Genomic DNA, 56,383 nt, shown 5'->3' with positions numbered 1-56,383 from the left:
TTCGTGGTACTGGCTGATGGCTGTGTTGGCGCGGTCGACCGATCCGCCGAACAACCCAGCCCCGAGCGGAGGCCAGCCAGAACCGTCGGCAGCTAATTCGTCGGCTAGCGCCCGGACCGGATCATCTCGGTCGTGCTTGGAACGCCATCCAGCTCGTCCGAACCACATGGTTGACGAATGAAACGGCCGCGTCGGCTGATCCTTAAATCGCTCATTGGCCAGGTCCTCGTCCACAACGCCGAGGATGACCTCAGTCCTGTCGAAGGCGTCGTCATATTCCTCGTCGTCCGGGAACTGCTCGTCGAAAAGCCGCCTGAGTATTCGGTGGAGCCAGTCTGGGACAGGCGTGTGGTAGTTCATGCCCTCACGCCGATCGATGGCCTCCTGTGCATCGGCTAAGTCCTTGCCCATCACCCACGCGTTAACGAGAAGCTGGCTGATGAGCTCGGAATCGAAAGGCTTGTACGGGTTGACCGCCTCAACCAGCGACAGCTTTGGCGAACTGCCGAAACTACGGCTACGGTCCGTCACTTTTGGATCGACGACCAACGCTTTGAAGTTCGACCACTTGCCTTGACCGGCGGCCGACATCGCAGCCACGAAGACGGTGATGAGCGCCGGGACGTGCCGCAGGTTAAGCAGGTAGGTGTGACCGCCCGCGATCTTGTGAGCTTCGGCGCTCAACGCTCTCATTCCGTTGGACCACGGGCTTAATGCGCTTGGCTCGCCATACCGAGCTGCGACCTGCAGCGACCAGCAAAACGGTTGGACGAGTTCCCAATAATCGTTGGCTCTAACGGCGCCGTGAACTGCTAACTCGCTGTTCGACCCACCAGGTGACGAGGTCGGGAATCGGTCGCTGTCTCGCATGCCGGCAAGAGCTCGGGCGATCTCGGCGCTGACCAGGTCGTCAAGCTCGATATCTCGCGATGGATCCCGCACCATCTCCTTGGTCAGGCGACGAAGAATCGCCGGCCGATGTGAGGCAGTGGACTCTTCCACTGAGGTTTGGACCACCCGCGGATCGAGCGCGGACGTCAGGCCCATCACTTCTTTGATCTTGTCTACCAGTTGCGCGGTGTTGGGGATAAGTGCACTTCCGAACAGGTCGGAGTAGTTGAGGTCGGAAAGCGTCTTGCCCGCGCCGAGATCCCATTCCGGTACCGGGCCTTCGTCGAATCTGACCGGGATTAGCCAGGTGCGCCCGGGAGGGCGCAGGCGCCATTCTTCGGTGGCGATAGTCAGTTCCTCGTTCATATAGGACTTATCTTTGGCTCGCGACTGATCCGAGAAGCATGCGAGGAACGCCATCGATCCCGACCGTATAGCCTCGCGGATCTTCACCTTCCATTCATCGCCCGGCCCGAGCTTTGAGCGGTCCCGCCAGTACGGGATGTTGACTGCTTCCAGCACTGCACATAGCTGATCGACCTGCTCAGCGTCTTCGTGAACGTATGAAATGAACACGTGCTTGCTTGGCTCTTTGGTAGCCACCGTGCTTGCCCCCTGTTACTGGTGTGACGCACGACAAGACCCTATGCGACCCACCACTAATTGACTGTTAATGAACGAGACGCAATTGACATCAACGAGAACCGGCGAACCACGGTGGAGCCGGAGTCAGCAGTTGAGCTGCATGGATAGGAAATAGTTAGCAACCAACCAACGGGACGGGCTAACCATGAATCCGCAGGTCCTAGGTTCTAGTCCTAGTGGGGGCACCGAAAACGGGCCGTTAGCTCGGGTATTGCCCGGCTCCCGTCGTCCGCCACCGGCGGAACACGCTTGCGCCGATTCCGACGCTCACCGTCCTGGCCGACACGCGGGATGGCCCCGGTTTGGCCACCGGAAGGCATGACTATGCTCGGCGATATGAGTGTCGATGCGGCCTACCCAAACGCGCCAGTAGCGCTGGTAACCATGGAAATCCGTCACCCGGCAACGGATTCCCTCACGGAATCGTCGAGCGGGGAACTCAGGCGTCTGCTGGCGGACCTGCTCCCCATCGAACGCCAGGCGCAGGACGTGGCCTGGGCGATGGGCGCCGGGGGACAACCGCAACCGGCCGCCGAGCGCTTCGTCCGTTACGTCAACCGGGACAACACCCTCGCCGCGTCGATGAAGGCGCAGGCGGTGGTGATCGAGACCACCGCCTACAGCAACTTCGAGGCGCTGCTCGAGCTGGTGATGCGCGTCGTTGACGCCCGCGCGCAGTTCTCGCCGATCGTCGGGGTGGAACGTCTCGGCCTGCGCTATGTGCTCGAGATCCGGGTCCCGCAGGGTGTGGATGGCCGCATCGAATGGAGCAACTGGATCGCCGAGCCGCTGCTCGGGCCGCAGCGCATCGCGCCCGCCGGCCTGACCCTGACCGAATGGCAGGGCGCGGCGGTCTACCGGGAAGCGCAGCCGGGCAAGTCGATGATCGTGCGCTACGGCCCGGGCGTGGGTCAGGCGCTGGACGCGAGCTATCACCTGCGCCGGACCATGCCGGCCCAGCAGGGACCGTTCTTCCTGATGGACATCGACAGCTTCTGGACTCCGCTGGGGTCCATCCCCGAATACGACCGGAACACGGTGCTGGTGACCTTCCAGGACCTGTACGACCCGGCCCGCACCGTGTTCCAGGAGATGCTCACCAACCGCCTGAAGGACGACCTGCTCAGCCGGTAAGCGTCGCGCTGCTGTAAGTCACGTCGCCGAAGGCTTCGGCGAGTTCGTCGTCGGGATAGACGAAGCCGTTGGCCGCATGCAACTCCTTCGTGGTTTGCGATGACGTCCGCCAGCCGCGCTGGTTCAGATGGTCCAGGATGTGGCTGCGGTGACCGTGGTAGACGAGTTCGTTGAAGTCGATCTCGAACCCGAGTTCGCTCATCCGGTCGTGGTGTGCGCGCCACCGCTCGTCGGCGAAAATGGTTGTGTCGGGCACGAATTCGAAAGCCAGGCGGCTGTCCGGGGCGCTCAACGCGGTGATGTTGTCGAACAGCGCGTCCTGCGCATCGTCGGGCAGATATACCAATAGGCCTTCGGCGCTCCAGGCCGCGGGAACCTTCGGATCGAAGCCGGCGGCCTGCAGCGCCGCGGCCCAGTCGTCGCGCAGGTCGATGGCGACGGTGCGCCGCTCGGCGGCCGGCTCGGCGCCGAGGTCGCGCAGTGTCGACGTCTTGAACTCGATCACCTCCGGCATGTCGACCTCGTAGACGACGGTGCCCGCCGGCCACGGCAGGCGATACGCGCGCGAGTCGAGTCCCGACGCGAGGATGACGACCTGGTTGACGCAGCTTTGCGCGGCGTCGAGGAAGAACCGGTCGTAGAACCTGGTGCGGCACGCCATCGCCCTGGCCATGCGCTGCGGGTCGAACTCGGATTCCGTGCCGACCGGGATCTCGCCGTTCACCAACCGCACGTAGACGTCGATGCCGACGGCGCGCACCAGCGGCGCCGCGTAGGGGTCGTCGATCAACTTCTCATCGGTCGACAGCGCCCGCTGGGCGGCGACCATGGTTGCCGTCGCCCCGACGCTCGTCGCCAGGTCCCAACGATCGCGATCAGTGCGCGCCATGGTGTTCCTCGTCCCCAGCCGAAAAATATAGACAATCTAGTTACTATCACAGCGCTGATCGCCGGTCCGCCCGGGACTACTCTGCGACCTGTGACGGACTTCGCCCAGCGAACGATCGACCTGGCCCGCCAGAACGTCGCCGAAGGCGGTCGCCCATTCGCGACGGTGATCGTCAACGACGGCCAGATCCTCGCCGAAAGCGCCAACAAGGTGGCCCAGACGAACGATCCGACCGCGCACGCGGAGATACTGGCGATCCGCGAGGCGTGCATGCGGCTCGGCACCGAGCACCTGGTCGACAGCACCATCTATGTGCTGGCCCACCCGTGCCCGATGTGCCTGGGCTCGCTGTACTACTGCTCTCCGCGCGAAGTCGTCTTCCTCACCACGCGCGAGGCTTACGCGCAGTACTACGCCGATGACCGCAAGTACTTCGAGGTCGCCACGTTCTACGACGAATTCGCCAAAACCTGGGACCACCGTCGGCTGCCGATGCGCTACCAACCCGAAGATGCCGCGGTAGACGTCTACCGGTTCTGGAACGAACGCAACGGCGGCCGCCGCCAATCGACGGTCGTCCCGCACGAGTGACCCGGCTATTGTCTGCGTATGCATGCAGGTAATAGCGAAGGCCGCTTGCCCGACGACCAGGCCGGCCTCGTCGTCGAGGTCTTCCGGATGCTCGCCGACGCGACTCGCGTGCAAGTGCTCTGGTCGCTGACCAACCGTGAGATGTCGGTCAACGAGCTCGCCGAACACGTGGGAAAACCCGCGCCATCGGTGTCCCAGCACCTGGCCAAGCTGCGCATGGCGCGGCTGGTCCAGACGCGTCGCGAGGGAACCACGATCTTCTACAGCCTGGAGAACGACCACGTCCGGCAACTCGTCATCGATGCGGTCCGCAATGCGGAGCACGCCGGCCCGGGCGTGCCGCCTCATCATCGGGGCGAGGGCGGACTGAAGGCGATCAACGCGTCATCGTCGAGGCGCGGCGCTCGCACCGGTCGGGGTTCCGCCTGAAAGGCGTTGGGCTAGGAGACCTTCGGGCAGTAATGCTTTGGGTTGTCGCGCTCGTCCAGCGGCGGCAGGTTGCGCGCCGGCGTCTGAACCAGCGGTGTGTCGCCGGGGATTCGGCCCGTCACGCGATCCCAGCCGGCGCGCGCCCGCGGGTGCTTGCGGTATCGCCTTGGCACGCAGGCAAAGACGAGGCGGACGAGATCGCCGAACCGGCGGTGCAGCCACTCGTCGCGCCGCGACCACCGGTAGCCCATCAGCTCGCGCACGGGCGGATCGTAGAGGCCGACGGTGAGCCACACGAAGAACGGTGCCATCAGCTTGCGTTGTGCCGCCCATAGCGGGTCCGGAAGCCATTGGGCGAACGGCGGTTTGGGCAGCTCGATCAGGTCGAGGACCGCACGGGCTGCGTAATTATCCTCTAACACGTTGCGGCACATGTGGTCCCAGTAAGCCTGGAACTCTTCCCACGACGCCGGCACCGGCCGCATGCTCATGCCGTACAGGCGATACCACTCGACATGCTCGTCGAAGAGCTGCCGCCGTTGCGCGTCGGTCAGCCCCCCGCAAAAGCGCTCTGCCACATGGATAGTGCCGACGAAGAAGGTGGCGTGCGCCCAGTAGAAGACGTCCGGGTTCAGCGCGTGGTAGCGGCGGCCCTGCTCGTCGACCCCTTTGATGTCGATGTGGTAGTCGCGGACCTCGGCGCCGGTGTCCGGGGCGCGGTCGCCGTCGAAGACGACGCCGCCGATCGGATACAGCGAGCGCAGCAGGCGTGGCCAGCGCTCCCGGAAGAACGTCGAGTGGTCGATGACCGCCGCCCCGAGCTGCGGGTGCATGTTCTGCATGGAACCCGCCCACGGACCCTGCAACATGCCGCGCCAGTCCCCGAAGTACCGCCACGTCAACGAATCGGGGCCGAGCGGAGTGGGCGGCGACGCGTAGCCGAGCGGCGAGACCGGGCAGCCGCCGGCCACGCCGTCGGGGGCGCCGCTGTTCAGCGGGCGGGCAGCGGACGTATGTTGGGTCACTATTAGATCCCTGTAAGTATCGGCAATTCTGACTACGTGCGTTGTCACTTTAGAGCTTAGGAGCGATGTGCAGACGGGTCAACGACGGGGTCGTTGGACCGGCGTCCCCTTAGAGAGCCGCCTCGCCCTGCGCCGCGACAATCTCATCACCGCGGGCGTGCAGCTGCTCGGCAGCGATAGCGGCCCCGCGCTGACGGTCCGCGCGGTGTGCAAGAAGGCCGCACTCACCGAACGCTACTTCTACGAAAGCTTCTCCGACCGCGACGAATTCGTGCGCGCCGTCTATGACGACGTCTGCACGCGCGCGATGGAGACGCTCGTCTCGGCGAAGACGCCCCGCGAGGCCGTCGAACAATTCGTCGAGCTCATGGTCGACGATCCGGTCCGCGGACGGGTGCTGCTGCTGGCGCCCACGGTCGAGCCGGTATTGACCCAGTCGGGCGCGGAGTGGATGCCCAACTTCATCGATCTGCTGCAGCGCAAGCTGTCGCGCATCGGCGATTCGGTGCTGCAGAAGATGATCGCCACCAGCCTGGTCGGCGGGCTGACGAGCCTGTTCACCGCCTATATCAACGGACAGCTCGGGGCCACCCGCAAGCAGTTCATCGACTATTGCGTCAACATGCTCTTCAACGCGGCGGCGCCCTACGTATCCGCCGCCGAGCAGGGCAAATCCGAGTAGCGGTTTCGCGCACACCCCGCACTGGTTAGCCCTAGGAAGCCGGGTTGCCCACAACGTTCGTCGGCGTCGAAAACTGTGGCGTGCCGCGCGGGCGAGGAACTTGATGCTACCGGGGGACACAGATATATTGACTGCTACCCGCAGACACAGATAACTGGAGGGGCCATGTCAGCGGAGCTGACTGACTTACAGCTTTTGCATGAACTCGAACCGGTCGTGGAGAAATACCTGAACCGGCATCTGAGCGTGCACAAGCCCTGGAACCCACACGACTACATTCCGTGGTCGGACGGCAAGAACTACTACGCGCTCGGCGGACAGGACTGGCACCCCGAGCAGAGCAAGCTATCCGATGTCGCGCAGGTGGCGATGGTTCAGAACCTGGTCACCGAGGACAACCTGCCGTCCTACCACCGCGAGATCGCGATGAACATGGGCATGGACGGCGCCTGGGGGCAGTGGGTCAACCGGTGGACCGCCGAGGAGAACCGGCACGGCATCGCGCTGCGCGACTACCTCGTGGTGACCCGCGCAGTCGACCCCGTCGAGCTGGAGCTGCTGCGCCTCGAGGTGGTCAACCGGGGCTTCAGCCCGGGCCAGAACCACCAGGGCGAGTACTTCGCCGAAACCCTCACCCACTCCGTCTTGTACGTCAGTTTCCAGGAACTGGCCACCAGGATTTCGCACCGCAACACCGGCAAGGCCTGCAACGACCCCGTCGCCGAGCAGCTGATGGCCAAGATCTCGGCCGACGAGAACTTGCACATGATCTTCTATCGCGACGTCAGCGAGGCCGCGTTCGAGCTGGCCCCCAACACGGCGATGAAGGCGCTGCACCTGATCCTGCGGCACTTCCAGATGCCCGGCTTCCAGGTGCCCGAGTTCCGGCGCAAGGCCGTGATCATCGCCATGGGCGGCGTCTACGACCCGCGGATCCACCTCGACGAGGTCGTCATGCCGATTTTGAAGAAGTGGCGCATCTTCGAGCGCGAGGACTTCACCGGCGAGGCGGCCGAATTGCGCGACGACCTCGGCGTGCTGATCAAGGAACTCGAGGCGTCCTGCGACAGGTTCGAGGTGTCCAAGCAGCGCCAGCTCGACCGCGAAGCCCGTACCGGCAAGAAGACCACCGCCTACGAGCTGCACAAGACCGCCGGCAAACTCGCCATGAGTCGCCGGTGAGCCTTCGGTAGCTGCCGTGCGTATCGGTCCGATCACGCTCGCCAGCCCGGTGGTGCTGGCCCCGATGGCGGGCGTGACCAACGTCGCGTTCCGGACGCTGTGCCGGGAGCTGGAGCTAGCCAAGGTCGGCACGGTCAGCGGGCTCTACGTCTGCGAGATGGTGACCGCTCGCGCGCTGGTCGAGCGGCATCCCGTCACGATGCACATGACGACGTTCGCGCCCGACGAGTCGCCACGCTCGCTGCAGCTCTACACCGTCGACCCGGCGACCACCTACGCGGCCGCCAGGATGATCGCGGACGAAGGCCTGGCCGACCACATCGACATGAATTTCGGCTGCCCGGTGCCCAAGGTCACCAAGCGCGGCGGGGGGGCGGCGCTGCCGTTCAAGCGGCGGCTGTTCGGTCAGATCGTCGCCGCGGCCGTGCGGGCCACCGAGGGCACCCGCATACCGGTGACCGTGAAGTTCCGCATCGGTATTGACGACGAGCACCACACCCACCTGGATGCCGGGCGCATCGCCGAGGCCGAGGGCGCGGCGGCGGTCGCGCTGCGCGCCCGCACGGCGGCGCAGCGCTACTCGGGAACCGCCGACTGGGAGCAGATCGCCCAGCTCAAGCAGCAGGTGCGGACCATCCCGGTGCTCGGCAACGGCGACATCTACGACGCCAGCGACGCGCTGGCGATGATGGCCAGCACGGGATGCGACGGCGTCGTCATCGGCCGCGGCTGCCTGGGCCGGCCCTGGCTGTTCGCCGAGTTGTCGGCCGCGTTCACCGGCAGCCCGGCCCCGACGCCGCCCACGCTGGGCGAGGTCGCCGACATCGTGCGCCGGCACGGCCGGCTGCTGGCCGCGCATTTCGGCGAGGACAAGGGCATGCGCGACATCCGCAAGCACATCGCCTGGTACCTGCATGGTTTTCCCGCCGGATCGGAGTTGCGCCGGGCGCTGGCGATGGTGACGACGCTGGATGAGCTCGACACTCTGCTCGACCGGCTGGACCGTTCCGTCCCGTTTCCGGACGCCGCGAGCGGCCCCCGTGGCCGGCAAGGTTCACCCGCCCGGGTGGCCCTTCCCGAGGGCTGGTTGGCCGACCCGGACGACTGCACGGTGCCCGCGGGGGCGGACGTGATGCACTCGGGTGGCTAAGCGTTAACAAGCTCGAAATCGCGTCCGCGCCGATAACTCAGTACGATGTGGACCTTGCTGCATTGCGCTTCGGTGGGGGTCGGTTGCGTGCCGCCGCGGGAGCGCGAGAACACTGCGCGACCAAAGGGTGGCGCGGCCGCGGCGCTGATGGCTAGCCCCGGCGTCGCATGGGAGTTGCACCAGAGTTTTGGAGGCCGGTAGGACATGGGTGATGGCGGCACTGACGCCACTCGTGGCCATCGGCGCGTCCCAGGGCCGACGCTGGGAGCCGCCCCATGGGAGCGATTCGCGCAACCGCCGGCCGATCACAGCGTCCACCGCTGGCTGGCCGAGCCGGCACCGGACGAGCCCGCCGAGCCCGTTGAGGCCGCCGAGCCTGTCGAGCCGCCGGCCGACGAGACCGACCAGGGCGGGTGTCACACCGACGGCGGGCTCACCGTCGCCGACCTGATCGCCAAAGTCGGGGCCCCGAGCACCGCCCGGCCCAGTCGCCACCGCGTCGCGTCCGACGACGAAATTCCCGAGGCCGACTCCGACCTGCCGGTCGACCTGCAGGAAACGCAGGTGATCGACACCCCGGCCTATCTGGTCGACCCCCCTTCGGAGCTGCCCGACCTCGAGGCCGCCGACTACGCCGACTACGACGAGTTCGAACCCGACGAGCCCGAGGGCGGCCCGGCCCCCGAGCCGCGGACCGGGAAGCGCGAGCCGAAGACCAAGCGACGGCGGCGCCCGATCATGGTCGCGGCGCGCTCGATGGCGGCATTTTCGGCCGTGCTGGCTCTGGTCCTGACCGGTGGGGCGTGGCAGTGGAGCGCGTCGAAGAACAACCGCCTCAACATCGTCAACGCACTCGACCAGAACTCGAGCGACATCCGCGATCCCAGTGGCCAGTACGGCGACGAAGACTTCTTGATCGTCGGGATGGACTCCCGCTCCGGGGAGAACGCCAACATGGGCGCCGGGGACACCGACGAGGCCGGCGGGGCGCGGTCGGACACCGTGATGCTGGTCAACATCCCCGCCAACCGCAAACGCGTTGTGGCGGTGTCGTTCCCCCGCGACCTCGCGATCACCCCGATCCAATGCGAGGCGTGGAACCCCGAAACCGGCAAGTACGGACCCATCTACGACCCCAAGACCAAGACCACGGGTCCCAAGATGGTCTACACCGAGACCAAGCTGAACTCGACCTTCTCGTTCGGCGGCCCTAAATGTCTGGTCAAGGAAATCCAGAAGCTGTCCGGGTTGAACATCAACCGATTCATTGCCGTCGACTTCGCCGGCTTCGCGAAGATGGTCGATGCTCTCGGCGGAATCGAAGTGTGCAGCAGCACACCGATACACGACTACGAACTGGGCACCGTCCTCGAACACGCGGGACGCCAGGTGCTCGACGGGCCGACCGCGCTCAACTACGTGCGAGCCCGCCAGGTCACCACCGAAACCAACGGTGACTACGGCCGCATCAAGCGCCAACAGCTGTTCCTGTCATCGCTGTTGCGGTCGCTGATCTCCGAGGACACCTTGCTCGACCTCAACAAGCTCAACAACGTCGTCAACATGGTCATCAACGACACCTACGTCGACAACGTCCAGACCAAGGACCTGGTCCAGCTCGGTCAGTCACTGCAGGGGATGGCGGCCGGGCACATGACGTTTGTCACCGTGCCCACCGGCGTGACGGACCAGAACGGCGACGAGCCCCCGCGGATGGCCGACATGCGTGCGCTGTTCGACGCGATCATCAACGACGATCCCCTGCCCGAGGAAAACGACCAGAACGCACTGAATTTGGGGAAGAGTTCGGCCACCCCGGGGTCGCCGACCAAGGCGCCCACCACCAAGAAGGCGCCCAGCCCCACCGCGGCCCCGGAGGCCCAACACCAGCAGGTGACGACGGCCGCGCCGCAAGACGTCACCGTCCGGGTGTCCAACGCGACCACGCAGAGCGGGTTGGCCGCCACCGCGACCAGCCAGCTGAAGCGGAACGGCTTCAACGTCATGACACCGGATGACTATCCCAGTTCGGTGAACACGACGACCGTGTTGTTCTCGCCCGGCAACGAGCAGGCCGCCGCGACGGTTGCCTCGTCGTTCGCCAACGCGAAGGTCCAGCGGGTTTCGGGCTACGGGCAGGTCATCCAGGTGGTGCTGGGGCCGGACTTCAACTCGGTCGCCACGCCCGCGCCCAGCGGCTCGTCGATCAGCATGCAGATCGAACGCGGGTCCGGCAACACCCCGACCAAGCTGCCCGACGACCTGACGGTCACCAACGCGGCCGACACCACCTGCGAGTAAAGAATTTTGGCGCCAGCGCGTCACCCGTTTGCGGCATCGAGAACGTAGGCTTGGCAGCATGCGGACGGCCTACCACGAGCAGCTCACCGAGTTATCCGAGCGGCTGGGCGAGATGTGCGGGCTGGCGGGGATCGCGATGGAGCAGGCCACCCAGGCCCTGCTACAGGCGGATCTGGTGCTGGCCGAACAGGTGATTTCCGACCACGAGAAGATCGCGACGCTCAGTGCCCAGGCTGAGGAAAGCGCGTTTGTGCTGCTGGCGCTGCAGGCACCGGTCGCCGGCGATCTGCGGTCCATCGTCAGCGCCATCCAGATGGTGGCGGATATCGACCGGATGGGCGCCCTGGCCCTGCACGTGGCCAAGATCGCGCGTCGGCGCCATCCCCAGCACGCGCTGCCCGAAGAGGTCAACGGATACTTCGCCGAAATGGGCAGGGTCGCAGTCGAATTGGGCAGCAACGCGCAAGAGGTGGTGTTGTCACGCGACCCGGAAAAGGCCGCCCGGATCCGCGAGGAAGACGACGCCATGGACGATCTGCACCGGCATTTGTTTTCGGTGCTGATGGACCGGGAGTGGAAGCACGGCGTCGCCGCCGCCGTGGACGTGACGTTGCTCGGCCGCTTCTACGAGCGCTTCGCCGACCACGCCGTGGAAGTGGCCAGGCGCGTCATCTTCCAAGCGACCGGGCATCTTCCCGAGGACGAGACCAAACCGGCTTCGCACTAGCCGAAGCGGCCGGAGATGTAGTCCTCGGTCGCCTTCTGCGTCGGGTTGGAGAAGATCTTCTCGGTGTCGTCGACTTCGATCAGCCGGCCGGGCTTTCCGGTGGCTTCCAGGTTGAAGAACGCCGTCTGGTCGCTTACCCGGGCGGCCTGCTGCATGTTGTGCGTCACGATCACGATGGTGTAGTCCTGCTTCAACTCGCTGATCAGTTCTTCGATGGCCAGCGTCGAGATCGGGTCCAGCGCCGAGCACGGCTCGTCCATGAGCAACACATCGGGCTGCACGGCGATGGCGCGCGCGATGCACAGGCGCTGCTGCTGGCCACCGGATAATCCACCGCCGGGCCTGTCCAACCGATCCTTGACCTCTTCCCACAGGTTCGCCCCGCGCAGCGAGTGTTCGGCCGTCTCGTCGAGCAACTTGCGATTGCGTACGCCCTGCAGTTTCAGGCCGGCGACCACGTTGTCGCGAATCGACATGGCGGGGAACGGATTCGGCCGTTGGAACACCATACCGATCGCCCGGCGCACCCCGACCGGGTCGACACCCGGGGCGTAGATGTCTTGATCGTCGAGGAGCACGCTGCCCTCGACGCGCGCGCCGGGGATCACCTCATGCATCCGGTTCAACGTGCGCAGCACGGTCGTCTTGCCGCAGCCCGACGAACCGATGAACGCGGTCACGCTACGCGGCAGGATCGACATCGTCACATCCGCGACCGCCTTGAACGACCCGTAGTAGATGTTGATGGACTTGAGGTCCAACCGCTTGGCCACTAGTGCTCCTGCCTACGACTTCCTGGGGGCATAGAATTTCGCGATCACCCTGGCCCCGACATTGATGACCGCGATGACCAGAATGAGGGTTAGCGCCGCACCCCACAACCGATCCGTGGGCACCGGGTTGACGCCCGCGCCCGCCGCCGTCTGGTCGTACATCATCCCGGGCAGCGATCCCATGAACCCGTGAAATATGTCGAAGTTCATCGACTGCGAATAACCGACGAGGATCAGCAGGGGCGCCGTCTCGCCCAGCACCCTGGCCACCGCCAGCATTATCCCGGTGATGATGCCGGACAGCCCGGTGGGAATCACGACGCTGGCAATGGTTTTCCACTTCGGGATGCCCAGTGCGTAGCTGGCCTCCCGCAGATCCACCGGAACGATCCGCAGCATCTCCTCGGTGGCCCGCACGATCACCGGCAGCATCAACAAGACCAACGCCAGCGACACCGCGAACTGGGACCGGGGCAGCCCCAGCGTCGACACCCACAGCGCGTAAATGAACGACGCCGCCACGATCGAAGGCACGCCGGACAGCATGTCGACCATGAACGACGCCAGCCTGCCCAGAGGTGTGCCGCCGCCGTATTCGACCAGATAGATCGCCAGCATGATGCCGATCGGCACCGAAATGAGGGCGCACACCAATCCCTGCAGCAGCGTTCCCACGATCGCGTGGTAGGCGCCACCGCCCGCGACGAATGCCGTCATACCGGCTTGGGAGTGCGTCCACCACGCCGTCGATGCGATTGCCTTGAGTCCCTTGGCGATTACCGAGTACAGCACCAACAGCAACGGGATCACGGCGATCACCATCGACAGCGTCACCAACACGGTCGCGGCGTTGTTCGCGACCCGGCGGCGACGGCCGAGCCCGGACAGGGCCCGCGCCTTGAGCGGACGATCGAGCATCGAGGTCATCGGCGGCCCCTGCGGCTGCGGGCGCCGGCGACAGCGCCGCGGGCCATGGTGTCTACCAGGAAGGTGAGCACGAACAGGACCAGCCCCGCGGCGATGTAGGCGCCGGCCTTGTACCGGTCATCGAATTCCGCTGCCGCGCCGGCGATCTTGGTCGCGAAGGTCGAGCCGCCGTCGAACAGCGACCACCCGAATGCCGCCTGGGTGCCCCGCAAGATGATCAGCAGCGCGACCGTCTCGCCGAGGGCGCGGCCCAGGCCCAGCATCGCGCCGCTGACGTATCCGGATCGCCCGAACGGCAGGACCGTCGTCTTGACCACTTCCCAACGCGTGGCGCCGAGCGCCAGCGCCGCCTCGATCTCCTCGTGCGGCGTCTGAACGAACACTTCCCGGGTGACCGCGGTGATGATCGGCAAAATCATCACCGCCAAGACGATCCCACCCGTGAAGATGGTGCCGCCGCCCGCAACCGACGCGTTGCCGGTGGCGAACAGGAAACACCAGCCGAGGCTGTGATTCAGCCAGGTGGCGACCGGTCGAAGCTGCGGCGCCAGGACGTACAGGCCCCACACGCCGTAAACGATCGAGGGAACCGCGGCGAGCAGGTCGACCGCGTAGGCCAGCGGTCCGGCGAGCCGCCGCGGCGCGTACTGGGTGATGAACAGCGCCACGCCCAAGGCGATCGGCATGGCCAGGACCAAGGCGAACACCGAGACCAACAGGGTCACCTGCAGCAGATCAGGGATTCCGAAATGCATGGCCGAGGTGTCGGTGGTGACCCAACTACCGCCGTAGGTGAAGAAGTTCTCGCGGTTGCGTTTCAGGGCCGGGATCGCACGCAACAACAAGAACCCGCCGATGGCGGCGATCAGAACGACGACGAGAACGCCCGAACACCTGGCGAGCCAACGGAATACCCTGTCCCCCATGCGCGGCTGGGCACGCCCCCAGGGGCTGATCGGTACCACCGGCGATTCCGGGAAGGGCGCGGCGACGACCGCACCCGAACCCGCTGCGGAAGGGTTCGGCACCGAAGACTCTGTCACTGTGATCCCGTCACAGGTGTGCTGTCGCTCATTGCGCCCACCGGTCACTGCATTGCGTTGATCGCGGTAACCAATCGCCCCTTGACCTTATCGGTCAGCGGAACATAACCGGCGGACGCGAGGCCGGCCTGCCCGTTGGTCGCGGCCACGCCGAGGAACGATTTGATCGCCGCGGCGGTATCCGGGTCGTAGCCCTTCGAGCACACGATCTCGTACGTGGCCAGCATCAGCGGGTACGAGCCCGCCTGCTCGGCGGCATACATCGGGTTCAGATCCAGCACCAGATCGTTGCCATCGGCCACGAAGTTGGCCGCCTGGATGGCCTTGTTGGCGGTGTCGGTGGTGAGCGGAACCACGCCGTTGCCGGTGTCGATCAGGGCATACGGCAAACCGGCCTGGTCGGCAAAGCCCTTCTCGACGTACCCGATGGCACCCGGGGTGGACCGCACGGCCTGGATCACGCCGGCCGACTTCGCCGCGCCCTCCCCGACGCCGCCCTGGAACTCGGTGCCCACACCCCGGGTCCAGCTCTGCGGCGCGGCGGCCGTCAAATACTTCTGGACGTTGTCGGTCGTTCCCGACGAGTCCGACCGGTAGATCGGTACGACTTTGGTAGCGGGCAGCGGCACCCCGGGATTGAGCGCCGCCAGTATCGGGTCGTTCCAGACCGTGATCCTGCCGCTGAACACCTTGGCCAGGGCGTCACTGCTGAGGACCAGCTTCGGCACGCCGGGCAGGTTGTACACCAACGCGATCGGGCCGAAGACGAGCGGTAGGTCCCACGCCGGATTTCCGTCACAGCGTTTGGCGGCCGGGCCGATCTGGTCGGCGACCAGCGGCGAATCCGTCCCCGCGAAGTCGACGTGGCCCGCGATGAACTGCTCGCGGCCGGCACCCGACCCGGTCGGGTTGTACGACACGCCCTTGCCCGGGCAGTACTGTCCCCAGACCTGGTTGAACAGCGACATCGCGTTCTGTTGAGCGGTCGAACCCTCCGCCGTCAACCCGTTCTTGCCGCCGCAACCAGCCGTACCGGTGGGCCCCGAGAGGGTGGTGGGCGAAGCGCCGCGGTGGTTGTCGTCGCTGTGGCAGGCCGTCAGGGTTCCACCGCAAATGGCCAGCGCCACCGCCACCCGCGTCAGCGCCCTTCCCTGCCTGTCGAGCCTCACCGATCTCGCTTTCTGACGCATTCCGGGACGCGTGCGGGCGCCGCTGGCCGCTTCCCCAAGGAGGTTGCCGAGTCACCGCGAAAATATGCGGTGACGAGACCCACAGAAGTCGGTCGAGATGAATGCAATGTGAACACTTGCCGTCCACACGGCTGGTGTCAGCCGGGCGTGGGAGCGTAAGCGGTGTCGACGCTGTAGGTGGTGAACCCCAGGCGCTCGTAAGTCCGCACCGCGGCGACATTGTCGGACTCCACGTAGAGCATCACGGTCGGTTCGGCCGAACCGGACAGCCGGCCGGCCAGGTACTGAATGCCGATGGCGGTCAGCACCTGCCCCAGCCGCCGGCCCTGCGCCGAGGGGTCGACGCCGACGACGTAGACCTCGCCCAGGCCCGGACGGTCGAGGTGCACCTTGGTCCAGTGGAAGCCGAGCAGCCTGCCCGCGTCGTCGCCATCGGGGGCGCCAAACGCCAGGAACAAGCCGGCCGGGTCAAACCACGGTTCGCCGCGCCGCTCCGCCAAGTCGGCTTCGGTCCATCCGCCCTGTTCGGGGTGGTAGGCGAACGCGGCATTGTTGACCCGCAACAGCTCGGCGTCGTCGGACGTGCCCTGGTAGGTGCGGATCTGCACCCCGGGCACGGGCGGCACCGGGTCGCCGGCGTCACGCAGCGACCGTCGCATCTGGACCAGCTCGCGCACCGCGACGAGGCCAAGCGCGGACGCCGCCGCCCGGGCCGGCTCCAGGGTGCCGTGCGCCCAGAATTGGTTGCGCCCGCCGGTCTTGGCCACCGCCGCGCGTGCCATCGCGGCGCCGATACCGCGCCGGCGGGCCCGCGGGTGCACCACCATTTCGGCCATGCCCGCGCCGCCGTCGCGGGGCGGGCTGAGATTCAGATAGCCATCGATCGAGCCCGGTTGGGCGCCGCCGACCAGCAGGTGCTGGGTGCGGTCGTGGCCGAGTTCGCGCAGCACCTGTTCACCCACCGGCGCTACGCCGTCGAAATCCGTTGCCGCCGAAACGAGTTCGCGCACCGTCCGCTGCTCATCGGCGGTCAGAGTGGAGCGCCACTCCGGCGAATTCACTGACTGCGCAGCGGGTCGCCCAGCGGGTTTTGCAGCTCCTCGGCGTCGGCCTCGGCGTCGTCGACGGCATCGACATCATCGGGTCCGGCGAGCGGGGCGCGACCGCGCGCGGGGCGGACGGCCTTGTAACCCACGTTGCGCACCGTGCCGATCAACGCCTCGTACTCCGGGCCGAGTTTGGCCCGAAGCCGGCGCACGTGGACGTCGACCGTGCGGGTGCCGCCGAAGAAGTCGTAGCCCCACACTTCGTGCAGCAGTTGCGCACGGGTGAAGACCCGGCCGGCGTGCTGGGCCAGGTACTTGAGCAACTCGAACTCTTTGTAGGTCAGATCGAGCGGGCGGCCGCGCAGCCTCGCGGTGTAGGTGCCCTCGTCGATCACGAGCTCGCCGAGGCTGACCTTGCCGGCACTCTCCTGGTCGGCCAGCCCGCCGTGGCGGCCGACCACCAACCGCAGCCTCGCGTCGATCTCGGCGGGCCCGGTGCTGGGCAGCAGGATCTCGTCGAGTCCCCAGTCGGCGCTCACGGCGACCAGGCCCCCTTCGCTCACCACCGCCAGGACGGGGACCGACCGGCCCGCCGTGCTCAGCAGCCGGCAAAGGCCGCGCGCGGACGACAGGTCGGTGCGCGCGTCGACAAGCACTGCGTCCGCGGTTCCGGCCTCCAGCAACGAGGAGGGTTCTGGCGGCGCCGTCCGGATGGTGTGGGGAAGCAACGACAACGACGGCAGCACCGGATCGGGATGCAGCTCCGAGGTCAGCAGTAAAAGCTCCAACAAGCCCCTCCAAATCGTGGGAAAGGCGTCTCCCAATTTCGATAACGCCACGACGCGTTGGTTGCCAGGTCATCTAACGATAACGTGCCACCTGCCATTTCGGTGCAGGGTATCCGCCACTGTGAGGCCCGCCACCAGACGGTCAGCGGCACGGCGGCCATGGTATTACGCGACAATGTGCGCATGCGAAAGGTGCTGATCGGCGTCGGGGCGGCGGCCGTCGCCGTGGCCGTGATCGTCGTCGGCGCCGTCGCCGCCGACTACGGAACCAGCATCTATGCCGAATACCGGCTGTCCACCAGCGTGCGCCGGGTCGCGAATCTGGGGTCCGACCCGTTCGTCGCCATCGTTGCTTTTCCCTTCATCCCGCAGGCGATGCGGCGGCACTACAGCCAGGTGGAAGTGAAGGCCAACGCGATCGATCACGAGATGGTCGGCAAGGCCACCCTGGAGGCCACCATGTATTCGGTCGACCTGAGCTATGCGTCCTGGCTGATCAGGCCCGACGCGAAGCTGCCGGTGGGCAGGCTGGAGAGCCGCATCATCATCGACTCGATCCACCTCGGCCGGTACATGGGCATCACCGACCTGATGGTCGAGGCGCCCCCCAAGGAGACCAACACCGCCACCGGCGGCGTCACCGCCTCGGGTATCTCCGACAGCCACGGCCTGGTGTTCAGCGGCACACCCAAATCGTCCGATTTCGACCACCGGGTCAGCGTCTCGGTCGACCTCTCCATCGCCGCCGACGACCCGGCGACGCTGGTCATCACCCCCACCGGTGTCCTCACCGGGCCCGACACCGCCAACCAACCCGTTCCGGAGGCCAAGCGCGACGCCGTCCTGCGCGCCTTCAGCGCCAGGCTGCCCAATCAGCGGCTTCCGTTCGGCGTGGCGCCGACGTCCGAGGGCGCCCGCGGGTCCGACATCATCGTCGAAGGCGTCACCCAGGGAGTAACGATCGCACTCGATGGGTTTAAGCAGTCATGATTACCGTCGTCGTCGCGCTCGTGGCGGCCGTCTTGGTGGCAGGCCTCGCCGGCTGGCTGCTCACGCGCCGTTCGGGCCACGTCCGCGAGATCGCCGCCGATCGGGGCGACGACCCCGACACCGCGGGCCTGGGCCTGTCTCGCACCGGGCCGACCATCGTGCATTTCAGCGCCGCGTGGTGCGGGCCGTGCGATCGGGTCCGTCGGGTGGTGCATCAGCTCTGCCAGGACATGGGCGAAGTGGCCCACCTCGAGATCGACCTGGACGCCGACCCGGCGACGGCCCGGCGGTTTTCGGTGCTGTCGCTGCCCACCACGCTGATCTTCGACGCCGACGGACGTCAGCGATACCGGGCCTCCGGCGTGCCCAAGCCCGCCGACCTGCGCTCGGTGCTGCAGCCGCTGTTGGCTTGAGCGCCAGGTCATTGGGTAAGCTTGCCGACGTGTCAGCCCGCCTCGAGCCCATGCTCACCACGCGTCGCACAGTCGATCTGTGCCGCTTCGCGGGTTGTTGTTGTTGCTGTAGCTGTTGAGTAGCAGCGCCCCCGCGCGCACTCGGAGCAGCTTCGGAGCCCTGCCCAGGCTTTCCAAGGCGCGCCTCCCCCTTTCCGCGCAACAAGATTTCTAGGAGCAAAACCGTGTCGAGCAGCAACACCGCCGTCGAAGCGGACCGCGTCGACGTCCGCGGGCCCAGGTTCGCCGCCTGGGTCACCACCGCCGTCCTGATCGTCGTGCTCCTCGTTTCGGCCGCCAGCCCCCTGGCGGCTGCCGTCATTCTCGGGGTGCAGGCCGTGGTCTTCGCGATCGGCGCCGTCGGCGGCCCCCGCCGCCATCCCTACGGGCGAGTGTTCGCCAGCGTCGTGGCGCCGCGTTTGGGCCCGGTCACGGAGCGCGAGCCGGTCGCGCCGCTGAAGTTCGCCCAATTCGTCGGCTTGATCTTCGCGGTCGTCGGCGTGGCGGGATTCGCCGCGGGCGCCTTCCTGGTCGGGGTAATCGCCACCGCGTTCGCGCTGGTTGCCGCCTTCCTGAACGCCGCCTTCGCCATCTGCCTGGGCTGCCAGCTCTACCCGCTGGTCGCACGCCTGCGACCGACCCCCTCCTAGCCCCGTTCATCAGCAGCAATCGAAAGGAATTCATCCATGGCACGCTCCGACGTCCTGGTCTCCGCGGACTGGGCCCAGAGCAATCTCGACGCCGAGAACGTCGTCTTCGTGGAAGTCGACGAAGACACCAGCGCGTACGACACCGGCCACATCCCCGGCGCGGTCAGGCTGGACTGGCGCACCGATTTGCAGGACCCGGTCAAGCGTGACTTCGTCGACGCACAGCAATTCTCCAAGCTGCTGTCCGACCGCGGCATCGCCAACGAGGACACCGTGATCCTCTATGGCGGCAACAACAACTGGTTCGCCGCCTACGCCTACTGGTATTTCAAGCTGTACGGCCATGAGAAGGTCAAGCTGCTCGACGGCGGCCGCAAGAAGTGGGAGCTCGACCGGCGCCCGCTGTCCACCGACAGCGTCAGCAGGCCGGCCACGTCGTACACGGCGGCCCCGCCGGACAACACCATCCGGGCGTTCCGCGACGAGGTCATCGCGGCCATCAACGTCAAGAACCTCGTCGACGTGCGCTCCCCCGACGAGTTCTCCGGCAAGATCCTCGCGCCGGCGCACCTGCCGCAGGAGCAAAGCCAGCGGCCCGGCCACCTCCCCGGCGCGATCAACGTCCCGTGGAGCAAGGCCGCCAACGAGGACGGCACCTTCAAGTCCGACGAGGAGCTGGCCAAGCTGTACGCCGACGCCGGCCTGGACGGCACGAAGGAAACCATCGCGTACTGCCGAATCGGGGAACGCTCGTCGCACACCTGGTTCGTGCTGCGGGAATTACTCGGCCACAAAAACGTCAAGAACTACGACGGCAGTTGGACGGAATACGGCTCCCTGGTGGGTGCCCCGATCGAGTTGGGAAGCTGATATGTGCTCTGGACCGAAGCAAGGACTGACGTTGCCCGCCAGCGTCGATCTGGAGAAGGAAACGGTCATCACCGGTCGGGTCGTGGACGGCGACGGTCAGGCGGTGGGTGGCGCGTTCGTCCGCCTGCTGGACTCGTCGGACGAGTTCACGGCCGAGGTGGTCGCGTCGGCCACGGGTGACTTCCGGTTCTTCGCCGCACCGGGCTCCTGGACGCTGCGCGCGCTGTCCCCCATCGGCAACGGCGACGCGGTCGTGGCCCCGTCCGGCGCGGGCATTCACGAGGTCGACGTCAAGATCGCCTGACGGACCGGCCGATCCCCGAGGATCCGCGGGACGAATAGACTCGTACCCGTGGTGCTCTTCTTCGAGATCATGCTGGTCATCGCAGTCGTGGTCATCTCATGGTTCGCGCTGTACACCCTCTACCGGCTCATCACTGACGAGTCGTGACGTCCGAGGAAGCTGACGGCCCGGCCGTTTCCGGCGGCTCGGGCGACCGCGCTGTCGCCGCCGCCGCCGAACGCGCCAAGGTGACCGCCGCCCGCAACATCCCGGGCTTCGACGACCTGCCGGTGCCCGCCGACACCGCGAATCTGCGCGAAGGGGCGAACCTGAACGACGCGCTGCTGGCGCTGCTGCCGCTGGTCGGGGTGTGGCGCGGCGAGGGCGAGGGCCGCGGTCCCGACGGGGATTACCGGTTCGGTCAGCAGATCGTGGTCTCGCATGACGGCGGCGACTATCTGAATTGGGAAGCACGGTCCTGGCGGCTCGACGACGCGGGCGGCTACCAGGAACCCGGGCTGCGCGAGACGGGCTTCTGGCGCTTTGTCAGCGATCCCGACGACGATCCCACCGAGTCGCAGGCGATCGAGTTGCTGTTGGCCCATTCGGCCGGGTACATCGAGTTGTTCTACGGGCGGCCCCGCACGCAGTCGTCGTGGGAGCTGGTGACCGACGCGCTGGCCCGCAGCCGGTCGGGCCTGCTGGTCGGTGGCGCCAAGCGGCTCTACGGCATCGTCGAAGGCGGCGACCTGGCCTACGTGGAGGAGCGGGTGGACGCCGACGGCGGGCTGGTGCCGCATCTGTCCGCGCGGCTGTCGCGGTTCGCGGGGTAGAGCCGGTGCCGAGTCCGGACATGGAGCGGCCCCCGAGCAAAGCTCCTGGTTGGACTGACCGGAAGCTCGGGGGCCGGGTGGCTACGGGGAATTCGCCAGCATGCGCCGGCTCTTCCGAGCCAATGCAGCTAGCGCGTAGCCACCTCACATGTCCATGAAGCTATCAATTTCGCGGACCACCTCCTTCCCTGTGTACGGCCGACCGTACCTGGAAACTGGCGAGGCGACAACAGAATTCAGCGCTCAGCGATCGCTGACGATCGCCGCGTCGACCAGTTCGGCGAATTCGGTGGCGATCGGGGACCGGAGCAGTCGCCGTCCGTCGAGCGTGTGCACGCGGGCCGCCAGGGTCATGCTCGACACGAGCCAAATGCCTTGGGCGGCATGCAGATCCGCGGCCCGCAGCGCGCGGTAGTCGCAGTCGTAGCCCTTGGCCCGGGCCACCTCGAAGAGTGCTTGTTGCGTGGTGCCCCGCAGGATCGGATACCAGGGTGGCGGCGTCAGTAGGCATGGGTTCCCGTCCGCGCCCGGTTCGGCGGCGATCACGACCGTCGACCGCGGGCCCTCCAGGATGTAGCCGTCGGAGCTGACGAAGATGACGTCGCCGGCGCCCTGGCGGGCGGCATGCCGCAGGGCCGCCATGTTGACCGCGTAGGACAGCGTCTTGGCGCCGGCCAGCAGCCACGGCATCGCATCGGCACCCCGGGCCGGCAGCCCGCGATCCAGCGTCATCGCGGACAGCCCGTCGCGGCGAACCGCGGTCACCCTTTCGGGGACGGGGTTGACCATCACGTAGGCGGTCGGCGCCGAACCACCCTCGCGGCCACGCGTGTAGATCAGGCGCATCGCACCCTCGTCGGAGGTGCGGGCGGCCCACCGGCGCGCCGCCTCCTCGATGGCATTGCGCCACGCGGCGAGGTCCGGCTCGGGCAGGTCCATCATCTTGGCGGACTGCGTCAGTCGCTGCAGATGGGAACCCGCCAGGCAGGCACCGCCGTCGCGGACCAGCAGCGTCTCGAAGATGCCGTCGCCGCGAACGGCGGCCAGGTCGTCGGCGTGCAGCAGCGGCGCGCCGGGTGGATGGGCCTCGCCGTCCAGCGTGACGATCACACTCGTCTGGTCGGCCATGGAGGCTAAGCCTAGCCGCGAGCCTGCGGCCGGCCGCACGGTCGCGGTCGAGCGTGCTGCTGGCCGCACACTCGACCGCGGCCTTCGGGCGTTGCGTGTGAATCCTGGGCCTTGCGTATGAATCCTGGGCGGGAAAATTGCCGAAATCCCTCCGCTGCTACCCACTCAAAGCCCTCAGTGCACATTCACCGCCCTGAGTACACAGTCGACGGGGCACCCGTCCGTAGAGTTGATTGCGTGAACCCCGTACCCGCACCCGATCCCGGACCCGACGCCGGCGCGGTCTGGCATTACGGCGATCCGCTGGGCGAGCAGCGGGCAGCCGAGACGGACGCGGTGCTGGTCGACCGCTCGCACCGCGCGGTCCTCACCCTGACCGGCAAAGACCGGCAGACCTGGCTGCACACCATCTCCACCCAGCACGTCAGCGAGCTCCCCGAGGGCGCGAGCACGCACAACCTCAGCCTCGACGGCCAGGGCCGCGTCGAGGACCACTGGATTCAGACGGAACTCGACGGCACCACCTACCTCGACACCGAACCGTGGCGGGGCGGCCCGCTGCTGGAATACCTGCGCAAGATGGTGTTCTGGTCCGAGGTCACCCCCACGGGTGCGGACCTGGCGGTGTTGTCGCTGCTGGGTCCGCGGCTGGCCGACCGGGCGGTGCTCGACGCGCTGGGCGTGGACGCCTTGCCGGCCGAGCTGACCGCCGTTCCGGTCGCCGACGGCGGCTTTGCGCGCCGGATGCCCGGCGCCCCCGCCGGGCAGGTCGAACTGGACCTGCTGGTTCCGCGCGTCGAGTCGGCCGACTGGCGCGACCGCCTGGCGCGGGCCGGCGTGCGGACGGCCGGGGTCTGGGCGTACGAGGCCCACCGGGTGGCGGCGCTGCGGCCGCGACTCGGCGTCGACACCGACGAGCGGACGATCCCCCACGAGGTGGGCTGGATCGGTGCGGCCGTGCATCTGGACAAGGGCTGCTATCGCGGGCAGGAGACCGTCGCGCGGGTGCACAACCTGGGCAAACCGCCGCGGATGCTGGTGTTGTTGCACCTCGACGGCTCGGTGGAGCGGCCCGCCACGGGAGACGCGGTACTCGCCGGCGGTCGCGCCGTCGGACGACTCGGAACCGTCGTCGAGCACGTCGACCTCGGGCCGGTGGCGCTGGCGCTCGTCAAGCGCGGCCTGCCCGCGGACACCGAGCTGACGACCGGCCCGCAGGGCGATGTCGCCGCGGCGATCGACGCCGATTCCCTGCCCGCCACCGAACACGTCGGCGCGGGACGGCGAGCCGTTGAACGGTTGCGGGGCGGTGCGAGATAATCGTCGATGACGTCGACCACAGCGGACAGGGGTCACCGACACCCGACCGTAAGGCACGGTAAACTGTCGGCAGGACAATAACGACACCAAGAGATCGGAGCCGCCTACTCGTTAGGCCGCTCCGTTATTGCGCGAGGGGGTTCCCCCATGGGCCGCGGCCGGGCTAAGGCAAAGCAGACCAAGGTTGCACGAGAACTCAAATACAGTTCCCCGCAGACCGATTTCCAGCGGCTACAGCAGGAGCTGTCCGGCTCGACCGCCGACGAACCCGGCGACGACGGCCAAGACGAATCTTGGGGCGACGACGACTGGCGTCGCTGAACCTCTCACCACCACTGTGCCGATGCGCTGAGCGTCGGCACAGTTCTGTCAGAACCGCGGGTGTTGCCCGACCAGCTTGGCCCGCGGGCCGTCTTTTCCGCCTTTGCCGACGGTGCCCAGCACCCAGCAGTTCAGATGCCGCGCGGTCAGGATGGCCAGCGCGCGGTCTTGGTCTTCGGGCGCGACGACGGCGATCATGCCGACGCCCATGTTGAACGTCTTCTCCATCTCGTCGCGGGCCACGCGGCCGCGCTGGGCGATCATGGCGAAAACGGGCGCGGGCGTCCACGTGCCGCGGTCGACCTCGGCGACCAGCCCGGGCGGGATGACGCGTTGCAGGTTGCCGGCCAGCCCGCCGCCGGTGACGTGGCAGAACGTCCGCACGTGCGTCTCGGCGGTCAGCGCCAGGCAGTCTTTGGCGTAGATGCGGGTCGGTTCCAGCAGTTCTTCTCCGAGGGTGCGGCCGAACTCCTCCACGTAACCGGCCAGGTTCATCCGGTCGATTTCGAGCAGGACGCTGCGGGCCAGCGAGTACCCGTTGGAGTGCAGGCCGGACGAGCCCATCGCGATGATGACGTCGCCGGGTTTCACGCGGTCGGCGCCGAGGACGTCGTCGGCCTCGACGACACCGATGCCGGTCGCCGAGATGTCGTAGTGGTCGGGCTCCATCAGGCCGGGGTGCTCGGCGGTTTCACCGCCCAGCAGCGCACAGCCCGCGCGCACACAGCCCTCGGCGATGCCGCTGACGATCGCGCTCAGGCGTTCCGGGACCGTCCGGCCGACGGCGATGTAGTCCTGCAGGAACAGCGGCTCGGCCCCGCACACCACGAGATCGTCGACCACCATGGCGACCAGGTCGAGGCCGACGGTGTCGTGCTTGTCCATCGCCTGGGCGACCGCCAGCTTGGTGCCCACGCCGTCCGTGGAGGCCGCCAAGACCGGCTCGCGGTAGTCGCCGCGCAGCGCGAACAGCCCCGCGAAGCCGCCCAGCCCGCCGCGCACCTCGGGGCGGGTGGCCTTGACGGCCAACGGCTTGAACAATGCGACGGCGCGCTCACCGGCTTCAATGTCCACCCCAGCCGCCGCGTAGGTGATGCCCTGGCTGCCCGGGTTTCGTCCGGGGCTTTTTCCGGGATCCGTCATCGCGATAAAGGCTACCGGGCGGCGCTTCGCGCCGGAATCGAACGTCTTTGAAGCACCGAGGAGCGGCTTCGGTTAGCGCACGATCGGCACTTCATCGGGTGCCAGATCATCGAGCGCGGCTCCGCGCGCGGCGTTGGCGAGCATGTGCTCGATGACGTTCTTGCCCAATGCGGATTCCTCGGGCAATTCGATCGGGTACTTGCCGTCGAAGCAGGCCGTGCACAGCCGCGACGCCGGCTGCTCGGAGGCCGCGACCAGGCCGCGCAGCGAGATGTAGCCCAACGTGTCGGCGCCGATGGCGTGCCGCACCGCCTCGAGCATTTCCTCTTTGTCTTGGACGGCGTTGGCGATCAACTCGGCCGGCGAGGGGAAGTCGATGCCGTAGAAGCACGGCCACTTCACCGGCGGTGACGCGATGCGCACGTGCACCTCGAGGGCGCCGGCCTCGCGCAGCATGCGCAACAGTGCCCGCTGGGTGTTCCCACGCACGATCGAATCGTCGACGACGATGAGTCGCTTGCCGCGGATCACCTCTTTGAGCGGGTTGAGCTTCAGCCGGATGCCGAGCTGGCGGATCGTCTGCGACGGCTGGATGAACGTGCGCCCGACGTAGGCGTTCTTCATCAGGCCCTGCCCGTACGGGATGCCGGACTCCTGGGCGTACCCGACGGCGGCCGGGGTGCCCGACTCCGGCACGCCGATCACCAGGTCGGCCTCGACCGGGCATTCGCGCGCCAGCCGGCGACCGATGTCGACCCGGGTGGCGTGCACCGACCGGCCGGCGAGCGTGCTGTCGGGCCGCGCGAGGTAGACGTATTCGAAGACGCAGCCCTTGGGCTCGGGGTTGGCGAATCGGGTGGAGCGCACGCCGTCGGCGTCGATGGCCAGCAGCTCGCCGGGCTCGATGTCGCGGACGAACGAGGCGCCGACGATGTCGAGCGCGGCGGTTTCGGATGCCACCACCCAGCCGCGGTCGAGGCGTCCGAGCGAAAGCGGCCGCACCCCATAGGGATCGCGGCACGCATACAGCGTGTTCTCGTCCATGAACGTCAGGCAGAACGCCCCGCGCACGGTCGGCAGCAGCTCGAGCGCCGCCTGTTCCAGCGTGGAGTCGGCCGCGCCGTGAGCCAGCAGCGCACCCAGGATGTCGGAGTCCGTCGTCGCCGGGGCGGGGTATCGGGTACCCATCAACCCCTCGTCGCGGGCGCGCGCCGCGAGCTCAGCCGTGTTGACCAGATTTCCGTTGTGCCCCAACGCAACCCCGGTGCCGGCCGCGGTGTTGCGGAACACCGGTTGGGCGTTTTCCCACGTGGTGTCGCCCGTGGTGGAGTAGCGGCAGTGCCCGATGGCGACGTGGCCCTGCATGGCGGCCAGCGTCTGCTCGTCGAACACCTGGCTGACCAGGCCGAGGTCCTTGAAGACCAGCACCTGGGACCCGTCGGCGACGGCGATGCCCGCGGCTTCCTGCCCGCGATGCTGCAGCGCGTAGAGGCCGTAGTAGCTGAGTTTGGCGACATCCTCGCCGGGCGCCCAGACGCCGAAGACGCCGCATTCTTCCCGGGGGGAGTTAAGGTCCTGCTCGGATGCTTCTACTCCAGCGACGGTCACGGTTCGGCGGCTCCCTGGCGAACGATTGGTGACGTGTAGGAGTCTACGGGCAGCACGGGCTCCCCGACGAATCCGACCGGCGTGTTGAGCGTCGAAAATCCCGATTCATAACTCTAAACCTGCAGTTCAGGGTTGTATTCAGCTGACACCGAACAGGGGCAACCAGTGGCCAATTTCACCCGCCCGCGAGCCCGAGAGCGTCACGACCCCGGTGGCCTTCGCCTCCTCCAGCTGCAAAAGGCCCGTGGCCAGCCGCAGCCATGTCCGCGGATCGGTCTCCACCACGTTCGGCGGCGTGCCGCGAGTGTGCCGGGGCCCTTCGATGCACTGCACCGCGGCGAACGGCGGGATCCGGACCTCGACGCTCGAGCCCGGCGCCAGGGCGGCGAGAGTCCTCGCGGTGAGCCGCACCGCGGTCGCCAGGGCGTTGCGGTCGGGCGCCGGGCCGGAATCGTCGCGCAGCCAGTCCAGCACGGCCAGCACGGCCTGCCGGGCCTGGGCCGGGTCGGCGCTTTGACGGGCGGGCATACCTCAGCGTTGCACGGCGACCGCGGCGATCGCACCGGCCTCGTTGATGGCCAGGTGGGTCAGCATCGGCGCGGCCAGGCTGCCGGATCGGTCGGCCAGCCAGCCGAACAGCCAGCCCACGATGCCGGTCACCAGCACGGTGGCGGCCACCGGCGCGCCCGTCGCTCGCGCATCCGGAATGTGCGAGAGCCCAAAAGTAGTGGCCTGCAACATGTTTCCGCCCCGCCGGCCGAAGGCACGGGAGCCCACAGCGGCCAGCGCGGCGCGGAAGGCGGCCTCCTCGGCCCAGACGGTGCCGACGGGTATGCGCAGCAGCAGCCAACCCGGCACGGAGACCGGCCGCTCGCGGGCCGCCATCGCGGACCGCACCAGAGGCACCGCGGTCGTCGCGGCGATCGCGCCCGCCGCGACTGCCCCGGCCGCCGAGCCGAGTCGCGTCCCCGCCCCGAGCCGCGGCGGGCGCAGACCCAGCGGCGCGCGGGTCACCGGGATTAGCAGCGCGCCGGCGCCGGCCTGCAGCGGCACCCGCCACGCCGGGGGCAGCCGTGGGCTGAGGAAGCTCCAGCCGACGAGCGCGGCCGCCAACGACAGCGCCCGAACCTGACTTAGCCGAAGTATCGCGGCAGCACCGCCTCGGAGGTCTCACGCAGTTCGGCCAGTGACACGGTGAACATGCCCTGAACCTCGACGGCGTCCGAGGCCTGATCGACGACGCCGATGCGGGTCGCGGGCAGGCACCGCGCCTCGCACATCGAACGGAACCGGCTCTCCTCGGTGCGCGGGACGGCGACCAGTACCCGGCCGGCCGATTCGGAGAACAGCATCACGAACGGGTCGGCATCATCGGGAAGCACGATGCGGCAACCGGTTTCACCCGCTAGCGCCGATTCCACGATGGCCTGGGCGAGACCGCCCTCGGAGAGGTCGTGCGCGGCGGACACCAGCCCATCGCGCGACGCCGACGTCAGCACCTCGGCCAGAAGCTTTTCCCGCGCCAGGTCCACCGCGGGCGGCAACCCACCGAGGTGGTCGGCCGTCACCTGCGCCCACACCGAGCCGTCGAACTCGTCGCGGGTATCGCCCAGCAACAGCAGGGTCTCCCCCGGTTCGGTGCCCAGGCCGGTCGGAATGCGCCGCGCCACATCGTCGATCACGCCGAGCACACCGACCACCGGCGTCGGCAGGATGGCCGCCGACCCGGTCTGGTTGTAGAAGCTCACGTTGCCGCCGGTCACCGGAATCCCAAGGGCCGCACAGCCATCGGCCAGCCCGCGGACCGCCTGCGAGAACTGCCACATCACCCCCGGGTCTTCGGGGGAACCAAAGTTGAGGCAGTTGGTCACCGCCACCGGCGTCGCGCCGGTGACGGCCACGTTGCGGTACGCCTCGGCCAGCGCGAGTTGGGCACCGACGTAGGGATCGAGCAGCGTGTAGCGGCCCGACGCGTCGGTCGACACCGCGATGCCGCGGCCGGTCGACTCGTCGACGCGCAGCACGCCGCCGTCGGCATGCTCGGCGAGCACCGTGTTGCCGCGCACGTAGCGGTCGTATTGCTCGGTGATGAACGCGCGGCTGCACAGGTGCGGACTACCCAGCAGCGCAAGCAAAGTCGCGCGCAGCTCGTCGCCGGTGGCCGGCCGGGGCAGGCCCGTCGAGCGGTCCGCGTTCACGGCGTCCTGCGATTCGGGCCGCGCGACGGGACGCTGATACACCGGGCCCTCGTGGGCCACGGTGCGCGGGGGCACATCGACGACCGTCTCGCCGCCCCAGGTGATCCGCAATCGGTCGCCGTCGGTGACCTCGCCGATGACGGTGGCCAGCACCTCCCACTTGCGGCACACCGCCATGAAGGCGTCCACGTTCTCCGGCGCGACCACCGCGCACATGCGCTCCTGCGACTCGCTGCACAGAATCTCGGCGGGCGTCATCTCCTTGGCCCGCAGTGGCACGTTGTCGAGCTGGATCGCCATACCGCCGTCGCCGGCCGAGGCCAATTCCGAGGTGGCACAGGATAATCCGGCGCCGCCGAGGTCCTGGATGCCGATCACCAGGCCGCCCGCGTACAGCTCGAGGCAGCACTCGATGAGCACCTTTTCCATGAACGGGTCGCCGACCTGAACGGACGGCAGCTTCTTGCGCGAGTTTTCGGCGTCGAACGTGTCCGACGCCAGCACCGACACCCCGCCGATGCCGTCCAGCCCGGTGCGCGCACCGAACAGGATGATCTTGTTGCCCGTACCCGACGCGAACGCCAAATGCAGGTCCTCTTGGCGCAGTACGCCGATGCACATCGCGTTGACCAACGGGTTGCCGGCGTAGCACGCGTCGAACACGGTCTCGCCGCCGATGTTCGGCAGGCCCAGCGAGTTGCCGTAGCCGCCGATGCCGCGGACCACGCCGTCGACGACGCGGCGGGTGTCGGGCGCGTCGGCGGCGCCGAACCGAAGCTGGTCCATCACGGCGACCGGGCGCGCGCCCATGGCCATGATGTCGCGGACGATGCCGCCCACGCCGGTGGCCGCGCCCTGGTAGGGCTCGACGTAGGACGGGTGGTTGTGCGACTCCACCTTGAAGGTGACGGCCCAGCCGTCGCCGATGTCGACGACGCCGGCGTTCTCGCCGATGCCGGCCAGCATGCCGGCCCGCATCTCGTCGGTGGTGGTCTCGCCGAAGTAGCGCAGGTGAACCTTCGACGATTTGTAGGAGCAGTGCTCGCTCCACATCACCGAGTACATCGCCAGCTCGGTGTCGGTGGGCCGGCGGCCCAGGATGTCGCGGATCCGCTGGTATTCGTCGTCTTTGAGGCCGAGTTCGTGGAAAGGTTGCGGCTGGTCAGGGGTGGTCGCGGCGTGTTCGACGGTGTCGATGACCTGGGTGCGCGCGGTTGTCACGGGAACAGTCTAGAGAGCTACTCGCCGCGGAGCAGGCGGGCGCTTTCGGCGTCGGCCGGATAGAACAGCTCGACGGCGAGTTCGGAGAGGGTGACGTCGAGCGGGGTCCCGAACGTCGTCAGCGTCGTGAACATCGACAACCGTTGTCCCCCACCCGCATCGAGTTCGAACGGCACGAGCAGCGCGGCGTTGTCCGGCGGCGCGCTCCACGCCCTGGCCGCGGTGGCGACTCCCGGGTAGCCGCGCACTTCCTCGTCGATCGCCCGCAAGGCGGGGTCGTCGGTGAGCGCGATGGTGCGGCGCAGCTGGTCCAGCAGGTAGCCCGCCCATTCGGGGAAGTTGAGGGTCCGCGCGGCCAGCCCGTCGGGGTGCAGGGACAACCGGTAGACGTTGGCCGGCGGGCCGATCAGGTGGTTGGGCAGACCCGCGGTCAGCGCGGACGCCGCCGCGTTCGCCCCCACGATGTTCCAGCAGCGGTCGATGACGATGCCCGGGTAGGGGTCGTGGGCGTCCAGCAGGCGCTGCACCGCGTCGCGCGCCGGGGAGAGCGCGCCGTCCTCGAGCGGCCGCGATTGGTAGCGCGGGGCGAACCCGGCGGCGAGCAGCAGCGTGTTGCGCTCACGCAGCGGGATGTCGAGCCCCTCCGCGAGGGCGAGCACCATCTCGGGGCTGGGACGGGCGCGTCCCGTCTCGATGAAGCTCAGGTGCCGGGCCGACACCCCCACGCTCAGCGACAGATCGAGCTGGCTCACCCGTCGGCGCGCCCGCCAGTCGCGCAACAGGACACCGACCGTCGCCTCACTCACGAAGCCACGGTAACCACGCGCGGGTAGCCACGGCGATGACCTCGGAGGTAATTGTGCCGCCGCACGCGTCCCGCACAGGCTTGAGATGACGCGCTCGACAGGGAGCGCCCGAGTCAAGGAGGAACGATGACCGACATCCAGTCCGCCCCGAAGTTCAGCGCCGAGGTGTTCGCCGCGTATTGGGCCGCGCCCACCATGTCGCGCGGCTTCGACATCCTGGCTGACGGCATCGTCGGCTACTGGCCCGGCGACCCCGAGCCGGTCCGGGGCATCGCGCCATACACGGCGAAGATCGGCGAATTGCTGGACGCTGCACCGGATTTGACGCTCGACGTGGTGGACAGCGCGACGGTCCCCGGCGCCGTCGAGGGTGAGGAGCTGGTGTTCTTGCACTATGTGGGTCGGGGCACCGGCCCGGACGGGCCGTTCCAGATCCGCGGGATCGACCGGGTTCGCACTCGCGACGGGATCGTGGTGGAGAACGTGATCCGCTACGACCCGCCGATCCTCGCCCAGCGCTGAGCCTCTTCCGCAGCGTCGAGTGCGCTCACGGCTTTCGATGTGAACGCTGGGCGGGAATCCGGCGACTTTCCCGCCCAGGCTTCACAATCAAAGCCCAGGCTTCACACTCAGCGCTTGCGACCGAGCGCCGCCTCATCTGCGAGCGTTCAGTGTGCACTCACGGCTTTCGGTGTGAACCCTGGGCGGGAATCCGGCGATTTCCCCGCCCAGGCTTCACAATCTAAGCCCAGGCTTCACACTCAGCGCTTGCGACCGAGCGCCGCCTCATCTGCGAGCGTTCAGTGTGCACTCACGGCTTTCGGTGTGAACCCTGGGCGGGAATCCGGCGACTTTCCCGCCCAGGCTTCACAATCAAAGCCCAGGCTTCACAATCAACGGCCGAGAATTATTGCTTGACGATGCAGAAGACGTTGCCCTCGGGGTCGGCCAGCACCACCCAACGGAAGGTGTCGCCGAATTGGTGCCGGCCGAGCTCGCTGGCCCCGGCTGCCGTCAGCCGCGCCACTTCGGCGTCGACGTCCGACGCACCCAGGTCGAGGTGCACCCGGTTCTTTCCGGGCGTGGGATCGGGCACCTTCTGGAACCCGAGCCGCAGTCCCTCCGGGAAGGTCACCGCGGTGAACTCGTCGGCGAGGATGACGTGCGTCTTGCCGCCGAACTGCTCGGCCCACCAGCCAGCCAGCGCCGCCGGGTCGCCGCAGTCGAACGTCACCATTTCCACGTTTAGTGCCATGGCCGGATCGTAGGTCAGCGCGGCGACAGAAACGCTTGCAGTGCGGCCGAATAGGCCGCCACGTCGTGCGCGCCCATCAATTCCCGCGCGGAGTGCATCGCCAGCTGGGGGGCGCCGACGTCGACGGTCGGGATGCCAGTCCGTGCGGAGGCCAGCGGCCCGATCGTCGAGCCGCACGGCAGGTCGGCGCGGTGCTCGTAACGCTGCAACTCCACCCCGGCCTGCCTACAGGCGAGCTCGAAGGCCGCGGCGGTGCGCCCCTCGGTCGCGTACCGCAGATTCGGGTGCACCTTGAGCACCGGCCCGGCATTGACCTCGATCAGGTGGCCGGGCTCGTGCCGCTCCGGGTAGTTGGGGTGGGTGGCGTGGGCCATGTCGGCCGAGGCCAGCAGCGACGCCGGCAGCCGGCGCAGGTAGTCCTCGCGGGTGCCGCCGGCCGCGAGCACGATCCGCTCCAGGACGGTGCTCAACAGGTTGGACTGCGCGCCGCGGTCGGAGGTCGATCCGACCTCCTCGTGGTCGAAGAACACCAGCACCGGCACAAAGCCGCCCGGTTCGGCGGCGACCAACGCCTCCGTCCCCGCGTAGCAGCTGGCCTGGTTGTCCAGCCGGGGGGCACTGATCAGGCTGGCGTCGGCCGCGACCACTGTCGACGGCGTCAGGTCGTGTGCCATCAGGTCGGCGCTCAGCACATCGGCCGGCGCGACCCCGGCCCGCTCGGCGACATAGTCGAGGAACGAACCCCGTTGTTCCCCAACGCCCCAGACCGCGTTGACGTGTCGCTGCGGGTCCAACGTCACCGACTTGCGATCCTCGGCCAGGTGGATCGCCAGCTGAGGCACCCGCAGGATGGGGTCGTCGATCCGGACCAGCCGGTGACCGATCCCGGCACCGTCTCGCACCGATAGCCGCCCGCTGATGCCCAGGTCTCGGTCCAGCCAGGAGTTGAGCCAGGCGCCGCCGTACGGCTCGAGCGCCACCACCCGCCATCCGGCGACCAGCCGGTCCGGGCGCTGCTTCACCCGTAGGTTGGGGCTATCGGTGTGCGCGCCGATGATCCGAAACGGCCCGTCCGGCCCGCTGGAATTCCAGGCGACCAGCGAGCCCGCCCGCACCACGAAGTAGCGGCCCGGCCGGTCCGGCCAGCGGTCGGTCTCGTCGAGCTCGGCGTAGCCCACGTCGGCCAGGCGAGCGACCACCGTCGCGCAGGCGTGAAACGGCGACGGTGACGCGTCGATGAATTCGCAGAGGCCTGCGGCGCTGGCCGGCATGGTGACCATCATGGCTGTCGGCCTCTCGGTCACCACGATAGGGTCGGCAGCGTGCCTCCGGTTCAGCCCCAACCCATCCTCCAGCCGCTGACACCGGCCGCGATCTTCCTCGTGGTGACCATCGACGACGGCGGGGAGGCGACGGTGCACGACGCGCTGACCGGAATCTCCGGGCTGGTGCGCGCAATCGGTTTCCGTGAGCCGCCGAAGCGGTTGTCCGCGATCGCCTCGATCGGCTCGGACGCGTGGGATCGGCTGTTTTCCGGGCCGCGTCCCGCCGAACTGCACCCGTTCGTCGCGCTGAAGGGCCCGCGGCACACCGCCCCAGCCACACCGGGCGACCTTTTGTTCCACATCCGGGCCGAAAGCCTGGACGTCTGTTTCGAGTTGGCCGACCGCATCCTGCGGTCGATGGCCGGCGCGGTCACCGTGGTCGACGAGGTGCACGGCTTCCGCTACTTCGACAACCGCGACCTGCTGGGCTTCGTCGACGGCACCGAAAACCCCGACGGCCCAATCGCCGTCAGCGCCACCGCGATCGGCGAGGAGGATCCCGACTTCGCAGGCTCGTGTTACGTGCACGTGCAGAAGTACGTGCACGACATGTCGTCGTGGAATTCGTTGTCGGTCACCGAGCAGGAACTGGTGATCGGCCGAACCAAACTGGAAGACATCGAACTCGACGACGACGCCAAGCCCGACAACGCCCACATCGCCCTCAACGTAATCACCGACGACGACGGCACCGAGTTGAAGATCGTCCGGCACAACATGCCGTTCGGCGAGTTGGGCAGGGCCGAGTACGGCACCTACTTCATTGGGTATTCGCGGACGCCGACCGTCACCGAGCGGATGCTGGAGAACATGTTCCTCGGCGACCCGCCCGGCAATACCGACCGCATCCTTGACTTCTCCACCGCGGTCACGGGCGGCCTGTTCTTCTCGCCCACCGTTGATTTCCTCGACGACCCGCCGCCCCTCCCGGCGCCACTGGCCACAGCGCGGCCGGCCGCTCCGGCCTCCAACGACGGTTCACTCGCGATCGGCAGCCTGAAAGGAACCTCTCGATGAACAACCTCTACCGCGACCTGGCACCCGTCACCGAAGTCGCCTGGGCGGAGATCGAATTGGAGGCCACCCGCACTTTCAAGCGCCATATCGCGGGGCGGCGCGTCGTCGACGTCAGCGAGCCCGGCGGACCGGTCACCGCGGCGATCAGCACCGGTCGGCTCCTCGATGTCGACGCACCCACCGAAGGGGTGGTGGCGCACCTGCGAGAGAGCAAACCGCTTGTCCGACTGCGTGTTCCGTTCGCGCTGTCGCGCTACGAGATCGACAACGTCGAGCGCGGCGCGAACGACTCCGACTGGGACCCGGTCAAAGAGGCGGCCAAGAAGCTGGCGTTCGTCGAGGACCGCGCCATCTTCGAGGGCTACGCCGCCGGGTCGATCGACGGCATCCGTACTTGCAGCTCCAACCCGACGTTGACGTTGCCCGAGGATCCCCGCGATATGCCCGACGCCATTTCGCAGGCGTTGACCGGGTTGCGGCTGGCCGGTGTCGACGGCCCGTATTCGGTGCTACTGGCCGCCGACGTCTACACAAAGGTGAGTGAGACCACCGAGCACGGCTATCCGATCCGCGAGCACCTGAACCGTCTGGTCGACGGGGACATCATCTGGGCGCCGGCCATCGACGGCGCCTTCGTACTGACCACCCGCGGCGGCGACTTCGACCTGCAGCTGGGCACCGACGTCGCGATCGGCTACCTCAGCCACGACGCCGAGACCGTGCAGCTGTACCTGCAGGAGACACTGACGTTTTTGTGCTACACCGCCGAAGCGTCGGTCTGCCTCGCCCCGTAGGAATAATTTTCGCCGGGTCGTCGCTTCGGCAGAGGCAAGTGAACGTCTCTGGCGAAGGCAGGGTTTTGATGGATGCAGCATTGGCCGGTTCGACCGCTCTGGTCACCGGTGCCACATCTGGGATTGGCCGCGAAATTGCGCTTCAACTGGCGGATCGCGGTGCCGAGGTCGTGGTGCACGGTCGCAGCGCGGAGCGTGGCGCAGAGGTGGTGCGGGAAATCGAAGATTCCGGCGGCAAAGCCCGTTTCATCGCCGCGGATCTCGGTGACGCCGACGACGTGCGACGGTTGGCCGCCGAAGTGGGGTACGTGGACATCTTGATCAATAACGCCGGCATCTACAAATTCGGCGGAACCACTGATACCGATGACGCAGTCTTCGACGAGCATGTGAACGTCAATATCCGCGCGCCGTTCATCCTGGTCCAGCAACTTGCGCCGGTGATGGCTCAGCGTGGCGGCGGTGCCGTGGTCAATGTCAGCACCCTCGCCGCGTCGGTGGCGGCGCGCGGCGCCGGTATCTACGGTGCGAGCAAGGCCGCCATCGAACAGCTGACGCGCGTGTGGGCCGACGAGTTCGGTAAGTCGGGAGTGCGGGTGAACGCGTTGGCCGCGGGTCCGACCGACACACCCGGCGCCAACGTGCTGCCGGGCTTGGTCGAGGCGTTAGGTGCAACCACGGCCTTAGGCCGACCGGCCGACGCTCGCGAAATCGCCAGCGCAGTTGTCTTCCTCGGCTCGCCTGACGCCAGCTACATCAATGGTGCTGTCCTGCACGCTACGGGCGGACAACTCGCGATCGCGCCTTAGCTCACAAGGCTTTCCGCGCCGCTAGAGGTCCAACACAAGGTCGCCGTCCGGCGCCGCCGAGCAGATCAGCACTTCGCCCGCACCGGGCTCCTCCAACGGTGGCTGGACGTATGTCGTCGCCCCGGCGACGATCCCGGTGACACATACGTGGCACACCCCGCTTCGGCACGAGAAACGGGTCGGCACGTCGCACGCCTCGGCGAGGTCGAGGATGCTCGCATAATTGGGCGACCAGTTCACGGTCAGCCCGCTGCGCGAGAACGTGACCGGCGGTCCGGTGCCCGGAGGCCCGGCCGGCTGGTGAGGCGGGCTGCGGTCACCCGTGTCGACGACGCCCGGGTTGATCGCCGGTAGCGCACCGAACAGTTCGCTGTGGATGCGCGCGGGATCGAGGCCGACGGCGGTGAGGTAGCCGCGGATGTCGGTCATGAATTGCGTTGGGCCGCAGAGGTAAACGGCGGCATCGGAGGGCAGGCCCAGGGCAGCGACCGAGTCTTGGTTGAGACGCCCCTGCGTCTCGGTGTAGAAGACCCGCTGCCGAGCGTGGGGCAACGACTCAACGAGGGCCGCGACTTCGGCCGCGAACGCCTGGGTTTGGGGATTTCGGGTGGTGTGGACCCACCAGATGTCGCGGCCGCTGCCGGCGGCCGACAGCGCGTGCAGCATCGCCAGGACAGGCGTAGCGCCGATGCCCGCCGAAATGAGGACGACGGGATTGCCTTCCTCGGTGAGATAGAAGTCACCGCGTGGCGCGGCCGCGTCTATCACCGCGCCCGGCTGGATGTGGGCGTGCAGCCACGCGCTCACCAACCCGTGTTCTTCACGTTTGACGCTGATCCGGTAAGCCCCCTCGGCGGGATCACCCGAAAGCGAGTAGCTGCGCAGGGGCGCCGGCTCGCCGGCCCCGGCGAGTCGCACCGGCAGGTACTGGCCCGGCAACGGGGGCGGCAGCGCGGAATGGTCCTCGGACTCGAGGACGATCGACAGCACGTCAGGGCTTTCCCTGCGTATCTGGCTGACCCGCAACGGACGAAACCCGCGCCACGCCGGCTCGTTGCCGATTTGCGTTGCCGCGCTGGCGGGTTCGGCTAGCATGTCACGGAACGACTGTTGCCAGCCGGGGCTGAGCGCCGGGACGTCGACGACCTTCCGGAGTAGCTCGATGTCGCGGTTGGGCAGATACAACAGCGCGTCGACGTCGGCGACGCTGAGCTCATGACGGCCGTGCCGGGTCCGCACGACGTCATCGCCCGCGCAAACCCTGCCCTCGCTGATTACCCGGAAATAGAAGCCTGGACGATGCTGGGAGACAAGCAGATTGGGCATCCTCGGTTCGTTCAGGCGCATGCCGACCCGGAAGCAGGTGACGCGCGGCTGGGTGACCTCGAATTCCGCCCCGCCGATCCGGTAGCGATCACCGATGCAGACCTCGTCGTCGGGGAGCCCGCTGATCGTGAAATTCTCCCCGAATTGGCCCGCTTCCAGGTCGTCACGACCGAGGTAGGTCCGCCAAAAGTCATACGACTCAACCTGATAAACCATCACCGCGCGCTGCTCGCCGCCGTGCCCGCCAAGGTCGCCCTGACCGTCACCGTCGATGTTGAGGCGGCGCACCATGACCGGCCCTTCGACCGGCGCCTTCCATATGCCGGTGTAAACGGTTTCGCCACGCCATTGGACGCCCTTGGGCATGCCCACATTGACCGATACAAGTCTGCCCACCGTGTCACCGCCCGCAGCGTGGTCAATCTGGGATGATCGACCCACACTATGCCCGCCCGACCCGCAGGGCAACCCGTGACCAGACGGTTGCGAGCCATCGCTTCTGGTGCATACTGGGTTATATAACCCAAAAATGTTGGGGAGGAAATATTATGGCGACTGTCCATCACCGCTACATCACCGTTGACGGTCACCGGCTGTTCTTCCGCGAGGCCGGCGACGCCGGTGCCCCCGCGCTCGTTCTGTTGCACGGCTTTCCCACCAGCTCGTACATGTTTCGGAACCTGATTCCGGCGCTGTGCGATCGCTACCACGTGATCGCGCCCGACCACCTGGGCTTCGGCCTCTCGGACGCGCCGTCGGTGAAGGAGTTCGACTACACCTTCGACTCGCTCACCGAGCTGACGGTCGGCCTGCTGCGCGCCCTCGGCATCGACCGATACGCCATGTACGTGCAGGACTACGGCGCGCCGATCGGCTGGCGCCTGGCGCTGCGCGATCCCTCCGCCATCACCGCGATCATCACCCAGAACGGCAACGGCTACGACGCCGGATTCGTCGAAAGCTTCTGGAAGGTGTTGTGGGCCTATCAAAATGAGCCGACGCCCGACACCGAGGGCGCGGTGCGGCAGTTCCTCACGCTGGACGCCACCCGGTGGCAGTACGTCACCGGCGTCCCCGACGAGACACTCGTCGACCCGGAATCCTGGTATCACGACTACGCGCTGATATCTCGTCCGGGCAACGACGAGGTGCAGCTGAAGCTGCTGCGCGACTACGCCACCAACGCGCCGCTCTATCCGCGCCTGCACGAGTACTTCCGCGCGACGCGGGTGCCGCTGCTGGCGGTGTGGGGGCGCGGTGACGAGATCTTCGGCCCGGCCGGCGCCGAGGCGTTCGCCGACGATTTGCCGGACGCCGAGATCCATCTGCTCGACGGCGGGCACTTCCTGCTCGAGTCGGCGCTGGACGAGGTCGCCCGGCTGATCCGCAACTTCCTGGCCAAGGCGCTCGTGGCCGCCTGAGGGGCCGCGGGCGCCACGCAGATTAATGGGTTGAATGTCCCATAGTCGGCGGCCACTGGGCGTTAGCCTGACGCGATGGCCCATCCCGATGTTCACGCAGAACAACGGTTGACCGCCAAGGGGCGCGCCACCCGCGACAGGATCGTGGAGGCGGCCGCCCAGCTCATCGTCACTGAAGGCCTGTCCGCGGCCAACATGGAGAACGTGCGCAGGGCCGCATCGGTCAGCGGCTCTCAGCTCGCACACTATTTCGCCGACAAGGGCGCGCTTATCCGCGCGGTCATCAGGCGCCAGATCGGCGTGGTGCTGGACTTTCACCGCCAGCCCCGGCTGCACGGCCTCCAGTCGTTCGACGACTTCGAGCGGTGGATCGACCTCAACATGCGCTACCTGCGGCGGATCGGATACTTCGGCACACCCACCTACCACGCCCTCGCGGCGCAGCTGGCGAAGTCCGACGCTGCGACGCGCGAAGCCCTGGGCGCGGGCTATTGGCAATGGGTGGACCTGCTCGAGCAGTCGATCCAGCGGATGAAGGACGCCGGCGTCCTGGTCGCGGATGCCGATCCGCGACGGTTGGCGCTGGTGATCGTCACCGCCCATCAGGGGGGCGGCACCCTGGCCTTCACCTATCGCGAGGACTGGCCGCACGCCGACGCGGTCCGTTTCGCGGTCAACTATCTGCGCACGTTCGCCACCGCCCCCGACGAGCGTGCTCCACGGCCGGCCCGCCGGGCCCGTTCCCGGCGCAGGACGACGTAACATGAACGGCGACAATGCATCACGGCTCACCAGCAAGGGGAGGGCGACCAGAGCGCGGATCGTCGAGGCCGCCGCGCGCCTGATGTTCGAGCGCGGCGTCGCCAACACCAGCATCGACGAAGTGCGGCGCTCCGCCGGCGTGGGTGGCTCGCAGATCTCGCACTACTTCAGTGACAAACGCGATCTGACACGTCACGTGGTTGCGGCGCGCCGCGAGGACGTACGCATCTTTCACACCCAACCCTCATTGGGCTCCCTCGACACCCTGGACGCGCTCCAGGCGTGGGCCGATGCCTGCGTGGCCGACATCGACGGCGTATACCGTGTCGGCGGTTGCGTCTACGGCGCATTGGCCGGTGAGCTGATCGACGCCGACGACGAAGTGCACGACGATCTCTCCGCCGGCTACGCCCAGTGGATCGGGCTGTTTCAGGCCGGCCTCACGGCGATGCGGTACCGCGGCGACCTGCGCCCCGACGCCGACCCGCGACACCTGGCCGCGTCGCTGGTACTCGCACACCAGGGCGGCGCGATGGTGACGTATGCCACCGGTGATCCGGAGCCGATGCGGGCGGCGGTCAACGCCGCCGTCGACTACGTCCGCTCCTTCGCGGCACGTCGCCCAGCCCGCAAGACACGCAGCAAAAGTAAATCCTGACCGAATTGCCGGCGGTCCGCCCTGGACAGATGGTGCGCTAGCCCATAATACTGGGTTGGTTGGCCCAATCAGTGGATGCGGACCGTCGGCGCATCAGCGCGCCAGCTCGGGGCACACGTTCATATCTGAAGGCCCACTAACGATTTGGGGAGAGATGCAAGTGTCCGTCACCGATTCACCCCAGTTGCCCACCGCGCCCGCAGTGGTGCGGGAACATCCAGGCGGGGCCACCATGCGGGCGATCATCCTCAAGGGCTTCGGCGGCCTGGGCAGCCTCGTCTACGCCGACATTCCCAAGCCGCTCCCCAAGGACGGCGAGGTCGTGATCCAAGTCAAGGGATTCGGAATCAACCACGCCGAGATGCACATGAGGCGCGGCGAATGGGCCGAGGCCGCCGAAGTCAGCGGCATCGAATGCGTGGGCATCGTCGACTCGTGCCCGGGCGGGGAATTCCCGGTCGGAGCCAAGGTCGCGGCGCTGATGGGAGGTTTGGGCCGAACAATCAACGGCAGCTACGCCGAGTACACCCGCGTGCGCGCTGCGAACGTCGCCCTCATCGAGTCGGAGCTGCCGTGGTCGGACTTGGCCGCGCTGCCTGAAACCTACGCGGTCGCTTGGACTTGCCTGTTCCGCAACCTCAATCTGCAAGCCGGACAGACGCTGGTGCTGCGCGGCGCGACCTCATCACTCGGCCAGGCGGCGCTTAAGATGGCAGTCGCCGCCGAGGCGCGGGTCATCGCTACCTCGCGGAGCCGCGGGCGGTTCGCAATGCTCGAGCAGTTGGGCGCAGCGCGCGTTGAGGTCGAGAGCCGCGACCTCGCCGCTCACCTCCCCGAAGCAAAGCAGATCGACGCCGTCCTGGATCTCGTCGGCAACAGCACCATCCTGGACTCCCTCGACATGCTGCGCCGCGGCGGCACGGCCTGCCTGGCGGGATGGCTCGGCGGGCTCGACCCCATCGGTGATTTCAACCCGCTGCTGCGCATGGCCAGCGGCGTGAACTGGAACTTCTTCGGCAGCTTTGTGTTTGGGACGCCGGGCTTCCCGCTGTCCGACGTGCCGCTGCAAGACATCGCGCGCCAGGTTGCGGAGGGCAAGCTGGAAGCGAAGCCATCGCGTGTTTTCTCGTTCGACCAGATTCACGAGGCGCACCGGGTGATGGAGGCAGGCGAGGCCAGCGGCAAGATGGTCGTTGTGATGGAGCGATGACCGACGGAAGCGCAGTTCCAGCAGGGGGTTTCGGGAAGAGAGGGGACAACGATGGGGCTGGCCTGGCAGCAAGGCCCACTGGCCACCGGGTCGGTGGGGCACTTCCTTACCGAGCAGCCGGTGCCACCGCGCCTGCTGTATGCCGAGCCGTTGCGGCGGCGCATGAGAGTGTGCTTCGCGGATCATTGGATAGCTGACAGCGAAGACGTCATTCTGTTGCATGAGCCGGGTCGTTACCCGGTTGCCTACTTCCCGCGCGGCGATATCGAGGCGGACGTTCTGGTCGCCGAGGACCGGGTCACTGATCACCGCGACCTGGGCGAGACTAGGTGGTTCAGCGTCAGAGTCGCTGGGCAAGATGCTAACCAGGCCGCCTGGCAGCACACCGCGCTGCCGTTTCCGGCGGCGGTTCTCGATGGGCGCCTGGCGTTCGCATGGCGCGCCATGGACGCGTTCTACGAGGAAGACGAGCGCATCGTCGGGCATGCCGCCGACGCGTATCACCGTATCGATATTCGTTCCACGTCACGCCATCTCGTCGTCCGGGATGGCGAGCAGGTCATCGCGGATACCCAGCATCCGCTGGCGCTGTACGAATCGGGTTTCGCGCCACGCTGGTACGTGCCGCGAGGGGATATCGACGAAGGCACTCTCAAACTCGTTGACCTCCAGACCTTTTGCCCATACAAAGGCATCTGTTCCTACTACGACATCGGTGGCCGCAAGCGCGCAGCCTGGTCGTACGTTGACGCCTGGCCCGAGGTTGGGCGAGTAACCAACCTGGTGTCGTTCGAACCCGACAAGATCGACGTATATCTCGACGGAAAACAGCTTCACCTCGAGCCGGGCCAAACCGTAATACCCCACGGCGTCGACCGGGGACTCGATACCGACGAGGTGCTCAGGAAAACGCCCACGGGGCCGCGGTGAGGGGTTAGTGGCGTGGCTGCGCGAAGGACCGGCCCGGACCGGGTCGGAGCATTCTCCGACGGTGTGTTCGCTGTCCTCATCACGATTTTGGTTTTGGAGCTCAAGCCGCCAACCGCTCATAGCTTCCGCGCACTGCTACCGCTCTGGCCGACGGGCCTCAGCTATGTAGTCAGCTACCTGTTCATCGCGATCGTTTGGGTCAACCATCATCATCTGTTCAGCTACGCGGAGCAGGCGACGCCGCGGCTGATCTGGTCCAATTTCGCGCACCTGTTTTCGGTGTCGCTCATCCCGATCACCACCGAATGGATCGCCGATAGCAGGCTGGCCGGCGCGCCGGTGGCCCTGTATGCATCCGTCTTCGTGCTCGTCAATATCACGTATCTCGCAGTGTGTTGGGAAGTGGTCGATCGCCCTGCCCACGAGGACGTCACCGGGCTGATGCGCAGGATGTTGCGCATGCGCTCGTTCGTAACGGTTGGCGTTTTCGCGTTGGCGGCGGTCGTCGCACTCAGGTGGCCGGCCGCCGGGATGGCTTTGATCTGTTTATGTCTGGTCGCGTATTTGCGGCCGGATGTTCACACACCGAAGAATGCTGAAGGTTAGCCATGCCGATTACCAGACCGTCCGTGCTCGTCTTCGACGTGAATGAGACGCTCATCGACATCGATTCGCTCGCACCGCTTTTCGTAGATAAGTTCGGCGATGAACGGGTACTGCGCGAGTGGTTCGCGCAACTCGTCATGTACTCGATGACGATCACCCTGGCGGGGAATTACGTGGACTTCTCCACCCTGGCCCAGGGCGTGCTGCGCATGCTGGGCGACGTCCACCACGTGAATGTCACCAACCACGACGTGGGCCGCCTAAAGACCGGCTTGCTCACGATGCCCGCGCTCCCCGACGCGGCGGAGGGGCTCGCGGCTCTGCGCGACAACGGCTTTCGGCTGGTTACCCTCACGAACTCGCCACCCAACCCGAACGGCCCGACGGCGCTGCAGAATTCCGGGCTGGCCGATTTCTTCGAACAGCAATTGAGCGTCGATGCCTGCCGCGCCTTCAAGCCAGCACCGGCGGTCTATCGGTACGTGTGCGAGACGCTCCGGGTGGCGCCCGCCGATTGCATGATGGTTGCCGCGCACGTCTGGGACACCCTCGGCGCGCAACACGTCGGCTTCAGCTCCGCTCTCATCACCCGGCCGGGCAATCCACCGCTGCCTGTTGACGGGCTGCCGCAGCCGGACCTAGTGGTAAGCGACATGCGCGACTTAGCCGAGCGGCTCATCGAGGGGAGGCGCTGACGCATGGAAGCGGACATCGAACGGGACTACGACGTCGTCGTGCTCGGCGCCGGGCCGATCGGGCAGAATGCCGCGGAACGCGCCCGGGCGTCGGGCCTGACCGTGGCGGTGGTCGAGCGCGAGCTCGTCGGCGGCGAATGTTCGTACTGGGCCTGCGTGCCCAGTAAGGCGTTGCTGCGCCCGGTGATTGCCGTTGCGGACGCCCGACGGGTCGACGGCGCGCGCGAGGCAATCAACGGTTCCATCAACACCGAGGGCGTCTTCGGCCGGCGCAACCGCTACGTCACCGACTGGGACGACGCCGGCCAGGCGGATTGGGTGAGCGGCATCGGCGCCACGCTGATCCGCGGTCACGGACGGTTGGATGGCCCACGACGAGTCACGGTCAGCACACCCACCGGCGAGCAGCCGGTGCTGACCGCCCGGCACGCGGTCGTGGTCTGCACCGGCAGCCGGCCCGCCCTCCCCGACCTGCCCGGCATCGCCGAGGCCAGACCATGGACCAACCGCCAGGCCACCGACAGTAGCTATGTCCCGGAGCGGCTCGCCGTCGTCGGCGCCGGCGGCGTCGGCGTCGAAATGGCCACCGCCTGGCAGGGACTGGGCTCCAAGGTGACCCTCCTGGCCCGCGGCCCTGGCCTGCTGCCCCGCATGGAGCCCTTCGTGGGCGAGCTCATCGGGCGCGGACTTGTCGAAGCCGGCGTGGACGTCCGCCTGGGCACATCAGTCCGCGCCCTGCGCCGACCCGACGACGGACGTGTCGTCCTCGAATTGGACGACGGATCCGAATTGCAAATCAGCGAGGTGCTTTTCGCCACGGGCCGGGCACCGCTCACCGACGACATCGGCCTGGAGACGGTGGGATTAACGCCGGGCGACTGGCTCGACGTCGACGACACCTGCCGGGTGCGAGCCATCGAGGACGGCTGGCTCTATGCGGCGGGCGACGTCAACCACCGGGCGCTGCTGACCCATCAAGGCAAATACCAGGGACGCATCGCCGGAGCGGCCATTGGGGCCCGCGCGGCGGGAAAGCCGCTGGACACCGCGCCGTGGGGCGCGCACGCGACCACCGCCGACCATTACGCCGTGCCGCAGGCCTTCTTCACCGACCCCGAAGCCGCCGCCGTCGGCCTGACCGCCCGGGAGGCCGAGGACGCCGGGCACCGGGCGCGCACAATCGACGTGGAGATCGGCGACATCGTGATGGGGGCCAAGCTCTACGCCGACGGTTACACCGGTCGGGCCCGGATGGTGGTCGATGCGGATAGCGGCCACCTGCTCGGCGTCACGCTGGGCGGACCCGGAGTCACCGAGATGCTGCACTCCGCGACCATCGCCGTTGCGGGCCAAGTTCCCATCGACCGGTTGTGGCACGCCGTGCCGTGCTTCCCGACGATCAGCGAAGTGTGGCTGAGATTGCTCGAGGCCTACCGGGACGCCGCGGACGATAATTGACCCATGGCGACTTCAGACGGATTTCATCCCAACTTCGACGAGACGGCAACCGATGTCTCCCGCAACCGGGTGCACCACGTCAAAGCGTCGGATATCAGTTCCGACACCGCGCAATCGGAGGGCCTGCGCCGCTTCGCCGCGCTGTCCGGCAAGTCGGTCGGCGCCGAGAAGCTGTGGATGGGTGAGACGCACGCGTCACCGGCAACCGCCTCGTCGAACCATCATCACGGCGAATCGGAGACCGCGATTTACGTCCGAAAGGGCAACCCGGAGTTTGTCTTTCACGACGGCGCCCACGAGGTGCGCATCGCCACCGCGCCCGGCGATTACGTCTTCATCCCGCCGTACCTGCCGCACCGGGAGGAAAATCCCGATCCCGACTCCCCCGCCGAGGTCGTGATCGCGCGTAGCACCCAAGAGGCCATCGTCGTCAATCTGCCGGAGCTGTATCCGCTGATCGAGGATCAGTAGACCGCGATTTCGATAAGGTTCCCGTCGACGTCACGGCAGTAATGTGAGGTCATCGGCCCCAACGCGCCGGTCTTGGTCACCGGCCCGGTGACGACGTCGACCCCGCACGCGGCAAGGTGGGCGCGGACATCGTCCGGCGTCGCCTGCGTGACGAAGCACAGGTCCGCGGAGCCGGCGGCTTCGACGGCCCCGGTTACCCAGTCGGGATCGTCGGCCAGCGCCCCGACCGGTCGCAGGTTGATCTTCTGGTTCCCGAACGACACGGCGGTTCGCCCCGACGGCCCGAACGTCTCGCGCCGCATGCCCAGCACCCGCTCATACCAAGCAGCGGTGGCCTCAACGTCGTTGCAGTTCAACACGATATGGTCGATCCGTTCCACCGCGAAGCCCACCGTCAATCCTCCTTACCGGCGCGCAGTTGCGTCGCGAGCGCCGCCGCCAGCTGGTCGGCGGCATTCTCATCGAGCGGCTCGTGAGCGAAAATCATTCTGTACCAGAGTAATCCAAACGCCTGATCGACAACGGTCGCCGACGGTCCGGCGGCGGGGAGCTGGTCGCGGGCTCGCGCGCGGGCGAGGATCCCAGCCAACTCGTCGCGCCTCGCCGTGGTGAACGCCGCGAGCCGATCCATGGTGGCATCATCGGCAAGCGCCTCCCGCAGCACCCCGAGGAGCAGGCTGCGGTTATCGGGCGCGGCGGTGAAGGTGGCGCGCAAAAACAGGCGAAGGTCGGACTGCAGGTCGCCGCTGTCCGGTGCCGGCGCTACCTGCCGAGCCCGGTGGATCATCGCGTCGAGGAGCACCGCGCTCTTCGAGGGCCACCAGCGATAGATGGTCTGCTTGCCGACACCCGCGCGCTCGGCGATGGCGTCGACGCTGATCGACCCACCGCCGTCGGCGAGCAACTCGGCCGCCGCCTGCAGGATCGCCCGCCCCGCCGCGTCGTTACGTCGGTTACCGGTGTGCGGCCGTCGGGGCGTCACAGCGTGAAGGCTAGCGTTTCCATTGACGAGACCGCTAGTCTCGACAATGCTGTTCCGCATGACAACCTCCGCAGGCGCACGCAAACGTCGCCGCACCGGCTTCTTCCATCGACACATCGCCAACCCCGTCACCCGGCGGCTGCCCACCCAGGTGCTGCTGGAGACCACCGGACGCAACAGCGGGCGACCCCGACGAACCCCGATCGGCGGGCGACTCGACGGCGCCACGTTCTGGCTCGTGTCCGACCACGGCGAGGCATCCGACTACGTGCGAAACATCCAGGCGAACAACCGGGTTCGGATTCGCATTCGGGGCCGCTGGCGCGCGGGCACCGCCTCGCCGCTGCCGGACGACGACCCGCACGCCCGCCTGACAACGCTGCCGCGATTCAACAGCGCGATGGTGCGTGCGTTGGGCACCGACCTGATGACCGTGCGGATCGAGCTCGACGGATAGCAGCGGTCGCCTTGACCCCGGGCCGCGCCCGATGCTAAGCAAGTGCTCAGCATCGCGGTTAGCGGCTGTCCGCGCGACGCGGTTGAGGAGGACACAATGACGGCGACCGAGCTGGTCTTCGACCCGTTCTCGGAAGAGTTTTTCAACGACCCATATCCGACGTATCGGCGGATGCGCGAAGAGGCGCCGGTCTACTACAGCGCGGAGCACGATTTCTACGCGCTCACCCGCCACCGGGACGTGGCGGCCGCGTTCAAGGACCACGAGACGTATTCGTCGGCCCGCGGGATCGACCTCGCCATGGTCAAGAACGACAACCTCCCCGCGGAGGCCAAGTCGATGATCTTCATGGATCCCCCGGAGCATCGGCGCATGCGCAGCCTGGTCAACAAGGTCTTCACGCCGCGCGCGATCACCGCGTTGCAGGACAGCGTGACCGAGCTGATCGACTACCACCTGTCGCGGGTCGATCCCGAGCAATTCGATGTGGTCGCCGACTTCTCGGCGCTGTTTCCTGTCGAAGTGATCAGCACGGTCCTCGGGGTTCCCGCCGAGCACCGCCAGCAAATCCGGCATTGGGTCGACGCCTCGCTGCACCGCGAACCCGGCCAGATCGAGATGAACGAAAGCAACTGGGAGGCGGTCACTTCGGCCGGGGCGTTCTACTACAACCTGATACAGGAACGACGCAAGCAACCGCAGGACGACATGATCAGCGCCCTGATCGCCGCCGAGGTCGAGCGCGACGAAGGGGGAACCACCCGCCTCGATGACATCGAAATCACCGGATTCGCAACACTTTTGGGTGGCGCGGGCGCCGAGACCGTCACCAAGCTGGTCGGCAACGCGATCGTGCAGTTCGCGCGCAACCCCGACCAATGGCAAAAGCTGCTCGACGACCGCTCCAAGGTGCCCGCGGCGATCGAGGAGGTGCTGCGCTACGAGGCACCCGCGCAGTACAACGTCCGCTGTTCGCTGAAAGACGTTCACCTGCACGGCGTCACGATCCCCGCCGGCAAGCCGGTATTCCTCTTGGGCGGTGCGGCGAACCGCGATCCCGAGGCCTTCACCGACGCGGACAAATTCGACATCGACCGCGATCGCTCGGAGGCGCAGAACCTCGGCTTCGGATACGGTGTGCACAGTTGCCTGGGGGCCGCGCTGGCCCGGTTGGAAAGCGCGATCGCCCTGGGGAAGCTGCTGGACCTGATGCCCCGCTACGAGGTGATCTGGGACGGCTGCAAACGGGTGACGATGCAAAACGTCGCGGGCTGGTCCAACGTTCCGGTGCGGGTGCTCGCCTGAGCGGGATCCCCTCGCTCAGCCAATTCTCAACATTTTCTTCGCTCCCGGCTAGCTCGGCTCAAAGGATCCGCCAAGCCGGCGGCCTCAGTATCGACTCATGTCGAGTGAGCCGTTCTGCGCAGACCTGGTCGAGCGCTACCTGTGCACGCGCGGCAGCCGCTACTTCCGGGGCCGACACGACGGCGAGTTTTTCTACGTCGCCAACACCCGCCCGCGCCGGCTCCACGTCCATCTCGAGGTCTGCCCGACACAGGGCGACGTGCTGATCGTCCGGGTAACCCCCGCGTGCTTCTTTCCGGCCACCGACCGGCCGTGGTTGACGCACTTCGCCGACACGTGGAACGCGCAGGACCGGGAGGTCATCGCCGTCGTGCACGGCTCCTCCGATCCGCAGCGCATCGGCGTGGTGGCGCGCAGGTCGCAGTGGATCCGGAAGGGCGTTTCGTTCGAGGACTTCGCTTCCCTGGTCGACGCCGCCATCGCCGACGCGATCGATTTGTTCGGGCAGCTAGAACCCACAGTCGTTCCGGCCGAAGTGCCTTCGACGGCACACCAGTTGGTGCGCGACGCCGGTTGAGGGGTCCGACGCGCGTACTAGGTCATGGCGGGCCCCGGCGTATCGGGCCGGGGCTCGCCGAACTCGGCCCTGATCGCGCCCCACGGGTCGGCGTAAGTTCCCGGCCAATCCCGGTAGGCCGCACGCCTTTTGAGGAATTGACGCACGAGCGGTGAGATCACCCGTGCCGGTTGGCGCCGCCAGCCGGCGGCCGCACGCATCTCGGCCAGCATGTCCGGCCAGGAATGGTGCTGGAATTGCAGCGCCTGCTGAGCGCGGGTGGTGTCCATCCAGTCTGTGATGTACCAGTTCTCGTCGCTGTCGGGATCGCCCGGCCTGCCCCCGGGCAGGACGTCGACCAGGCCGCGGGCGGTGGCCAATGCCTTGCCGACGTCTCCCTGGCGGAGCAGGTGTGACTCGTCGCCGCCGACCAGCAGGATTTCGCCGAGAACATCGGCCGTCGTCGCGGCGGCGAACGCGAGCGCTGCGTCGCGGACATCGATCGTGTGGATGCGTCCGTCGGTCGGCAGTGCGCTCTCCAAATACGGCGCGTCCATGTTGAGCGGCATGGCGCCCAGGTCCACGCTCAGAACTCCGGCCAGCCGAAGGATCACCCAGTCCAGGCCAGAACCCCGTACGTGGCCTTCGACCTCCGCCTTGTGCGCGCCGTATAGATCGGCCGGCCGCAGCGGGGTGTCGGCGCGCAACAGCTCGGGGTGCCGGTGCGGGTTGCGCGCGCCGTGCACGGCATTGCTCGACGCCTGGATGAAGCGCACCCGATTCTGGCTCGACTGCGCGGCACGCAGCAGCGCCACGGTCGCCTGCACGTTGACGCGGCGGGCCAGGTCAGCGTCGCGATAGATCGACGGCGGAATGATCGCGGCCAGATGAATTATCACCGTCGGCGAGGTGTCGGCGACGAGGCGATCGACCTGGTTCGGGTCGGTCAGGTCCGCCCAGTGTGCCTCCGCTCCCGCCGGCAGCGACCTCGTGGCCTTGCGCTGGTCGCGGGTGCCGAGGTCGGTGGCGACGACGCGATGGCCGGCGGCAACCAGCCGGCGCACCGTCTGCGAACCGACCAGCCCGAAACCCCCCGTGACAAGAACCTTTTCCGACATCTCCCCCCGATGTGCGACGAGTTATCAGCAAACGGATATGACATTCTCTAAAATGGAGAGTAGCATATGCCATGCTGGCGCTGAGGTTTGAGACCGGCGTCACACCGGCTATCACTAGCAAATGGCAGAAACACGACGGCGGGGAGCCATGAAGGTTGTTGAGACAGCGGACAATCCTGAAACCGCCAAGTGGGATCCGGCCCTCACCGAGCAGGTCTCCAAGGCCCTCGGACCGGTCATCAAGCGGTATTATCGCGCCGAGGTGCGGAACATCGACAATGTCCCGTCGACCGGCGGGGCGCTCGTGGTGTCCAATCACTCCGGCGGCATGTTCACTCCCGACGTGCTGATCTTCTCGCCGGCCTTCTACGAGAGGTTCGGATACGACCGCCCCGTCTACACCCTGGGCCATTACGGGCTGTTCATGGGTCCGCTGGATGGGTGGCTGCGCCGCCTCGGGGTCATCGAGGCGAGCCGCGAAAACGCGGCCGCCGCTTTGCATTCGGGTGCGGTGGTGCTGGTCTTCCCGGGCGGCGACTACGACTCCTACCGGTCCACCTTCAGCGCGACCACCATCGACTTCGACGGTCGCACCGGCTACGTCAGGACGGCGATCGAAGCCGGGGTGCCGATCGTTCCCGCCGTGTCCATCGGCGCCCAGGAGACGCAGCTGTTCCTGACCCGCGGCAACTGGCTGGCGCGCACGCTGCGACTGACGAAGGCCCGGATCAACATCTTGCCGATCAGCTTCGGTTTCCCATTCGGCCTGAGCGTGATCTTGCCGCCTAACCTGCCGCTGCCGGCCAAGATCGTCACGGAGGTCCTCGAGCCGATCGACATCGCCGCCCGCTTCGGCGACGATCCCGACGTCGACGAGGTCGACGCGCATGTGCGAGCCGTGATGGAGGCCGCGCTGAAGCGTCTGGCCGACGAGCGCCGGTTCCCGATTCTGGGCTGACGCGTCGGCGGGGCGAGGTGGCGTGTGAAGAGGCTCAACGGCATGGACGCCATGCTGCTGTACAGCGAGGCGCCGAATCTGCACACACACACGCTGAAAGTCGCGGTCCTCGACCCCTCCAGCTGCGACTCTGACTTCGGCTTCGAGGCGTTCCGACACCACGTGCGCCGACGGCTGCATCTGCTAGAACCGTTGCGCTACAAGCTCGTCGACATTCCCTGGCGACTGCATCACCCGATGTGGCTGGAGAACTGCGAGGTCGACCTGGACTACCACCTGCGGCGGGTGCGGGTGCCCGCGCCGGGCGGCCGCCGGGAGCTCGACGGCGTCATCGGCGAGGTGGCCTCCACGCCGCTGGATCGCGGCCGGCCACTGTGGGAGTTTCATTTCGCCGAGGGCCTGACCGGCGGCCGCTTCGCGCTGATCGGCAAGATCCACCACGCGCTGGCCGACGGCGTCGCCTCCGTCAACCTGCTTGCGCGCGCGATGGACCTCGAGGACGGGCCGACCGACGAGCGGGACGACGACCAACCCTGCGCCACCCCGTCGACGTCCGACCTGCTGCGCGCCGCCGGACGCGACCACCTGCGGCAAGCCGCCACGCTGCCGGGCCTGGTCAAAGACGCGGCCGTGGGGTTGTCCCGGGTCCGCCGCCGGTCCCGGCAGCGCGGAAAACACCCCGACCTGGCCGACCCGTTCGACGCACCGCCGACCTTCCTCAACCACGTCGTGTCACCGCGGCGGCGGTTCGCCACTGCGACGCTGCCGCTGCCCGACGTCAAGGCGACCGCCAAGGCGTTGGGCATCACGATGAACGACATGGTGCTGGCGACCGCGGCCGGGGGCCTTCGGAAGCTGTTGCTGGCCTACGACGGAGCGGCCGACCGGCCCATCATCGCCTCCGTGCCCACCGCCACCGACAAGTCCGACCGGATCACCGGCAACGAGATCAGCGGCCTGATGGTTTCACTGCCCGTGCACATCGCCGACGCGACCGAACGGGCGCGGCTGGTCGCGCTGGCGACCCGAATCGCCAAGGAAGACCACGAAATTCTGGGCCCCAGACTCTACGAGCGGATGATGACCTACCTACCCACCGCGCTGGCGCCGGCCGCGTTTCGCTGGCTGGCACAGCGGGAGGCGCCGAACAAGGTGATGAACGTCGCGGTGTCCAGCGTCGTGGGCCCGCGCGAGCGTGGCCACTTCGGCGGCGCCACGGTCAGCGAGATCTACTCGACCGGCGTGCTGTCGCCGGGCGCGCCGGTCAACATCACCGTGTGGAGCTACGTCGACCAGCTCGGCATCGCGGTGCTCACCGACGACCGGACGTTCAACGACCCGCACGAAGCGACCGACGCGCTCACCGCGGCATTCCACGAATTACGTTGCGCGGCTGTGATTTCCGGCTAAGCGGCCAGCACGGCGTCCAGCGCCGAATAGAACAGGCCGAGGCCGTCGTCGGAGGGTCCCGTCAGCGCCTCGATGGCGTGCTCGGGATGCGGCATCAGCCCGACGACGCGGCCGTTGGCCGAGCTGATGCCGGCGATGTCACGCTGCGAGCCGTTCGGATTGTCGTGGTAGCGGAACACCACCCGCCCCTCGCCCTCCAGCTCGTCGAGCACGTCCGCGGGCGCGACGTAGCGGCCCTCGCCCGATTTCAGCGGCACCAGCAGGTCCGCGCCGGACTCGAAACGAGAGGTCCAGGCGCTCGAGGTCGATTCCACCCGCAGCCAGACGTCGCGGCAGACGAAGTGCAAGCCCGCATTGCGAGTCAGGGCGCCGGGCAGCAGTCCGGCCTCACAGATCACCTGAAAACCGTTGCAAATTCCCAATACCGGCATTCCGCGTCCCGCGGCTTCGACCACCGCGCCCATCACCGGGGCGAACCTGGCGATCGCGCCGGCGCGCAGGTAGTCACCGTAGGAAAAGCCGCCGGGAACCACCACCGCGTCGACCCCCTTCAGGTCGGCGTCGGCGTGCCACAGAGCGACCGCCTCGGCGCCGACGCCGCCCGCCGCGCGGGCGGCGTCCACGTCGTCAAGCGTCCCGGGAAAGGTGATGACGCCGATCCGCGCCGTCACTGCGCCTCCCGGCTGATCGTCCAGTCCTCGATCACGGTGTTGGCCAACAGCGATTCGGCGATCTCGGCGAGCGTGGCGTCGTCGACGGACTCGTCCACCTCCAGCTCAAATCGCTTGCCCTGCCGGACATCCGAGATCCCCGGGTGGCCGAGCCGACCCAGGGCGCCGACAATTGCCTGACCCTGCGGGTCCAGAATCTCCGCTTTGGGCATCACATGAACGACCACCCGGCTCACCGGCGCTCCTCCTCAGGGGTTGTACCGGCGCCAACTCTACCGGCCGGTCAGGGGCACGACGCGATATAGGCGTCGCACAGGGGCGCGATCATGGAATTCAGCACGTTGTCGTCCGACATCGCCGGCCAGGACGCCTGCGGCGGCCCCTGGGACCACAGGGTGAGCTCGCTGACCGTGCTGCTGGCCACATGGGCGACGAGGTAGGTGTGCATGACGACCGGACCGCTGAGCACCGCGGCCATCCGGTTCGGCTCGTCGCTGGTGATCGACGGCGACTGCGCCGGGACCCGTTGCTGGCAGCCGCGCAGGGCGGCGACGGCATTGCTGAATACCCCTGCCGCTGTCGGGCCGCCGCGGGCGGTGTCACCGCGCCAGTGCAGGATTTCGGCCTGCAACTGCCATTGACCGTCCGGGTGGGTGATCGTGACGCGCGCCGCGACCGCCGAAGCGCGGGCGTCCTGCGGCGCCTCCGGCGACGCACACAGCTCCTCGAAGCGAAACCTCGGCGTCCCGCTGCCCGTCAACGGGACCGATGAACCCGCCAGCGCCGGCCAGTGATACACCGCGTCCAGCGGCACCGCGCGCGGCTGGATCCAGGCGCTGTTCGGGATCTGGTCGCACACCGGAGGGCAGGCCTCCGGGTCCGCCTGGGCGGGTACCACGATGATCAGGGCCACCGCGAAGCCGCCAGCCAGCATCGCCGCCAGGATCACCCGCATCGGCATCACCCCCGTCAGGGCACAATCGTAGATATGCAACTTACGCACTTCGGCCATTCCTGCCTACTTGCCGAGTTCGACAACACGCGTGTGCTTTTTGACCCCGGAACCTTCGCGCACGGTTTCGAGGGAATCACCGGCCTCTCCGCGATCCTGATCACCCACCAGCACCCCGACCACGTCGACGTGAGCCGGCTGCCCTCGCTGCTCGAGGGTAATCCCGAGGCGGACCTCTACGCCGATCCGCAAACCACCGAGCAGCTGGGCACGCCCTGCCGGGCGGTGCACGTCGGCGACGAGCTGCAGATCGGCGAGCTGACCGTCCGGGCGTTAGGGGGCCGGCACGCCGTGATCCACCCGGAAATCCCTGTGATAGAGAACATTTCGTTTCTGGTCGGCGACGGGGGCCATGCGGCGCGACTGATGCACCCCGGCGACGCCCTTTTCGTGCCCGACGAGCCGGTGGACGTGCTGGCCGCGCCGGCGTCGGCGCCGTGGATGAAGATCGCCGAGGCCGTCGACTACCTGCGCGCGGTGGCGCCCGCGCGGGCGGTGCCGATCCACCAGGGCATCATCGCCCCCGACGCGCGAGGAATTTACTACGGCCGGCTCACCGAGATGACCACCACCGACTTCCAGGTGCTGCCCGAGGAAAGCGCGGTCACCTTCTGACCGCGAGCAGACGCAGAATCGCACGATTTCCGGCCAAATGATGCGATTCTGCGTCTGGTCGGCGTTCGAAGTCCTAGGTGATGTCGTCGGCGGCGCCGCGGCCGGCGGCGCGCCCGGAGAAGATGCAGCCGCCCAGAAACGTGCCCTCCAGCGCCCGGTAGCCGTGCACGCCGCCGCCGCCGAAGCCGGCTACCTCGCCGGCTGCGTACAGCCCGGTCAGCGGCGTCCCGGCGGCCGTCAGCACCCGCCCGGCCAGGTCGGTCTCGATGCCGCCCAACGTCTTTCGGGTCAAGATGTGCAGCTTGACGGCGATCAGCGGCCCGGCCTTCGGATCGGTCAGCCGGTGCGGCGCCACCACCCGGCCCAGCCGGTCGCCGAGGTACCCGCGCGCGGCGCGGATCGCGGTGATTTGGCCGTCCTTGCTGAACCGGTTGGCCACCTCGCGGTCCCGGGCGGTCACCTCGGCCTCCGCCGTGGCGTAGTCCAGGGGCTCCACATCGGGCAGCTTGTTCATCGCGGTCACCAGCTCGCGCAGCGAGCCCGCGCTGACGAAGTCCACGCCCCGGTCGATGAAGGCCTGCACCGGCGCCGGCGGCCCGGAGCTGGCCCGGTTGCGCAGCAGTTCGCGCACGCTCTGGCCGGTCAGGTCGGGGTTCTGCTCCTGGCCGGAGAGCGCGAACTCCTTTTCAATGATCTTGGCGTTCAACACAAACCAGGTGTAGTCATGCCCGGACTTGGTGATGTGCTCGAGCGTGCCGAGGGTATCGAAGCCGGGATACAGCGGCACCGGCAGCCGCTTGCCGGACGCGTCCAGCCACAGCGACGAGGGGCCCGGGATGATGCGGATGCCGTGCAGCGGCCAGATCGGGTCGTAGTTGGTGATTCCCTCGGTGTAGTGCCACATCCGGTCGGGGTTGATGACCCGCGCGCCGGCCCGCTGGGAGATGCCGATCATCCTGCCGTCCACGTGGGCGGGCACGCCGCTGAGCAACTGCTCGGGGACGCGGCCCATTCGCGTCGGCCAGTTCTTGCGCACCAGCTCGTGATTGCCGCCGATGCCGCCGCTGGTGACGATCACCGCGGACGCACGGAACTCGAACTGCCCCACCGCGGTTCGCGACGAAGCCACGCCGCGCGCGGCTGCCGACGGCTCCAGCACGGTGCCGCGGACGCCGGTCACCGCGTCGCGCTCGACGATCAGCTCGTCGACCTGGTGGCGGGGGGGGGCGCCCCCCCCCGCGCGCGCCCCCCGCCGGGGGGCGGCGCGCGGGCGCCCCGGCCGGCCCGGGGGCCCGGGGGGGGGGGGGGGGGGGGCCGCCGTGGGGG

At 67.6% G+C, this 56,383-nt stretch carries 62 protein-coding genes (1 of these 62 cut by a window edge); 36 read left to right on the top strand and 26 right to left on the bottom strand.

All coding sequences use genetic code 11. The features are described from left to right. Window positions 1-1,494, bottom strand: partial view of a toll/interleukin-1 receptor domain-containing protein gene (locus A9X00_RS10575; RefSeq protein WP_082975030.1) — the 5' portion only. 39 nt of this gene lie to the left of the window's left edge; the window shows 1,494 of its 1,533 coding nt (coding positions 1-1,494); its start codon is at window positions 1,492-1,494; its stop codon lies beyond the left edge, outside the window. A 366-nt stretch (window positions 1,495-1,860) separates the two neighbouring features. Between A9X00_RS10575 and A9X00_RS10570 the strand changes: the two genes are divergently transcribed. Then, window positions 1,861-2,670 carry a TIGR04255 family protein gene (locus A9X00_RS10570; protein ID WP_067152650.1) on the top strand — a complete coding sequence of 270 codons (810 nt, stop codon included), beginning with the start codon at window positions 1,861-1,863 and terminating at the stop codon, window positions 2,668-2,670. Here A9X00_RS10570 and A9X00_RS10565 read toward each other — a convergent pair. Then, complete coding sequence (locus tag A9X00_RS10565) at window positions 2,660-3,559, bottom strand: SAM-dependent methyltransferase (RefSeq protein ID WP_067152648.1); 900 nt, start codon at window positions 3,557-3,559, stop codon at window positions 2,660-2,662. The two genes, A9X00_RS10570 and A9X00_RS10565, sit on opposite strands and share 11 nt — an antisense overlap. 90 nt (window positions 3,560-3,649) lie before the next feature. On the opposite strand from A9X00_RS10565, the gene A9X00_RS10560 reads away from it, so the two are divergent. Next, window positions 3,650-4,150, top strand: a complete 501-nt coding sequence (locus A9X00_RS10560; protein ID WP_067152646.1) for a nucleoside deaminase — start codon at window positions 3,650-3,652, stop codon at window positions 4,148-4,150. Window positions 4,151-4,168: 18 nt separating this feature from the next. Then, window positions 4,169-4,579 (top strand): metalloregulator ArsR/SmtB family transcription factor, encoded by a 411-nt coding sequence (locus tag A9X00_RS10555; protein WP_067152644.1) that lies wholly within the window; start codon window positions 4,169-4,171, stop codon window positions 4,577-4,579. A gap of 11 nt (window positions 4,580-4,590) precedes the next feature. Here the strand turns inward: A9X00_RS10555 and A9X00_RS10550 are convergent, their stop codons facing one another. After that, a complete protein-coding gene (locus A9X00_RS10550; RefSeq protein WP_067152642.1) occupies window positions 4,591-5,604 on the bottom strand; it encodes an oxygenase MpaB family protein in 1,014 nt (337 codons plus the stop codon). A gap of 67 nt (window positions 5,605-5,671) precedes the next feature. Here A9X00_RS10550 and A9X00_RS10545 point away from each other — a divergent pair, with 67 nt between their 5' ends. From A9X00_RS10545 to phoU, 5 genes are all read left to right on the top strand, one after another. Then, the gene (locus A9X00_RS10545; protein WP_067152640.1) at window positions 5,672-6,286 is read left to right on the top strand and encodes a TetR/AcrR family transcriptional regulator; all 615 of its coding nucleotides are present in this window, start codon (window positions 5,672-5,674) and stop codon (window positions 6,284-6,286) included. Window positions 6,287-6,451: 165 nt separating this feature from the next. Further along, window positions 6,452-7,468, top strand: coding sequence for an acyl-ACP desaturase (locus tag A9X00_RS10540; RefSeq protein ID WP_067152638.1), 1,017 nt, complete (start codon window positions 6,452-6,454; stop codon window positions 7,466-7,468). Between the two features lie 16 nt (window positions 7,469-7,484). Then, on the top strand, window positions 7,485-8,618 hold the full coding sequence (gene dusB / locus A9X00_RS10535) for a tRNA dihydrouridine synthase DusB (RefSeq protein ID WP_067152636.1): 1,134 nt from the start codon (window positions 7,485-7,487) through the stop codon (window positions 8,616-8,618). Window positions 8,619-8,822: 204 nt separating this feature from the next. Next, window positions 8,823-10,919, top strand: a complete 2,097-nt coding sequence (locus A9X00_RS10530; RefSeq protein ID WP_067152634.1) for an LCP family protein — start codon at window positions 8,823-8,825, stop codon at window positions 10,917-10,919. A gap of 58 nt (window positions 10,920-10,977) precedes the next feature. After that, window positions 10,978-11,646: a phosphate signaling complex protein PhoU gene (gene phoU / locus A9X00_RS10525; protein ID WP_067152632.1), complete on the top strand. Its 669-nt coding sequence runs from the start codon at window positions 10,978-10,980 to the stop codon at window positions 11,644-11,646. On the opposite strand, the gene pstB is transcribed toward phoU, so the two are convergent. From pstB to A9X00_RS10495, 6 genes are all read right to left on the bottom strand, one after another. Beyond that, window positions 11,643-12,419 carry a phosphate ABC transporter ATP-binding protein PstB gene (gene pstB / locus A9X00_RS10520; RefSeq protein ID WP_067152630.1) on the bottom strand — a complete coding sequence of 259 codons (777 nt, stop codon included), beginning with the start codon at window positions 12,417-12,419 and terminating at the stop codon, window positions 11,643-11,645. The two genes, phoU and pstB, sit on opposite strands and share 4 nt — an antisense overlap. A 12-nt stretch (window positions 12,420-12,431) precedes the next feature. Then, entirely contained in the window at window positions 12,432-13,346 is a 915-nt protein-coding gene (gene pstA, locus A9X00_RS10515) for a phosphate ABC transporter permease PstA (protein WP_067152628.1), read from the bottom strand. Next, window positions 13,343-14,389: a phosphate ABC transporter permease subunit PstC gene (gene pstC / locus A9X00_RS10510; protein ID WP_067152702.1), complete on the bottom strand. Its 1,047-nt coding sequence runs from the start codon at window positions 14,387-14,389 to the stop codon at window positions 13,343-13,345. Before pstC ends, pstA begins: the two co-directional genes overlap by 4 nt. Window positions 14,390-14,433: 44 nt before the next feature. Then, a complete protein-coding gene (gene pstS, locus A9X00_RS10505) occupies window positions 14,434-15,558 on the bottom strand; it encodes a phosphate ABC transporter substrate-binding protein PstS (RefSeq protein ID WP_082975028.1) in 1,125 nt (374 codons plus the stop codon). A gap of 158 nt (window positions 15,559-15,716) precedes the next feature. Beyond that, the gene (gene mshD, locus A9X00_RS10500) at window positions 15,717-16,640 is read right to left on the bottom strand and encodes a mycothiol synthase (protein WP_067152624.1); all 924 of its coding nucleotides are present in this window, start codon (window positions 16,638-16,640) and stop codon (window positions 15,717-15,719) included. Next, entirely contained in the window at window positions 16,637-17,416 is a 780-nt protein-coding gene (locus tag A9X00_RS10495) for a response regulator transcription factor (RefSeq protein ID WP_156772029.1), read from the bottom strand. Before A9X00_RS10495 ends, mshD begins: the two co-directional genes overlap by 4 nt. A 174-nt stretch (window positions 17,417-17,590) precedes the next feature. Between A9X00_RS10495 and lmeA the strand changes: the two genes are divergently transcribed. The 7 genes from lmeA to A9X00_RS10465 all read left to right on the top strand — a co-directional run bounded on the left by lmeA (window position 17,591) and on the right by A9X00_RS10465 (window position 21,491). After that, window positions 17,591-18,403, top strand: coding sequence for a mannan chain length control protein LmeA (gene lmeA, locus A9X00_RS10490; protein ID WP_067152698.1), 813 nt, complete (start codon window positions 17,591-17,593; stop codon window positions 18,401-18,403). Next, a complete protein-coding gene (locus tag A9X00_RS10485) occupies window positions 18,400-18,816 on the top strand; it encodes a thioredoxin family protein (RefSeq protein WP_067152623.1) in 417 nt (138 codons plus the stop codon). Before lmeA ends, A9X00_RS10485 begins: the two co-directional genes overlap by 4 nt. Window positions 18,817-18,845: 29 nt before the next feature. Beyond that, window positions 18,846-18,935 carry an Ms5788A family Cys-rich leader peptide gene (locus A9X00_RS32750; RefSeq protein WP_369830737.1) on the top strand — a complete coding sequence of 30 codons (90 nt, stop codon included), beginning with the start codon at window positions 18,846-18,848 and terminating at the stop codon, window positions 18,933-18,935. Window positions 18,936-19,040: 105 nt separating this feature from the next. Next, a complete protein-coding gene (locus tag A9X00_RS10480) occupies window positions 19,041-19,505 on the top strand; it encodes a DUF4395 domain-containing protein (protein WP_067152621.1) in 465 nt (154 codons plus the stop codon). Between the two features lie 36 nt (window positions 19,506-19,541). Beyond that, entirely contained in the window at window positions 19,542-20,375 is an 834-nt protein-coding gene (locus A9X00_RS10475; RefSeq protein WP_067152619.1) for a sulfurtransferase, read from the top strand. Between the two features lies 1 nt (window position 20,376). Beyond that, complete coding sequence (locus tag A9X00_RS10470; RefSeq protein WP_066915955.1) at window positions 20,377-20,679, top strand: DUF1416 domain-containing protein; 303 nt, start codon at window positions 20,377-20,379, stop codon at window positions 20,677-20,679. A gap of 143 nt (window positions 20,680-20,822) precedes the next feature. Further along, a complete protein-coding gene (locus A9X00_RS10465) occupies window positions 20,823-21,491 on the top strand; it encodes an FABP family protein (RefSeq protein WP_067152617.1) in 669 nt (222 codons plus the stop codon). Between the two features lie 243 nt (window positions 21,492-21,734). On the opposite strand, the gene A9X00_RS10460 is transcribed toward A9X00_RS10465, so the two are convergent. Further along, complete coding sequence (locus A9X00_RS10460; protein WP_156772032.1) at window positions 21,735-22,601, bottom strand: aminodeoxychorismate lyase; 867 nt, start codon at window positions 22,599-22,601, stop codon at window positions 21,735-21,737. A gap of 255 nt (window positions 22,602-22,856) precedes the next feature. Here A9X00_RS10460 and A9X00_RS10455 point away from each other — a divergent pair, with 255 nt between their 5' ends. Both A9X00_RS10455 and A9X00_RS29765 read left to right on the top strand, forming a co-directional pair. Beyond that, window positions 22,857-23,939, top strand: a complete 1,083-nt coding sequence (locus A9X00_RS10455) for a folate-binding protein YgfZ (protein ID WP_067152614.1) — start codon at window positions 22,857-22,859, stop codon at window positions 23,937-23,939. 147 nt (window positions 23,940-24,086) lie between these two features. Further along, a complete protein-coding gene (locus A9X00_RS29765) occupies window positions 24,087-24,260 on the top strand; it encodes a DUF3073 domain-containing protein (protein WP_082975022.1) in 174 nt (57 codons plus the stop codon). Between the two features lie 48 nt (window positions 24,261-24,308). Here the strand turns inward: A9X00_RS29765 and purM are convergent, their stop codons facing one another. The 6 genes from purM to A9X00_RS10425 form a co-directional block, all read right to left on the bottom strand. Then, on the bottom strand, window positions 24,309-25,403 hold the full coding sequence (purM, locus tag A9X00_RS10450; protein ID WP_067152613.1) for a phosphoribosylformylglycinamidine cyclo-ligase: 1,095 nt from the start codon (window positions 25,401-25,403) through the stop codon (window positions 24,309-24,311). Between the two features lie 72 nt (window positions 25,404-25,475). After that, the gene (purF, locus tag A9X00_RS10445) at window positions 25,476-27,011 is read right to left on the bottom strand and encodes an amidophosphoribosyltransferase (RefSeq protein WP_067152610.1); all 1,536 of its coding nucleotides are present in this window, start codon (window positions 27,009-27,011) and stop codon (window positions 25,476-25,478) included. Window positions 27,012-27,149: 138 nt separating this feature from the next. Beyond that, window positions 27,150-27,539: a sterol carrier family protein gene (locus A9X00_RS10440; RefSeq protein WP_067152608.1), complete on the bottom strand. Its 390-nt coding sequence runs from the start codon at window positions 27,537-27,539 to the stop codon at window positions 27,150-27,152. Between the two features lie 3 nt (window positions 27,540-27,542). Then, complete coding sequence (locus A9X00_RS10435; protein WP_197515125.1) at window positions 27,543-28,157, bottom strand: CPBP family intramembrane glutamic endopeptidase; 615 nt, start codon at window positions 28,155-28,157, stop codon at window positions 27,543-27,545. Further along, on the bottom strand, window positions 28,145-30,430 hold the full coding sequence (purL, locus tag A9X00_RS10430; protein WP_067152605.1) for a phosphoribosylformylglycinamidine synthase subunit PurL: 2,286 nt from the start codon (window positions 30,428-30,430) through the stop codon (window positions 28,145-28,147). The genes A9X00_RS10435 and purL overlap by 13 nt, the downstream gene beginning before the upstream one ends. Window positions 30,431-30,447: 17 nt before the next feature. Further along, on the bottom strand, window positions 30,448-31,236 hold the full coding sequence (locus tag A9X00_RS10425) for a helix-turn-helix domain-containing protein (RefSeq protein ID WP_067152603.1): 789 nt from the start codon (window positions 31,234-31,236) through the stop codon (window positions 30,448-30,450). A gap of 126 nt (window positions 31,237-31,362) precedes the next feature. Here A9X00_RS10425 and A9X00_RS10420 point away from each other — a divergent pair, with 126 nt between their 5' ends. Further along, window positions 31,363-31,758, top strand: a complete 396-nt coding sequence (locus A9X00_RS10420) for a nuclear transport factor 2 family protein (protein WP_067152601.1) — start codon at window positions 31,363-31,365, stop codon at window positions 31,756-31,758. 385 nt (window positions 31,759-32,143) lie between these two features. Here the strand turns inward: A9X00_RS10420 and A9X00_RS10415 are convergent, their stop codons facing one another. Together A9X00_RS10415 and A9X00_RS10410 are read right to left on the bottom strand one after the other, a co-directional pair. After that, window positions 32,144-32,491: a VOC family protein gene (locus A9X00_RS10415; RefSeq protein ID WP_067152599.1), complete on the bottom strand. Its 348-nt coding sequence runs from the start codon at window positions 32,489-32,491 to the stop codon at window positions 32,144-32,146. 14 nt (window positions 32,492-32,505) lie between these two features. Continuing rightward, window positions 32,506-33,762 carry a M18 family aminopeptidase gene (locus tag A9X00_RS10410; protein ID WP_197515124.1) on the bottom strand — a complete coding sequence of 419 codons (1,257 nt, stop codon included), beginning with the start codon at window positions 33,760-33,762 and terminating at the stop codon, window positions 32,506-32,508. 51 nt (window positions 33,763-33,813) lie between these two features. Between A9X00_RS10410 and A9X00_RS10405 the strand changes: the two genes are divergently transcribed. The 3 genes from A9X00_RS10405 (at window position 33,814) to A9X00_RS10395 (ending at window position 36,436) form a co-directional block, all read left to right on the top strand. Next, a complete protein-coding gene (locus tag A9X00_RS10405; protein ID WP_067152595.1) occupies window positions 33,814-34,833 on the top strand; it encodes a Dyp-type peroxidase in 1,020 nt (339 codons plus the stop codon). Continuing rightward, complete coding sequence (locus tag A9X00_RS10400) at window positions 34,830-35,627, top strand: family 1 encapsulin nanocompartment shell protein (protein ID WP_067152593.1); 798 nt, start codon at window positions 34,830-34,832, stop codon at window positions 35,625-35,627. Before A9X00_RS10405 ends, A9X00_RS10400 begins: the two co-directional genes overlap by 4 nt. Window positions 35,628-35,695: 68 nt before the next feature. Further along, window positions 35,696-36,436, top strand: coding sequence for an SDR family NAD(P)-dependent oxidoreductase (locus tag A9X00_RS10395; RefSeq protein ID WP_067152591.1), 741 nt, complete (start codon window positions 35,696-35,698; stop codon window positions 36,434-36,436). Between the two features lie 21 nt (window positions 36,437-36,457). Here the strand turns inward: A9X00_RS10395 and A9X00_RS10390 are convergent, their stop codons facing one another. Further along, complete coding sequence (locus A9X00_RS10390) at window positions 36,458-38,158, bottom strand: MOSC and FAD-binding oxidoreductase domain-containing protein (protein WP_067152589.1); 1,701 nt, start codon at window positions 38,156-38,158, stop codon at window positions 36,458-36,460. A gap of 152 nt (window positions 38,159-38,310) precedes the next feature. Here A9X00_RS10390 and A9X00_RS10385 point away from each other — a divergent pair, with 152 nt between their 5' ends. The 9 genes from A9X00_RS10385 (at window position 38,311) to A9X00_RS10345 (ending at window position 45,973) form a co-directional block, all read left to right on the top strand. Then, window positions 38,311-39,183 carry an alpha/beta fold hydrolase gene (locus A9X00_RS10385; protein WP_067152587.1) on the top strand — a complete coding sequence of 291 codons (873 nt, stop codon included), beginning with the start codon at window positions 38,311-38,313 and terminating at the stop codon, window positions 39,181-39,183. Window positions 39,184-39,258: 75 nt separating this feature from the next. Beyond that, window positions 39,259-39,945: a TetR/AcrR family transcriptional regulator gene (locus A9X00_RS10380; protein WP_067152585.1), complete on the top strand. Its 687-nt coding sequence runs from the start codon at window positions 39,259-39,261 to the stop codon at window positions 39,943-39,945. A 1-nt stretch (window position 39,946) separates the two neighbouring features. Beyond that, entirely contained in the window at window positions 39,947-40,603 is a 657-nt protein-coding gene (locus A9X00_RS10375) for a TetR/AcrR family transcriptional regulator (protein WP_067152583.1), read from the top strand. Window positions 40,604-40,763: 160 nt separating this feature from the next. After that, window positions 40,764-41,813, top strand: coding sequence for a zinc-binding alcohol dehydrogenase family protein (locus A9X00_RS10370; RefSeq protein ID WP_067152696.1), 1,050 nt, complete (start codon window positions 40,764-40,766; stop codon window positions 41,811-41,813). A gap of 51 nt (window positions 41,814-41,864) precedes the next feature. Beyond that, on the top strand, window positions 41,865-42,743 hold the full coding sequence (locus A9X00_RS10365; protein WP_067152581.1) for a DUF427 domain-containing protein: 879 nt from the start codon (window positions 41,865-41,867) through the stop codon (window positions 42,741-42,743). A gap of 12 nt (window positions 42,744-42,755) precedes the next feature. Next, a complete protein-coding gene (locus tag A9X00_RS10360) occupies window positions 42,756-43,349 on the top strand; it encodes a TMEM175 family protein (protein ID WP_082975020.1) in 594 nt (197 codons plus the stop codon). 8 nt (window positions 43,350-43,357) lie between these two features. Beyond that, window positions 43,358-44,044 (top strand): haloacid dehalogenase type II, encoded by a 687-nt coding sequence (locus tag A9X00_RS10355; protein WP_082975041.1) that lies wholly within the window; start codon window positions 43,358-43,360, stop codon window positions 44,042-44,044. A 3-nt stretch (window positions 44,045-44,047) separates the two neighbouring features. Further along, window positions 44,048-45,502: an NAD(P)/FAD-dependent oxidoreductase gene (locus A9X00_RS10350; protein WP_067152575.1), complete on the top strand. Its 1,455-nt coding sequence runs from the start codon at window positions 44,048-44,050 to the stop codon at window positions 45,500-45,502. 3 nt (window positions 45,503-45,505) lie between these two features. Continuing rightward, entirely contained in the window at window positions 45,506-45,973 is a 468-nt protein-coding gene (locus A9X00_RS10345) for a cupin domain-containing protein (protein WP_067152573.1), read from the top strand. Here the strand turns inward: A9X00_RS10345 and A9X00_RS10340 are convergent. Together A9X00_RS10340 and A9X00_RS10335 are read right to left on the bottom strand one after the other, a co-directional pair. Then, the gene (locus A9X00_RS10340; RefSeq protein WP_067152572.1) at window positions 45,967-46,365 is read right to left on the bottom strand and encodes a VOC family protein; all 399 of its coding nucleotides are present in this window, start codon (window positions 46,363-46,365) and stop codon (window positions 45,967-45,969) included. The two genes, A9X00_RS10345 and A9X00_RS10340, sit on opposite strands and share 7 nt — an antisense overlap. A gap of 2 nt (window positions 46,366-46,367) precedes the next feature. After that, the gene (locus A9X00_RS10335; protein ID WP_067152570.1) at window positions 46,368-46,955 is read right to left on the bottom strand and encodes a TetR/AcrR family transcriptional regulator; all 588 of its coding nucleotides are present in this window, start codon (window positions 46,953-46,955) and stop codon (window positions 46,368-46,370) included. Window positions 46,956-47,013: 58 nt separating this feature from the next. Here A9X00_RS10335 and A9X00_RS10330 point away from each other — a divergent pair, with 58 nt between their 5' ends. From A9X00_RS10330 to A9X00_RS10320, 3 genes are all read left to right on the top strand, one after another. Beyond that, window positions 47,014-47,412, top strand: coding sequence for a nitroreductase/quinone reductase family protein (locus A9X00_RS10330; protein WP_067152694.1), 399 nt, complete (start codon window positions 47,014-47,016; stop codon window positions 47,410-47,412). Between the two features lie 96 nt (window positions 47,413-47,508). Then, window positions 47,509-48,717, top strand: a complete 1,209-nt coding sequence (locus tag A9X00_RS10325) for a cytochrome P450 (protein WP_067152692.1) — start codon at window positions 47,509-47,511, stop codon at window positions 48,715-48,717. Between the two features lie 97 nt (window positions 48,718-48,814). Beyond that, window positions 48,815-49,294 (top strand): hypothetical protein, encoded by a 480-nt coding sequence (locus tag A9X00_RS10320; RefSeq protein ID WP_067152568.1) that lies wholly within the window; start codon window positions 48,815-48,817, stop codon window positions 49,292-49,294. A 17-nt stretch (window positions 49,295-49,311) separates the two neighbouring features. Here the strand turns inward: A9X00_RS10320 and A9X00_RS10315 are convergent, their stop codons facing one another. Next, window positions 49,312-50,391 (bottom strand): NAD(P)-dependent oxidoreductase, encoded by a 1,080-nt coding sequence (locus A9X00_RS10315; RefSeq protein ID WP_067152566.1) that lies wholly within the window; start codon window positions 50,389-50,391, stop codon window positions 49,312-49,314. Between the two features lie 148 nt (window positions 50,392-50,539). Between A9X00_RS10315 and A9X00_RS10310 the strand changes: the two genes are divergently transcribed. Next, entirely contained in the window at window positions 50,540-51,349 is an 810-nt protein-coding gene (locus A9X00_RS10310; protein WP_082975016.1) for a lysophospholipid acyltransferase family protein, read from the top strand. A gap of 24 nt (window positions 51,350-51,373) precedes the next feature. Next, a complete protein-coding gene (locus tag A9X00_RS10305) occupies window positions 51,374-52,759 on the top strand; it encodes a wax ester/triacylglycerol synthase family O-acyltransferase (RefSeq protein ID WP_197515123.1) in 1,386 nt (461 codons plus the stop codon). Here A9X00_RS10305 and purQ read toward each other — a convergent pair. From purQ to A9X00_RS10290, 3 genes are read right to left on the bottom strand one after another with little or no spacing between them, the layout of a single operon-like run. Continuing rightward, entirely contained in the window at window positions 52,756-53,430 is a 675-nt protein-coding gene (gene purQ / locus A9X00_RS10300; RefSeq protein WP_067152560.1) for a phosphoribosylformylglycinamidine synthase subunit PurQ, read from the bottom strand. The genes A9X00_RS10305 and purQ overlap by 4 nt on opposite strands. Next, window positions 53,427-53,666, bottom strand: coding sequence for a phosphoribosylformylglycinamidine synthase subunit PurS (gene purS, locus A9X00_RS10295; RefSeq protein WP_067152558.1), 240 nt, complete (start codon window positions 53,664-53,666; stop codon window positions 53,427-53,429). The genes purQ and purS overlap by 4 nt, the downstream gene beginning before the upstream one ends. Window positions 53,667-53,713: 47 nt before the next feature. Then, window positions 53,714-54,442, bottom strand: a complete 729-nt coding sequence (locus A9X00_RS10290) for an ATPase (RefSeq protein WP_067152691.1) — start codon at window positions 54,440-54,442, stop codon at window positions 53,714-53,716. Between A9X00_RS10290 and A9X00_RS10285 the strand changes: the two genes are divergently transcribed. After that, a complete protein-coding gene (locus A9X00_RS10285) occupies window positions 54,419-55,057 on the top strand; it encodes an MBL fold metallo-hydrolase (RefSeq protein WP_067152556.1) in 639 nt (212 codons plus the stop codon). The two genes, A9X00_RS10290 and A9X00_RS10285, sit on opposite strands and share 24 nt — an antisense overlap. 73 nt (window positions 55,058-55,130) lie before the next feature. Here the strand turns inward: A9X00_RS10285 and A9X00_RS10280 are convergent. Beyond that, on the bottom strand, window positions 55,131-56,383 hold a 1,253-nt coding region (locus A9X00_RS10280), incomplete at its 5' end, for an FAD-binding dehydrogenase (protein WP_232006757.1).

The organism is Mycobacterium sp. 1245805.9, from assembly GCF_001672915.1.
GTDB lineage: Bacteria > Actinomycetota > Actinomycetes > Mycobacteriales > Mycobacteriaceae > Mycobacterium.
The sequence above is the reverse complement of the archived record's forward strand: the minus strand, read 5'-3'. Positions and strand labels throughout refer to the sequence as shown.

Bases quoted from the DNA above. Each gene is read 5' to 3' on its own strand.
- A9X00_RS10570 (WP_067152650.1), top strand. From the start codon at position 1,861: ATGCTCGGCGATATGAGTGTCGATGCGGCCTACCCAAACGCGCCAGTA.
- A9X00_RS10565 (WP_067152648.1), bottom strand. From the start codon at position 3,559: ATGGCGCGCACTGATCGCGATCGTTGGGACCTGGCGACGAGCGTCGGG.
- A9X00_RS10555 (WP_067152644.1), top strand. From the start codon at position 4,169: ATGCATGCAGGTAATAGCGAAGGCCGCTTGCCCGACGACCAGGCCGGC.
- A9X00_RS10540 (WP_067152638.1), top strand. From the start codon at position 6,452: ATGTCAGCGGAGCTGACTGACTTACAGCTTTTGCATGAACTCGAACCG.
- A9X00_RS10530 (WP_067152634.1), top strand. From the start codon at position 8,823: ATGGGTGATGGCGGCACTGACGCCACTCGTGGCCATCGGCGCGTCCCA.
- phoU (WP_067152632.1), top strand. From the start codon at position 10,978: ATGCGGACGGCCTACCACGAGCAGCTCACCGAGTTATCCGAGCGGCTG.
- pstA (WP_067152628.1), bottom strand. From the start codon at position 13,346: ATGACCTCGATGCTCGATCGTCCGCTCAAGGCGCGGGCCCTGTCCGGG.
- A9X00_RS10485 (WP_067152623.1), top strand. From the start codon at position 18,400: ATGATTACCGTCGTCGTCGCGCTCGTGGCGGCCGTCTTGGTGGCAGGC.
- A9X00_RS10475 (WP_067152619.1), top strand. From the start codon at position 19,542: ATGGCACGCTCCGACGTCCTGGTCTCCGCGGACTGGGCCCAGAGCAAT.
- A9X00_RS10470 (WP_066915955.1), top strand. From the start codon at position 20,377: ATGTGCTCTGGACCGAAGCAAGGACTGACGTTGCCCGCCAGCGTCGAT.
- A9X00_RS29765 (WP_082975022.1), top strand. From the start codon at position 24,087: ATGGGCCGCGGCCGGGCTAAGGCAAAGCAGACCAAGGTTGCACGAGAA.
- purM (WP_067152613.1), bottom strand. From the start codon at position 25,403: ATGACGGATCCCGGAAAAAGCCCCGGACGAAACCCGGGCAGCCAGGGC.
- A9X00_RS10440 (WP_067152608.1), bottom strand. From the start codon at position 27,539: ATGCCCGCCCGTCAAAGCGCCGACCCGGCCCAGGCCCGGCAGGCCGTG.
- A9X00_RS10420 (WP_067152601.1), top strand. From the start codon at position 31,363: ATGACCGACATCCAGTCCGCCCCGAAGTTCAGCGCCGAGGTGTTCGCC.
- A9X00_RS10415 (WP_067152599.1), bottom strand. From the start codon at position 32,491: ATGGCACTAAACGTGGAAATGGTGACGTTCGACTGCGGCGACCCGGCG.
- A9X00_RS10410 (WP_197515124.1), bottom strand. From the start codon at position 33,762: ATGCCGGCCAGCGCCGCAGGCCTCTGCGAATTCATCGACGCGTCACCG.
- A9X00_RS10400 (WP_067152593.1), top strand. From the start codon at position 34,830: ATGAACAACCTCTACCGCGACCTGGCACCCGTCACCGAAGTCGCCTGG.
- A9X00_RS10395 (WP_067152591.1), top strand. From the start codon at position 35,696: ATGGATGCAGCATTGGCCGGTTCGACCGCTCTGGTCACCGGTGCCACA.
- A9X00_RS10385 (WP_067152587.1), top strand. From the start codon at position 38,311: ATGGCGACTGTCCATCACCGCTACATCACCGTTGACGGTCACCGGCTG.
- A9X00_RS10380 (WP_067152585.1), top strand. From the start codon at position 39,259: ATGGCCCATCCCGATGTTCACGCAGAACAACGGTTGACCGCCAAGGGG.
- A9X00_RS10375 (WP_067152583.1), top strand. From the start codon at position 39,947: ATGAACGGCGACAATGCATCACGGCTCACCAGCAAGGGGAGGGCGACC.
- A9X00_RS10365 (WP_067152581.1), top strand. From the start codon at position 41,865: ATGGGGCTGGCCTGGCAGCAAGGCCCACTGGCCACCGGGTCGGTGGGG.
- A9X00_RS10350 (WP_067152575.1), top strand. From the start codon at position 44,048: ATGGAAGCGGACATCGAACGGGACTACGACGTCGTCGTGCTCGGCGCC.
- A9X00_RS10345 (WP_067152573.1), top strand. From the start codon at position 45,506: ATGGCGACTTCAGACGGATTTCATCCCAACTTCGACGAGACGGCAACC.
- A9X00_RS10330 (WP_067152694.1), top strand. From the start codon at position 47,014: ATGACAACCTCCGCAGGCGCACGCAAACGTCGCCGCACCGGCTTCTTC.
- A9X00_RS10325 (WP_067152692.1), top strand. From the start codon at position 47,509: ATGACGGCGACCGAGCTGGTCTTCGACCCGTTCTCGGAAGAGTTTTTC.
- A9X00_RS10320 (WP_067152568.1), top strand. From the start codon at position 48,815: ATGTCGAGTGAGCCGTTCTGCGCAGACCTGGTCGAGCGCTACCTGTGC.
- A9X00_RS10315 (WP_067152566.1), bottom strand. From the start codon at position 50,391: ATGTCGGAAAAGGTTCTTGTCACGGGGGGTTTCGGGCTGGTCGGTTCG.
- A9X00_RS10310 (WP_082975016.1), top strand. From the start codon at position 50,540: ATGAAGGTTGTTGAGACAGCGGACAATCCTGAAACCGCCAAGTGGGAT.
- A9X00_RS10285 (WP_067152556.1), top strand. From the start codon at position 54,419: ATGCAACTTACGCACTTCGGCCATTCCTGCCTACTTGCCGAGTTCGAC.
- A9X00_RS10290 (WP_067152691.1), bottom strand. From the start codon at position 54,442: ATGGCCGAAGTGCGTAAGTTGCATATCTACGATTGTGCCCTGACGGGG.